General features: G+C 46.6%; 54 protein-coding genes and 2 pseudogenes (2 of these 56 cut by a window edge). 46 read left to right on the top strand and 10 right to left on the bottom strand.

Translation table 11 applies throughout. The annotated features are described in order from the left end of the window. The 6 genes from NSB28_RS02190 to NSB28_RS02160 all read left to right on the top strand — a co-directional run. A protein-coding gene (locus tag NSB28_RS02190) for a uroporphyrinogen decarboxylase/cobalamine-independent methonine synthase family protein (RefSeq protein WP_109624417.1) crosses the window boundary here: on the top strand, nucleotides 1–640 show its 3' portion. The gene continues 602 nt to the left of window position 1, outside the view; the window shows 640 of its 1,242 coding nt (coding positions 603–1,242); its start codon lies beyond the left edge, outside the window; it ends in the stop codon at nucleotides 638–640. Nucleotides 641–676: 36 nt separating this feature from the next. Beyond that, nucleotides 677–1,993 (top strand): APC family permease, encoded by a 1,317-nt coding sequence (locus NSB28_RS02185; protein ID WP_109624418.1) that lies wholly within the window; start codon nucleotides 677–679, stop codon nucleotides 1,991–1,993. Nucleotides 1,994–2,133: 140 nt separating this feature from the next. Then, the gene (gene sdaAB, locus NSB28_RS02180; RefSeq protein WP_109624419.1) at nucleotides 2,134–2,802 is read left to right on the top strand and encodes an L-serine ammonia-lyase, iron-sulfur-dependent subunit beta; all 669 of its coding nucleotides are present in this window, start codon (nucleotides 2,134–2,136) and stop codon (nucleotides 2,800–2,802) included. 49 nt (nucleotides 2,803–2,851) lie between these two features. Beyond that, nucleotides 2,852–3,736: an L-serine ammonia-lyase, iron-sulfur-dependent, subunit alpha gene (sdaAA, locus tag NSB28_RS02175; RefSeq protein WP_109624420.1), complete on the top strand. Its 885-nt coding sequence runs from the start codon at nucleotides 2,852–2,854 to the stop codon at nucleotides 3,734–3,736. 76 nt (nucleotides 3,737–3,812) lie between these two features. Then, on the top strand, nucleotides 3,813–5,660 hold the full coding sequence (locus tag NSB28_RS24600) for an iron-containing alcohol dehydrogenase (RefSeq protein WP_306812107.1): 1,848 nt from the start codon (nucleotides 3,813–3,815) through the stop codon (nucleotides 5,658–5,660). After that, on the top strand, nucleotides 5,657–6,382 hold the full coding sequence (locus NSB28_RS02160; RefSeq protein ID WP_109624421.1) for an HAD family hydrolase: 726 nt from the start codon (nucleotides 5,657–5,659) through the stop codon (nucleotides 6,380–6,382). The genes NSB28_RS24600 and NSB28_RS02160 overlap by 4 nt, the downstream gene beginning before the upstream one ends. 10 nt (nucleotides 6,383–6,392) lie before the next feature. Here NSB28_RS02160 and NSB28_RS02155 read toward each other — a convergent pair whose 3' ends face one another. After that, nucleotides 6,393–8,132, bottom strand: a complete 1,740-nt coding sequence (locus NSB28_RS02155) for an Rqc2 family fibronectin-binding protein (protein ID WP_109624422.1) — start codon at nucleotides 8,130–8,132, stop codon at nucleotides 6,393–6,395. A 224-nt stretch (nucleotides 8,133–8,356) separates the two neighbouring features. On the opposite strand from NSB28_RS02155, the gene NSB28_RS02150 reads away from it, so the two are divergent. The 11 genes and pseudogenes from NSB28_RS02150 (at nucleotide 8,357) to NSB28_RS02100 (ending at nucleotide 18,929) form a co-directional block, all read left to right on the top strand. Next, nucleotides 8,357–9,235 (top strand): YicC/YloC family endoribonuclease, encoded by an 879-nt coding sequence (locus tag NSB28_RS02150; protein ID WP_109624423.1) that lies wholly within the window; start codon nucleotides 8,357–8,359, stop codon nucleotides 9,233–9,235. Between the two features lie 9 nt (nucleotides 9,236–9,244). Then, a complete protein-coding gene (locus NSB28_RS02145; RefSeq protein WP_109624424.1) occupies nucleotides 9,245–9,529 on the top strand; it encodes a DUF370 domain-containing protein in 285 nt (94 codons plus the stop codon). Then, complete coding sequence (gene gmk, locus NSB28_RS02140) at nucleotides 9,522–10,145, top strand: guanylate kinase (RefSeq protein ID WP_109624425.1); 624 nt, start codon at nucleotides 9,522–9,524, stop codon at nucleotides 10,143–10,145. The genes NSB28_RS02145 and gmk overlap by 8 nt, the downstream gene beginning before the upstream one ends. Nucleotides 10,146–10,219: 74 nt before the next feature. Next, a pseudogene (gene rpoZ / locus NSB28_RS02135) lies at nucleotides 10,220–10,450 on the top strand (DNA-directed RNA polymerase subunit omega); the annotation flags it as partial. 146 nt (nucleotides 10,451–10,596) lie between these two features. Beyond that, complete coding sequence (locus NSB28_RS02130) at nucleotides 10,597–11,199, top strand: HdeD family acid-resistance protein (RefSeq protein WP_109624427.1); 603 nt, start codon at nucleotides 10,597–10,599, stop codon at nucleotides 11,197–11,199. Between the two features lie 149 nt (nucleotides 11,200–11,348). Continuing rightward, a complete protein-coding gene (gene trpD, locus NSB28_RS02125) occupies nucleotides 11,349–12,365 on the top strand; it encodes an anthranilate phosphoribosyltransferase (protein ID WP_109624428.1) in 1,017 nt (338 codons plus the stop codon). 20 nt (nucleotides 12,366–12,385) lie between these two features. Continuing rightward, nucleotides 12,386–13,711: a 30S ribosomal protein S12 methylthiotransferase RimO gene (gene rimO / locus NSB28_RS02120; protein ID WP_109624429.1), complete on the top strand. Its 1,326-nt coding sequence runs from the start codon at nucleotides 12,386–12,388 to the stop codon at nucleotides 13,709–13,711. Further along, nucleotides 13,708–14,244, top strand: coding sequence for a CDP-diacylglycerol--glycerol-3-phosphate 3-phosphatidyltransferase (pgsA, locus tag NSB28_RS02115; protein ID WP_109624430.1), 537 nt, complete (start codon nucleotides 13,708–13,710; stop codon nucleotides 14,242–14,244). The genes rimO and pgsA overlap by 4 nt, the downstream gene beginning before the upstream one ends. A 43-nt stretch (nucleotides 14,245–14,287) precedes the next feature. Then, the gene (locus NSB28_RS02110; RefSeq protein ID WP_109624431.1) at nucleotides 14,288–15,541 is read left to right on the top strand and encodes a competence/damage-inducible protein A; all 1,254 of its coding nucleotides are present in this window, start codon (nucleotides 14,288–14,290) and stop codon (nucleotides 15,539–15,541) included. A 33-nt stretch (nucleotides 15,542–15,574) separates the two neighbouring features. Continuing rightward, a complete protein-coding gene (locus NSB28_RS02105) occupies nucleotides 15,575–18,100 on the top strand; it encodes a glycyl radical protein (RefSeq protein ID WP_109624432.1) in 2,526 nt (841 codons plus the stop codon). Between the two features lie 34 nt (nucleotides 18,101–18,134). Beyond that, nucleotides 18,135–18,929: a glycyl-radical enzyme activating protein gene (locus NSB28_RS02100; protein ID WP_109624433.1), complete on the top strand. Its 795-nt coding sequence runs from the start codon at nucleotides 18,135–18,137 to the stop codon at nucleotides 18,927–18,929. Between the two features lie 31 nt (nucleotides 18,930–18,960). On the opposite strand, the gene NSB28_RS02095 is transcribed toward NSB28_RS02100, so the two are convergent. Then, nucleotides 18,961–19,236 (bottom strand): hypothetical protein, encoded by a 276-nt coding sequence (locus tag NSB28_RS02095; protein WP_109624434.1) that lies wholly within the window; start codon nucleotides 19,234–19,236, stop codon nucleotides 18,961–18,963. Between the two features lie 84 nt (nucleotides 19,237–19,320). Next, on the bottom strand, nucleotides 19,321–19,788 hold the full coding sequence (locus NSB28_RS02090) for a hypothetical protein (protein WP_109624435.1): 468 nt from the start codon (nucleotides 19,786–19,788) through the stop codon (nucleotides 19,321–19,323). Nucleotides 19,789–19,917: 129 nt separating this feature from the next. Here NSB28_RS02090 and NSB28_RS02085 point away from each other — a divergent pair, with 129 nt between their 5' ends. After that, on the top strand, nucleotides 19,918–20,067 hold the full coding sequence (locus NSB28_RS02085) for a hypothetical protein (RefSeq protein WP_187374088.1): 150 nt from the start codon (nucleotides 19,918–19,920) through the stop codon (nucleotides 20,065–20,067). Between the two features lie 174 nt (nucleotides 20,068–20,241). Here the strand turns inward: NSB28_RS02085 and NSB28_RS24945 are convergent, their stop codons facing one another. Next, complete coding sequence (locus NSB28_RS24945; RefSeq protein WP_109624436.1) at nucleotides 20,242–20,517, bottom strand: chorion class high-cysteine HCB protein 13; 276 nt, start codon at nucleotides 20,515–20,517, stop codon at nucleotides 20,242–20,244. 59 nt (nucleotides 20,518–20,576) lie between these two features. Then, nucleotides 20,577–22,295: a S8 family peptidase gene (locus NSB28_RS02075; RefSeq protein ID WP_109624437.1), complete on the bottom strand. Its 1,719-nt coding sequence runs from the start codon at nucleotides 22,293–22,295 to the stop codon at nucleotides 20,577–20,579. Nucleotides 22,296–22,385: 90 nt separating this feature from the next. Here NSB28_RS02075 and NSB28_RS02070 point away from each other — a divergent pair, with 90 nt between their 5' ends. From NSB28_RS02070 to NSB28_RS02055, 4 genes are all read left to right on the top strand, one after another. Further along, the gene (locus tag NSB28_RS02070) at nucleotides 22,386–23,288 is read left to right on the top strand and encodes a S8 family peptidase (RefSeq protein WP_109624438.1); all 903 of its coding nucleotides are present in this window, start codon (nucleotides 22,386–22,388) and stop codon (nucleotides 23,286–23,288) included. Between the two features lie 105 nt (nucleotides 23,289–23,393). After that, complete coding sequence (locus tag NSB28_RS02065) at nucleotides 23,394–24,782, top strand: beta/alpha barrel domain-containing protein (protein ID WP_109624439.1); 1,389 nt, start codon at nucleotides 23,394–23,396, stop codon at nucleotides 24,780–24,782. Between the two features lie 35 nt (nucleotides 24,783–24,817). Next, nucleotides 24,818–25,471, top strand: coding sequence for a GntR family transcriptional regulator (locus NSB28_RS02060; RefSeq protein ID WP_109624799.1), 654 nt, complete (start codon nucleotides 24,818–24,820; stop codon nucleotides 25,469–25,471). Between the two features lie 49 nt (nucleotides 25,472–25,520). After that, on the top strand, nucleotides 25,521–26,732 hold the full coding sequence (locus NSB28_RS02055; RefSeq protein ID WP_109624440.1) for an NADP-dependent isocitrate dehydrogenase: 1,212 nt from the start codon (nucleotides 25,521–25,523) through the stop codon (nucleotides 26,730–26,732). Nucleotides 26,733–26,758: 26 nt separating this feature from the next. On the opposite strand, the gene NSB28_RS02050 is transcribed toward NSB28_RS02055, so the two are convergent. Beyond that, the gene (locus NSB28_RS02050) at nucleotides 26,759–28,687 is read right to left on the bottom strand and encodes an ABC-F family ATP-binding cassette domain-containing protein (RefSeq protein WP_109624441.1); all 1,929 of its coding nucleotides are present in this window, start codon (nucleotides 28,685–28,687) and stop codon (nucleotides 26,759–26,761) included. Between the two features lie 178 nt (nucleotides 28,688–28,865). On the opposite strand from NSB28_RS02050, the gene NSB28_RS02045 reads away from it, so the two are divergent. The 15 genes from NSB28_RS02045 (at nucleotide 28,866) to rlmH (ending at nucleotide 45,412) form a co-directional block, all read left to right on the top strand. After that, nucleotides 28,866–30,185 (top strand): aspartate kinase, encoded by a 1,320-nt coding sequence (locus NSB28_RS02045; RefSeq protein ID WP_109624442.1) that lies wholly within the window; start codon nucleotides 28,866–28,868, stop codon nucleotides 30,183–30,185. A 136-nt stretch (nucleotides 30,186–30,321) separates the two neighbouring features. Then, nucleotides 30,322–30,969, top strand: a complete 648-nt coding sequence (locus NSB28_RS02040; RefSeq protein WP_109624443.1) for a redox-sensing transcriptional repressor Rex — start codon at nucleotides 30,322–30,324, stop codon at nucleotides 30,967–30,969. Nucleotides 30,970–31,051: 82 nt separating this feature from the next. Beyond that, a complete protein-coding gene (locus NSB28_RS02035; protein WP_109624444.1) occupies nucleotides 31,052–32,569 on the top strand; it encodes an NAD(P)H-hydrate dehydratase in 1,518 nt (505 codons plus the stop codon). Between the two features lie 17 nt (nucleotides 32,570–32,586). Continuing rightward, the gene (gene alr / locus NSB28_RS02030; RefSeq protein ID WP_109624800.1) at nucleotides 32,587–33,744 is read left to right on the top strand and encodes an alanine racemase; all 1,158 of its coding nucleotides are present in this window, start codon (nucleotides 32,587–32,589) and stop codon (nucleotides 33,742–33,744) included. Between the two features lie 101 nt (nucleotides 33,745–33,845). Then, nucleotides 33,846–34,193, top strand: a complete 348-nt coding sequence (locus NSB28_RS02025; RefSeq protein WP_109624801.1) for a type II toxin-antitoxin system PemK/MazF family toxin — start codon at nucleotides 33,846–33,848, stop codon at nucleotides 34,191–34,193. Nucleotides 34,194–34,260: 67 nt separating this feature from the next. Next, nucleotides 34,261–35,622, top strand: coding sequence for a hemolysin family protein (locus NSB28_RS02020; protein ID WP_109624445.1), 1,362 nt, complete (start codon nucleotides 34,261–34,263; stop codon nucleotides 35,620–35,622). Nucleotides 35,623–35,662: 40 nt separating this feature from the next. Continuing rightward, on the top strand, nucleotides 35,663–36,391 hold the full coding sequence (locus NSB28_RS02015; RefSeq protein ID WP_109624446.1) for a YebC/PmpR family DNA-binding transcriptional regulator: 729 nt from the start codon (nucleotides 35,663–35,665) through the stop codon (nucleotides 36,389–36,391). A gap of 33 nt (nucleotides 36,392–36,424) precedes the next feature. Next, complete coding sequence (locus NSB28_RS02010) at nucleotides 36,425–37,195, top strand: CFI-box-CTERM domain-containing protein (protein WP_109624447.1); 771 nt, start codon at nucleotides 36,425–36,427, stop codon at nucleotides 37,193–37,195. Nucleotides 37,196–37,351: 156 nt separating this feature from the next. Beyond that, complete coding sequence (locus tag NSB28_RS02005; RefSeq protein ID WP_243134648.1) at nucleotides 37,352–38,098, top strand: ClpP family protease; 747 nt, start codon at nucleotides 37,352–37,354, stop codon at nucleotides 38,096–38,098. A 183-nt stretch (nucleotides 38,099–38,281) separates the two neighbouring features. Then, complete coding sequence (locus tag NSB28_RS02000) at nucleotides 38,282–39,160, top strand: undecaprenyl-diphosphate phosphatase (protein ID WP_109624449.1); 879 nt, start codon at nucleotides 38,282–38,284, stop codon at nucleotides 39,158–39,160. 14 nt (nucleotides 39,161–39,174) lie between these two features. Further along, complete coding sequence (locus NSB28_RS01995; RefSeq protein ID WP_109624450.1) at nucleotides 39,175–42,144, top strand: FtsK/SpoIIIE family DNA translocase; 2,970 nt, start codon at nucleotides 39,175–39,177, stop codon at nucleotides 42,142–42,144. A 113-nt stretch (nucleotides 42,145–42,257) separates the two neighbouring features. Continuing rightward, complete coding sequence (locus NSB28_RS01990; RefSeq protein ID WP_109624451.1) at nucleotides 42,258–43,148, top strand: sulfide/dihydroorotate dehydrogenase-like FAD/NAD-binding protein; 891 nt, start codon at nucleotides 42,258–42,260, stop codon at nucleotides 43,146–43,148. Beyond that, nucleotides 43,148–44,539, top strand: a complete 1,392-nt coding sequence (gene gltA / locus NSB28_RS01985; RefSeq protein ID WP_109624452.1) for an NADPH-dependent glutamate synthase — start codon at nucleotides 43,148–43,150, stop codon at nucleotides 44,537–44,539. The genes NSB28_RS01990 and gltA overlap by 1 nt, the downstream gene beginning before the upstream one ends. 88 nt (nucleotides 44,540–44,627) lie before the next feature. Then, nucleotides 44,628–44,936: a Dabb family protein gene (locus tag NSB28_RS01980; protein WP_109624453.1), complete on the top strand. Its 309-nt coding sequence runs from the start codon at nucleotides 44,628–44,630 to the stop codon at nucleotides 44,934–44,936. Beyond that, complete coding sequence (gene rlmH / locus NSB28_RS01975; RefSeq protein ID WP_109624454.1) at nucleotides 44,933–45,412, top strand: 23S rRNA (pseudouridine(1915)-N(3))-methyltransferase RlmH; 480 nt, start codon at nucleotides 44,933–44,935, stop codon at nucleotides 45,410–45,412. The genes NSB28_RS01980 and rlmH overlap by 4 nt, the downstream gene beginning before the upstream one ends. Before the next feature lies 1 nt (nucleotide 45,413). Here the strand turns inward: rlmH and NSB28_RS01970 are convergent, their stop codons facing one another. Continuing rightward, nucleotides 45,414–45,605, bottom strand: coding sequence for a hypothetical protein (locus NSB28_RS01970; RefSeq protein WP_109624455.1), 192 nt, complete (start codon nucleotides 45,603–45,605; stop codon nucleotides 45,414–45,416). Between the two features lie 230 nt (nucleotides 45,606–45,835). Between NSB28_RS01970 and NSB28_RS01965 the strand changes: the two genes are divergently transcribed. Next, on the top strand, nucleotides 45,836–46,726 hold the full coding sequence (locus NSB28_RS01965; RefSeq protein WP_257497398.1) for an AraC family transcriptional regulator: 891 nt from the start codon (nucleotides 45,836–45,838) through the stop codon (nucleotides 46,724–46,726). 24 nt (nucleotides 46,727–46,750) lie between these two features. Here the strand turns inward: NSB28_RS01965 and secD are convergent, their stop codons facing one another. Beyond that, nucleotides 46,751–48,922: a protein translocase subunit SecD gene (secD, locus tag NSB28_RS01960; protein ID WP_109624457.1), complete on the bottom strand. Its 2,172-nt coding sequence runs from the start codon at nucleotides 48,920–48,922 to the stop codon at nucleotides 46,751–46,753. Between the two features lie 47 nt (nucleotides 48,923–48,969). Next, the gene (locus NSB28_RS01955) at nucleotides 48,970–49,389 is read right to left on the bottom strand and encodes a hypothetical protein (protein ID WP_109624458.1); all 420 of its coding nucleotides are present in this window, start codon (nucleotides 49,387–49,389) and stop codon (nucleotides 48,970–48,972) included. 216 nt (nucleotides 49,390–49,605) lie between these two features. On the opposite strand from NSB28_RS01955, the gene NSB28_RS01950 reads away from it, so the two are divergent. The 6 genes from NSB28_RS01950 (at nucleotide 49,606) to NSB28_RS01925 (ending at nucleotide 56,240) form a co-directional block, all read left to right on the top strand. Next, a complete protein-coding gene (locus tag NSB28_RS01950) occupies nucleotides 49,606–50,445 on the top strand; it encodes a GNAT family N-acetyltransferase (protein ID WP_109624459.1) in 840 nt (279 codons plus the stop codon). 4 nt (nucleotides 50,446–50,449) lie between these two features. Beyond that, nucleotides 50,450–51,787: an MATE family efflux transporter gene (locus NSB28_RS01945; protein WP_109624460.1), complete on the top strand. Its 1,338-nt coding sequence runs from the start codon at nucleotides 50,450–50,452 to the stop codon at nucleotides 51,785–51,787. Between the two features lie 152 nt (nucleotides 51,788–51,939). After that, nucleotides 51,940–53,634 (top strand): AAA family ATPase, encoded by a 1,695-nt coding sequence (locus NSB28_RS01940; protein ID WP_109624461.1) that lies wholly within the window; start codon nucleotides 51,940–51,942, stop codon nucleotides 53,632–53,634. 180 nt (nucleotides 53,635–53,814) lie between these two features. Then, complete coding sequence (locus NSB28_RS01935) at nucleotides 53,815–55,176, top strand: MATE family efflux transporter (RefSeq protein WP_109624462.1); 1,362 nt, start codon at nucleotides 53,815–53,817, stop codon at nucleotides 55,174–55,176. A 46-nt stretch (nucleotides 55,177–55,222) separates the two neighbouring features. Beyond that, nucleotides 55,223–55,660 (top strand): GNAT family N-acetyltransferase, encoded by a 438-nt coding sequence (locus NSB28_RS01930; RefSeq protein WP_257497397.1) that lies wholly within the window; start codon nucleotides 55,223–55,225, stop codon nucleotides 55,658–55,660. A 109-nt stretch (nucleotides 55,661–55,769) separates the two neighbouring features. Then, nucleotides 55,770–56,240: an NADH-quinone oxidoreductase subunit NuoE family protein gene (locus NSB28_RS01925; RefSeq protein WP_109624464.1), complete on the top strand. Its 471-nt coding sequence runs from the start codon at nucleotides 55,770–55,772 to the stop codon at nucleotides 56,238–56,240. Between the two features lie 71 nt (nucleotides 56,241–56,311). Here NSB28_RS01925 and NSB28_RS01920 read toward each other — a convergent pair whose 3' ends face one another. Beyond that, a complete protein-coding gene (locus tag NSB28_RS01920; protein WP_109624465.1) occupies nucleotides 56,312–56,701 on the bottom strand; it encodes a desulfoferrodoxin family protein in 390 nt (129 codons plus the stop codon). Nucleotides 56,702–56,914: 213 nt separating this feature from the next. On the opposite strand from NSB28_RS01920, the pseudogene NSB28_RS24940 reads away from it, so the two are divergent. Both NSB28_RS24940 and NSB28_RS01910 read left to right on the top strand, forming a co-directional pair. Continuing rightward, nucleotides 56,915–57,004, top strand: a pseudogene (locus tag NSB28_RS24940) (kinase to dihydroxyacetone kinase); the annotation flags it as partial. Nucleotides 57,005–57,179: 175 nt separating this feature from the next. Beyond that, nucleotides 57,180–57,671, top strand: partial view of an ABC transporter permease gene (locus NSB28_RS01910; protein ID WP_109624466.1) — the 5' portion only. Its footprint extends 141 nt past the window's final position; only the first 492 of its 633 coding nucleotides appear in the window; it begins with the start codon at nucleotides 57,180–57,182; its stop codon lies beyond the right edge, outside the window.

Raw genomic sequence — 57,671 nt, 5'->3', positions numbered from 1 at the left:
ATACCCGCTGCTGGGAGATTCAGTTATGGTTAATCCATTTGATGATTTTGCAGATAATGTGCGGGGACTTATTGCTACCATAATTGATATGAAGACAGACCCGCATCGTCTCAATGAGGTGCTGCTCAGATGGGGAGACGCCACAATCCCGGCAGGTGTCTCACAGGCAAAACGGGCCGGGTCTAAATTTGTGTTTATTCCGCTTCACTGTGGAGCTGATAACTTTATGTCTCTGGAAAATTATAACCGCTATTATTGGCCTCATTTAAAACGGCTGCTTATGGCACTGATTGATGCAGAAATTATACCTGTGCCTCTCTGTGAGGGAAAGTATACTACACGGCTTGAGACACTTACAGACATACCGTCAGGAAAAGTTGTTTATTTTTTTGAAGATGTAGATCTGGAACGCGCGAAATCCATACTTTCCGGTCATGCCTGCTTTGGCGCAGGAATGAAGACACAGCTGCTTTTACAGGGCTCAGATCCGGGGGCAGTTACAGAGGAAACCAAAAGGACGCTTGATATCTGTGCGCCGGGAGGCGGATTTATAATGACAAACTCTCTGTCAATGGATAATGTGGATCATGCCTGCTTTGAAGCCTGGAGAGATGCTGTAAGAAAGTATGGCATATACTGATGCATTTGATCTGATGCAGTGTGAGGAGGCAGATAGTTGAAAGATAAAAAGGGAAAGCTTTCACTGATTGAAACGATTAGTCTGGCTGCAGGCTTTACTATTGGGTCTGGTATCATCACCCAGACTGGAATAGGAATTAGCATGACGGGCCGAAGTATTTTCCTGGCATTTCCTGTAAGTGCCATATTATTTTTGATTTCATTTCGGCCCATCTTTATCATGAGCGCTCTGCTGCCGCGTACAAGCGCAGCCTACACGTATTCGAAAGAGCTGATACATGAGGATGCGGGAAGGTTTTATGCTTACATATATTTTCTTGGCAGGATGACAATTGCAATTTTTGGCATTTCCTTCGCCCAGTATCTGTCAGCGCTGATTCCGGAACTGGGCGGGGAGACAGCGCAGAAGACAATTGCACTGACAGTTCTCACATTGTTTTTTATTGTTAACCTGTTTGGAATGAAACTCGCAGCAAAAGTCCAGAATATAATGTGTATTATTTTGATTGCGGGAATTTTTGTGTTTGTGATTTTCGGAATAAGACAGGTTGAATATACAGATTATTTTTCGGATGGCTTTTTTAGCGGAGGAGCAGGGGGATTTTATTCTGCAGCAGCCCTGCTGTATTTTGCAGTGGGAGGAGCGTATATTATCACAGACTTTGCACCTAAGATCCAGAATTCACAGAAGGTTATGGTAAAGGTTATAGTGGGTGTAACAACGGCAGTCTGTTTTATGTATATGCTGATGGGCCTGGTGGCCAGCGGAGCTGTACCGGCATCCGAGGCAGCCGGCCGGCCTCTGACAGTGCCGGCTGATGCAGTACTCACAAATAAAGTACTTTATGGATTTTTTGTAATTGGGACATGTCTGGGGGCATTGGTCACAACATTAAATTCCAGCTTTATATGGTATTCAAATTCATTGATCAGGCCATGTGAAGATGGATGTTTTCCCAAAAAGTGGGGAAAGACGAATAAAGCAGGGGTTCCGTACATCCTCATGACCATCTTTTATCTGTTTGGAGCAGTGCCGGCAGTTATGGGAATCGATCTTACGGTACTGTCAAAGATGTCTATAGGGCTGACGATCCTGGGAACATGCATCCCTATGGCAGGAATCCTGAAGCTGCCGGAAAAATATCCCAGACTCTGGGAGGATTCGAAATATGCAAAGCGGTATCCCCGGTGGAGGCTGAAGATCATGGTAGCTGTGACTTATGCCATCTTGGCTACCCAGGTCTACTCACTTTTTGCCGGCAATCCGCTTTGGTCAAATGTGATTATACTGGTTTATATAGGTGCCGTGATCCTGGGACTGGCTGTAAGGAAATACAGGAGCAGGACTCAATGAATAATCCCGTCAGATTTTGGAGAAATTGTATCTGACGGGCTTTCTTTATTTATCCAAATAGCTTATAATAGGGCTGTGTGCCGGCAGCAGCCTGCGGGCACACAGCAATTAGAAAATATGCATGATGAAGAGGTATACAAATGAAGATAATCAGTGCATTTGATGTGGTCGGACCTGAGATGATAGGGCCGTCGAGTTCCCACACGGCAGGAGCTTTGAAAATAGCCCAGCTGGCCAGAAATCTGGCGGGGAGCGGGATCGTGAAGGTCCGGTTCGTGCTGTACGGATCATTTGCAAAAACTTATCACGGGCATGGGACTGATAAAGCCCTCACAGCCGGGATTATGGGATTTTCAGCCAATGATAAGCGGATAAGGGAAGCGGAGAGACTTGCAAGGGAGGCCGGCATTGAGGTAAGCTTTGTATCGGACACAGAGGATACACCTATCCATCCGAACACGGTAGATGTTGTCATGTCTATGGAAAATGGGACATCGATGACTGTGACAGGTATATCGGTAGGAGGGGGAAAGGCATATATCGTTAAGATAAATGGGGAAGATATAAGCCTCTCAGGAGAGTACTGTACTTTATTCGTGCATCAGAAGGATTCACCGGGAGTAATGGCCCATATTACCACAGCATTCAGAGATACAAATCTGAATATTGCGGCTATGCGGCTGTTCAGGACAAAAAAAGGCCAGGATGCCTACTCTGTCATAGAGTCTGATGATATGATCCCGGAAGAGGTAGTAAAGAGGATCATGGTTAACCCTGATATCTATATCGCAAAAATCATAACCCTATAAATCAATAGTATTTGATCTGCCGTCAAAAAAAGTGAAAGGTACTGAATAAATGAACTTTATGACTGGTGCGGAGCTGTTAAAGCTCTGTGAGGAGAATAAAAAAACAATATCAGAGATCATGCAGGAACGCGAGACTGCCGTGTCGGGGATGGCAGCCTCGGAGGCGCATGATCTGATGCTCCATTCGTTTTCTGTGATGAGGGATGCTGCCAGAGAGGCGGTCATTCATGAACGAAGAAGCATGGGAGGTCTGATTGGCGGGGAAGCCAGAAAGATGGATGCCTATCTGAGAGAAGCCAGGCCTCTTTGCGGAAGCCTTCTTTCAAAAGCCGGGATGTACGCACTTGGAGTTCTGGAAGTTAATGCGTCCATGGGACTTATAGTGGCAGCGCCCACGGCAGGAGCATCGGGCGTGATACCGGGTGTGCTGCTGGCGATGCAGGAGGAGGAAGGATATTCTGATGAAAAGATGGTGAAGGCGTTATTTAATGCCAGTGCAGTGGGATACCTTCTTATGCAGAATGCCACGGTGGCCGGAGCTGAAGGCGGCTGTCAGGCAGAGGTGGGATCAGCCAGCGCTATGGCGGCATCCGCCGCTGTGGAACTGCGCGGCGGTAGTCCGCAGCAATGCCTGGATGCGGCAGGAACGGCCCTTTCAAATGTTATGGGGCTTGTCTGTGACCCGGTAGGGGGACTTGTAGAAGTCCCGTGTCAGAAAAGAAATGCCATGGGGGCGGCAAATGCGCTCATGTGTGCAGATATCACTCTTGCGGGGATTGGGAGCCTGATACCCTTTGATGAAGTGGTGTCCGCAATGTATCAGGTGGGAAGGAGCCTGCCCTTCGAGCTGAGGGAGACAGCGCTTGGAGGCCATGCGGCTACGCCTACAGCGAGACGACTCTGCGCTGACTGCGGTAAATGTCCCACTGTCTGAGCACAGCGGGGCCAAACATGAAAACCTGCCCATAGCCGCCCAGGCGTGGGCAGACCTGAAAGAAATGAGGAGAGACATGAGAAACTGGGATGAATATTTAAAGAAGGACATTAATTGTGAATGCGGTCATATCCATAACTGCCAGATCTCGGATATACTGGTAGAGAAAAATGCGATCAAAAGACTGCCGGAACTGGTGATCGCAGGAGGATACAGGAAGATTTGTATTGTATCTGATATAAAGACACAGGCTGCAGCAGGAGATAAGGTAGAAGAAACTTTAAAGCAGCATAATATCCATTATTATAAAATCGTGTTTGAGACAGATGCCCTTGTGCCTGATGAGACAGCTCTTGAACTGCTGGAGGCTCAGGTGGATCCGGAATGTGATCTGATCCTGGCAGTGGGTTCAGGCACGATCAATGACCTCTGCAAATACTTCAGTTTTCAGAGGCATATGGATTACTTCATCATTGCCACTGCACCTTCTATGGACGGATATGCATCGAATGTGGCCCCGCTGATCATAAATAATGTAAAAACTACATATGAAGTCGGGATGCCCAAGGCCATAATCGGTGAACTGGAGATCCTGTCAAAGGCCCCAATGTCCATGATTACTGCTGGTGTAGGCGATATTCTGGGAAAATATGTCTGCCTGGCGGACTGGAAATTGTCCCAGATCATAAATGGAGAGTATCACTGCAGTTATGTGGAGAATCTTATCAGGACATCTATTGAAACAGTGGTAAATGCGTCTGAGAAGATTAAGAGCAGGGATGAGGAGTCTGTTGGCGCTGTGATGGAAGCTCTGATTCTTTCAGGGATCGGAATGAGTTACATAGGAAATTCAAGGCCGGCTTCCGGCAGCGAGCACCATCTGTCCCACTATTGGGAGATGATGTTTCTGCAGGCAGACAGGCCATGTGCATGGCATGGTACAAAAGTGGCTGTGGGCACAGTCATAGCTCTCGGGCTATACCACAGACTGGAGGAGTTTCTGGCAGATATAGATACAGCCAAGGCTTCCTGTTTTGACGAAGAAAAATGGAAGAAAAATATAGAAGCTGCATATGGGGTGGCTGCTTGTGGTGTCATTGCATTAGAGGAGAAGGTACATAAAAATGCAGACAGCGGTGTGAATGCCAGAAGGAAGATAATTGCAGAGCACAGAGAAGAAATATTAAAGATGGCAGCAGGTCTTCCTGATGCCGGAGAGATAAAAACACTGCTGGAAGAGATGGGCGCACCCTCACTCCCCAAGGAGATAGGCGTACCCCCGAAGATGGTAGAGAACAGTATCCTTTATGCAAAAGAGCTCCGCAACCGCTATGGGCTCCTGCAGCTTTTGTTTGATACAGGAAAGCTGGAATATGCGGCAAAGACAGCCCAGAAAAAGATTCTCGTAGTAGTGGATATGCAGAATGACTTTGTGGACGGAGCTTTAGGGACAGGGGAAGCTGTACAGATCGTGGACAATGTGGTGAAGAAGATAGAAGAGTACAGAAAATTTAACTGTGAGGTCGTCTTTACAATGGATACGCACACGGATCTTTATCTGAGGACCCAGGAGGGTGAGAAACTGCCGGTGCCTCATTGCATAAAAGGAACTGCCGGGTGGGAGCTGTGCGGCAAAATCAAAGAGTCTGCAGACGCCGCCAATGACAGGATCTATGAAAAAGTGACCTTCGGTTCAGACGGATTCGGAAGGGATCTGGAGCAGGGAATCTACAGGGAAGCGGCGGAGGTGGAACTCTGCGGACTTTGTACAGATATCTGCGTGATCTCAAACGCTATGCTTGTTAAGACTTTTATGCCGGAAACGCTTGTGACGGTAGATGGCAGCTGCTGTGCGGGGGTAACGCCTGCCAGCCACAGAAATGCACTTGAGGCGATGAAGATGTGCCAGGTAAATGTTATATGAAACAAAAAACAAACATTGTGATTTTTGATCTGGGAGGCACCCTCATGGAATTTGAGGGTATGCCTTCCTGCTGGACGGATTATTATGTACAGGGATTCAAATACGTGAATGAGGTTATGGGGAGGCCGGCAGGGGAAAGCCAGATAAATGCCGCTGCCGATATTCTTAAGAGTTACAATCCCAGGATCAATTACCGAGAAGAAGAGCTTACCCCGGAGTTTATCTTTCAACGTTGTACTGAGACCTGGGACTGCAGGCTGGATGCTGGCAGATGTGCAAAACTGTTTTACAGCGGACTCGAATTAAAAGGAAGAATATATCAGGATACGGTACCGGCTCTCATTCAGTTAAAAAAAGCGGGATACAGGACAGCAGCACTGACAGATCTTCCAACGGCAATGCCTGATGAATTTTTTAAAAAAAGCGTATGGGAGATATTTCCGTATTTAGATATTTATGTGTCATCACAGAGCTGCGGAAGACGAAAACCAGATCCTATAGGGATTTTTGACATAGCAGAATATTTTTCTGTACCAGTAACCGAAATATGTTTTGTGGGTGATGAGGACAAAGATAAAGAAACAGCCCGGCGCGCGGGCTGCAGGTTTATCAGGATAAGACGCGGAGAGTGGGGCAAAGACAGCGGTACAGGACAGACCGGGGCAGAAGTGAGCACTCTTCAAGAGCTTTTATGCCTTCTGGAGCCGGTCTCCCAATCCTGAGGCTGGCAGGTCAATCCCCTGTCTTGATCCCTGATATATCAGAATCAATTACCATGGAATAGTTTGTATGGTAGATGACGAATCCGGGCGGTCCCCCGTTCGTCTTTTTTACATGTTTCTTTTCTATATAATCTACTTCGACCTTGTCAGAGCCGCGGTTTTTTGAGTAGTAGGCGGCAAGCCTGGCTGCCTCCTCAAATGTCTTGTCCGGCAGTTCCTCGTTATTGGACTTTACGATCACGTGGGAACCGGGGGCGCCTTTTGCATGGAACCACCAGTCATTGCCTGTGGCGAATTTAAAGGTAAGCTCTTCATTTTGATAATTATTTTTACCCACATAAATGTGGTAGCCGTCACTTGATATATAATGAAAAGGCTTTGATGTGATCTTGGGCTTTTTATTCCCCGCAAAACGGCGTTTGATATATCCGTATTCAGTCAGTTCTTCCTTGACCTGGACCAGGTCGTCCTCAGACAGGGCGATATCAAGCGCTGTGCTGATAGATTCCAGGTGGTCGATCTCAGACTTTGTCTCTTTTATAAGATCAGTCAGTGCCTCGCAGGTACGCTTCAGCTTATTATATTTATCAAAATTCTTCTGGGCGTTTTCCTGAGGCGTAAGTGTGGGGTCTAAAGGTATAGTGACCATTTCATTTGTATAATAATTCAGGGCCTCAAGCTTCTTTGCGCCTGGTTCCAGGCCATATCCATATGTGTTGATGAGTTCTCCGTAAACTTTATACTTATCTTTCTTCTCAGTATCCTTCATCTGCCTGAGCTGAAGGTCGTATTTTTTGCGGTTTCTTTCAAGCGCAGTCTGCACGATCCTGCGAAGGTCAGAAGATTTCTGGCGTATGCGGGTGATCGTGTTCTTCACAGCATAATAATTCTCCAGTACCTCGGAGACGGAAAGGCAGCCCCGGACAGACATATCGCTGTACTGGGTAAGTGTCACAGAAGAAAAGTCCACAGGCTCTTTTCCGTTAAATACGATATTGGGAGTGAAGTTTCCCTCCCTCACATCATCCATGAGATGTGTAAAAATGCCGTAGAGATGTATCCTTTCCAGCTCAGTAAAGGTATTTGCGCTCTGTGAAGATTCCAGGGAGGCCCTGTGGCAGACTTCCTCTGCTATCAGGGGGCTGATGCCGGTGAGAGAAGTATGCAGTGCCTTTCCCAGCGGCATGGGTTTTGTGAAGACAGCATCCGCAAATGCAGCTTCCCCGGCCTCAAGCGGATTTAACTTGTGCTGTGTCTCCGGTATGAAATAATCCCGTCCGGGAAGTACTTCACGGACAGAACTCATCTGAGCCGGGACATGCTTGATGCTGTCTATGATTTTTCCTTCATCTCCGCAGAAAATAATATTGCTGTGCTTGCCCATGATCTCAACCACCAGGGTCTTGGTGCACAGGTCGCCCAGTTCATTTAAGTGTTCAATCTCAAAATTAATGATCCTCTCCAGACCCGGCTGCCATATCCTTGTGAATCTGCCGCTTCCGATGTGCTTGCGCAGCAGCATACAGAAATTAGGGGCGGTGATCGGACTTGGTTTGTTGGATTCTGTCAGGTAGATGAGCGGCAGGCTGGCGCCTGCAGAGATCAGAAGGCGGTATTGGGTCTTCTGGTTTTTTACTGTGATGAGCAGCTCATCATTTTCCGGCTGTGCTATTTTATTTATTTTACCGCCCAGAATGGTACTGTTCAGGTCGCGGACCACATTGGCGATTACGATTCCGTCTAAAGCCATTTCAATTCTCCTTTGCGTTTACATGTAACTGTGAAGTATTGACAGTTACAGAAAAGTATATCAGATTATGCGCAGTGTTTCCAGCTCTTTTTTGTTATAGTTAAGACGGTAGCCGGCTGAACTATAACAAAAATGTGTTGACGGTGAAGTGCCTTTGTTTTATAATATTTTTAATGTGGCAGCTTGTGGCCTGTCACAAAACGAATTGAAATGGGCGAATGAATATGATAAAAAGTATGACAGGTTTTGGAAGAGGTGAAATCATCCAAAATGAGCGAAAGTTTACAGTTGAGATGAAGGCGGTCAATCACAGGTATTTTGATGTGAATATCCGTATGCCTAAGAAGCTCGGGTTTTTTGAGGCAAGCATCCGCACTCTTTTAAAGGAATATATCCAGAGGGGAAAGGTGGATGTCTTTATAACGTATGAAGACTATACCCAGTCCAATGTGTCACTGAAGTATAATGAGGCAGTGGCAGGGCAGTATCTGAAGTATTTTAAGCAGATGTCGGAAACCTTTGGCCTTGAAAATGATATCAGGGTATCTGCCCTGGGAAGATGTCCGGAAGTATTTACTATGGAAGAAGAGACTGCTGATGAAGAAGAGATATGGGGAGTTTTAAAGGGAGCCCTCATCCAGGCCTGTGTCCAGTTTACCAGTTCCAGAGAGCGTGAGGGCGAAGTGCTCAAAGCTGACCTTCTGCAGAAGCTCGCAGGGATGAGAAGCGATGTGGAAGCAGTGGAAGAACGCTATCCGCAGATCATGGAGGATTACCGGGCATCTCTTCACGAAAAAGTTGGGGAGCTGCTGCAGGATTCACAGATAGATGAGAACAGGCTGGCTTCAGAAGTCATTCTCTATGCGGATAAGATATGTACTGATGAAGAGACTGTGCGTCTTAAGAGCCATATTGATTCTATGGCCGCCTCGCTGAATGAGGGAGGGGCAGTGGGCAGGAAACTGGATTTTATTGCCCAGGAGATGAACAGAGAAGCGAACACCATTTTATCCAAGGCAAATGACCTTACGACATCTAATATCGCCATAAATCTCAAGACAGAGATTGAAAAAGTGCGTGAGCAGATACAGAACATAGAATAGGATAAGACAATGGCTAGATTGATAAACATAGGTTTTGGAAATGTGGTTAATTCTGACAAGGTAGTTGCCGTGGTCAGTCCGGATGCCGCGCCCATAAAGCGTCTGGTGCAGAGAGCAAAAGAGGCAGGCAGCATAATTGATGCCACACAGGGGCGGAGGACAAAGGCTGTTATAATCACCGAGGAAGACCATATAGTGTTATCGGCGCTGCAGCCTGATACGATAACAAAGCGCTTTGCCGTGCTGGATCTGGACGGCAGGGCAGAGGCAGAGAGAGGAGATAGCGATGAGTAGGAAAGGAATCCTGATGGTGCTTTCCGGATTTTCCGGCGCCGGCAAGGGGACTCTTGTGAAAGGGCTTCTGGAGAGATATGACAATTATGCATTATCTGTCTCAGCTACCACAAGAAAGCCACGGGCAGGGGAGGAAGACGGAAAGGCGTATTTTTTTAAAACTGTGGAAGAATTCGAGAACATGATAGAGGAGGATTCTTTTATAGAATATGCAAAGTACGTGGATAATTACTACGGAACTCCCAAGGAATATGTGCAGAAGAAGCTGGATGAAGGGAAAGATGTGATACTGGAGATTGAGATCCAGGGTGCGCTTAAAGTAAAAAAGGCTTACCCGGATACCCTGCTGCTGTTTGTAATGCCTCCCAGCGCGGCGCTGCTGCGGGAGAGGCTGACCGGGAGAGGTACCGAGTCTGAGGATGTGATAGCGTCCCGGCTGGCAAGAGCTGTCCAGGAGGCTGAAGGGATAGAGGAATATGATTATCTTGTGATCAATGATGATCTGGACACATGTATCAGGGAGCTTCACGGAATTATACAAAGTGAGCACTGCAGCGTGGAACGCAATCAGGAGATCATCGGGCAGATGCGCCGTGAACTGAAAGCGTTTGAATAGACGCATAAAAGTATGTGCACTGTTATGGTATTAAGTAAAATGAATATAGAAAAGCAAACGAGAGGAGAAATAATATGTTACATCCATCCTACACAGATTTAATGAAAATCGTAAACAGCGAGGTTGAACAGGGAGATACACCTGTAGTCAACAGCCGCTATTCTATCGTCATGGCTACAGCTAAGAGGGCCAGGCAGATCATCGGGGGAGCGGAGCCGCTTGTATATGCGGCAGGGAAGAAACCGCTTTCTGTAGCAGTGGAAGAGCTGAATAAGGGTAAGATCAAAGTCCTCGGTGAGGATGAGATGGCTGACAAGGAAGAGATCGCCCAGGCAGAGGCTATGCTGGGGATGAACGACAATATGCAGCTGGCGGAGGAAGACGGCGGCTCAGAGGATACAGAGACAGAAGAATAAAGAGTTTGGGGTGATTGCCAAAGAGGGAGGCGGATATGAAAGATATGAAGGCGTTTAAAAACGCTTACAGCCTTATGGCTGTTACAGATATTATATTTGGTATTGTGCTGCTTATCTGGCCGGATGTATCTATGAAGACTTTCTGTTATGTTCTGGGGGTCATGAGCGTTATTTTCGGGCTGGTCCATATCATCATCTATTTTACACGTGATAAGATGCAGGCAATGCTTCAGATGGATATGGTATCAGGTATCTGTCTGCTGGCGTTTGGAATTTTTGTGCTGGTAAAGCCTGAGTTCATTATATCTATTCTGCCGTTTGTAGTTGGTGTGATCATGCTTCTCGGGGCAGTTGTGAAGTTCCAGAACTGTCTTGATATGAAGAAGCTGGGATTTACGAAGTGGTATCTTATCCTGGTGGCATCGCTGCTCATGGTAGGGGTGGGCATCATACTGGTGATCAACCCATTTGAAGCAGCAGAAGTCATGATGATCCTGCTCGGGGCGGGGCTGTTGGCTGACGGTCTGATCAGTCTTTTTGATATCTTTATGCTCAACAGCCTTGTCAAGAAGGCAAAGAAAGCTGCCAGTGAGGCGGAGGCCGCTATCATAACAGAGGAGCCTGGCAGAAAGTCATAGGAAAATATAAAGTCCAGATTTCTTACACAGAAACCTGGATTTTTCTATTCTTTATTGACCTTTTTGTTTTAAAATAGTACAATATTTGTAACTGTTTGATATGATGTAAAAATTAACGATCACAAAGTGAAGATAGAGGAGAGGTCAGCATGAAGAGATTTATCAAGGAAGTAGTAGAAGGCCGTTCGCTGCCCATGGAGGACGCTATGAGCGCCATGGAGATGATGCTGAGCGGCAAAGCCACACAGGCTCAGATAGCGGCATTTCTGACAGGGCTCAGAATGAAGGGTGAGACATTGGATGAGATCGTAGGATGCGCCACTGTGCTCAGGGACAAAGCAGAACATATCTCCCCAAAGGTGGAAAATTATGTAGATATAGTAGGAACAGGCGGTGACTGCAGTTACTCATTTAATATTTCAACTACATCGGCGTTTGTGGCGGCAGGCGCCGGAGTTCCTATCGCCAAGCACGGGAACCGTTCTATTTCAAGCAAAAGCGGTTCGGGCGATGTGCTGGAATCCCTGGGTGTTAACATTATGGCGGAGCCTAAGGAGGTAGAGAAGGCTGTTGAGGAGATAGGCATTGGTTTCATGTTTGCCCAAGTATTCCACAAATCCATGAAGAACGTGGGGCAGGCCAGAAGTGAGATGGGGATCCGTTCTATATTCAATATCCTGGGACCTCTCTCCAATCCATCAGGTGCGAAGAATCAGGTGATTGGTGTATTTAACCCTGAGCTTGTAGAGGTATTTGCCCAGGCAATGCGCATTATGGGAGTTGACAGGGCTCTTGTAGTCAGTGCAAAGGACGGAATGGATGAGATCTCTACAGCAGCCGACACTGTAGTCTCTGAGATCAGGGACGGACAGGTTATCAATTATGTTCTGACCCCGGAGCAGTTCGGTATGCGCAGGACGATACTGGAATGTCTTCAGGGAGGGGACGCCAGGATCAACGCGGCTATTACGAAAGATATCCTGAAAGGATCTGTGGGACACCGGCGTGATGTGGTGCTTCTGAATGCAGGCGCAACGATCTATGTGGGCGGTAAGGCTGATTCAATCGAGGAAGGTATTGAACTGGCCAAAGAGTCTATCGATTCAGGTATGGCACTAAAGAAATTAGAGGATCTGATTGCATTCAGCAATCAGCCCCGCCAATAATCAAATTATGAGGAGCTTTTATGAAATTACTTTTTATTTCCCTGGGCTGTGACAAGAATCTTGTAGATTCAGAACGCATGCTGGGAATACTGGCAAAAGAGGGATATGAACTGACTGACGAAGAGTCAGAGGCAGATATAATAGTTATTAATACATGCTGTTTCATCAACGATGCTAAGGAAGAGAGCATACAGAACATTCTGACAATGGCTGAGTACAGAAAGGAAGGAAGCTGCAGGGCGCTGATTGTCACAGGATGTCTGGCTCAGAGGTACAGGGCTGAGATCATCGATGAGATCCCTGAGGTGGATGCAGTGCTTGGCACCACTTCTTTTGATGATATCCTGGAAGCGGTGAAAAAGGCTCTTGGGGGTGAACACCTGCTGGAATTCAAGGATCTGGACCTGCTGCCTCAGGTAAAATCAAAGAGGATTTTAACTACAGGAGGCCATTATGCCCACCTGAAAATTGCAGAAGGGTGTGACAAGCACTGTACTTATTGTATTATTCCTAAGATTCGTGGCAATTATAGAAGTATACCGATGGAAGAGCTGGCGGCTGAGGCGGAGGAACTAGCTTTGGAGGGAGTCAGGGAGCTGATTCTTGTAGCCCAGGAGACTACGCTTTACGGGGTGGACCTGTATGGCAGAAAAAGTCTTCACCTGCTGCTGAAAAGGCTCTGCCAGATCAGTGGTATACGATGGATCAGGATACTTTACTGCTATCCGGAGGAGATCTATGATGAACTTATACAGACTATGAAGGAAGAACCTAAGATCTGCCACTATCTGGATCTGCCTATCCAGCATGCCAATGATACCATACTTAGAAGGATGGGGCGGCGTACCAGCAAGGCCCAGCTCACAGCTATCGTAGAGAAGCTGCGCAGGGAGATACCGGATATCATCCTGAGGACTACGCTCATCAGCGGTTTCCCAGGGGAGACTGAGGAGCAGCACGAAGAGCTGGCTGCCTTTATCGATCAGATGGAATTTGACAGGCTTGGGGTATTTGCATATTCCCCTGAGGAAGATACGCCTGCCGCCTTGATGGATGACCAGGTCGATGAGGAAGTCAAGCTGGACCGCAGGGATGAGCTGATGGAGCTCCAGCAGGAGATCGCTTTTGAAAAGGCGGCCGACAGAGTGGGGATGACAGTCCTGGCTATGGTAGAAGGAAAAGTGGCGGATGAGAATGCCTATGTGGCAAGAACCTATGGGGATGCACCGGGTGTTGATGGCTATTTGTTCATCAATACTGATGAGACACTTGTTTCGGGAGATTTTGTCAGGGTCAGGATAACCGGGGCTTTAGAATATGATTTGATAGGAGAGATAGCCGAATGAATACGCCTAATTTATTAACTATTTTGAGAATTGTACTCATTCCGTTTTTTGTATTTTTCATGCTGGCCGGCGGATCTGAGTATTCGAAATGGATTGCACTGGCTATCTTTGCAGTAGCCAGCCTGACTGACACTCTTGACGGGTATCTGGCCAGAAAAAACCATCAGGTGACTAATTTCGGGAAATTTATGGATCCTCTTGCAGACAAGCTTTTAGTATGTTCCGCAATGATCTGCCTGATCGATTCGGGAAAGCTGGCAAGCTGGATCGTCATAATCATTATCAGCAGGGAATTTATCATCAGTGGATTCAGGCTGGTGGCTGCTGACAATGGTATCGTGATCGCGGCAAGCTGGTGGGGCAAGCTGAAGACGGTTTCTCAGATGACGATGATCATATTGCTGATCGCAGATCTGGGAGGTATATTTACAACACTGGAGATCGTGGTCACTTATATAGCGCTGGTGCTGACAGTAGTCTCACTGGTGGATTATATTTGGAAGAATAAACAGGTCCTTTCCATGCAGGGATAAAGGAGCAGAGTCAGTGGACTGTTTATAAAATTGAGGAGAACGTATGATAGTAGAATTGATTAGCGTAGGAACAGAGCTTTTACTTGGAAACATTGTCAATACAAATGCGGCATATCTTGCGGAGAAATGTGCTCTGCTGGGACTTTCAATGTACCATCAGTCTGTGGTGGGAGACAATGAAGAGCGTCTTGCAGAAACTATAAAGACGGCAGCCGGGCGTTCTGACGTGGTCATCTTAAGCGGAGGCCTTGGGCCAACGAAGGATGATCTTACAAAAGAGGTGGCTGCAAAGGTGATGGGATATGAGCTTGTTGAGGATGCCCATACAAAAGCCAGGATTGAAGAATACTTTAAGAACAGCCAGTTTAAGATCATAACGGATAATAACTGGAAGCAGGCGCTCATTCCGGAAGGAGCCATCGTGGTGGACAATAAGAACGGCACAGCTCCCGGCCTTATAATGGAAAAGGATGGGAAATCTGTAATCCTGCTGCCAGGGCCTCCAAATGAGCTGGTGCCGATGTTTGAACAGGATATTTTTCCGTACCTGAATAAACTCCAGCCTGAGATCATATGTTCTGCCATGGTAAAGATCTGCGGTCTGGGTGAAAGCTATGTGGAGACTCAGATAGCAGACCTGATTGAGAATCAGACAAATCCAACCATAGCCCCATATGCAAAGACGGGGGAAGTCCACCTGAGGATCACTGCCAAGGCAGGTGATGAAAAGGAAGCTAAGAAGCTGATAAAGCCTGTTGTCAAGGAACTCAGGAACCGCTTTGGCTCTAATATCTATACGACAGACGAGAGCAAGACTCTGGAGGAGGCTATTGTTGACCTGCTCCTGGAGAAGCAGCTGACACTCACCACAGCAGAATCCTGCACCGGCGGCATGCTGGCGGCAAGGCTTACTAATGTGCCGGGAGTCTCCGAGGTTTTCAAGCAGGGACTTGTCACATACAGCAACAGGGCTAAACGCAAGCTGCTGGATGTTAAGAAAAACACACTGAAGGACTGTGGAGCAGTCAGTGATAAGACTGCCAAGGAGATGGCCAAAAACGGAGCGTTTATTACAGGCTCTGACATCTGTGTCTCTGTGACGGGAATAGCAGGACCTGACGGCGGCACAGAAGAAAAGCCGGTTGGTCTTGTGTATATGGCCTGTTCTTACAATAATAAGGTCACTGTAAAAGAATTCCACTTTAAGGGTGAGCGCAGCAAGGTAAGAGAAAGTTCTGTTGTAAATGCGCTGACCTTAGTCAGAGAGTGTATTCTGGCAGATGATGCAAAACAGTAAAGCAGACGGAACATACTATAAAGGAGAAGGCGCATGAAGAATTACTATGACGGTGATATTGCCAGGAGTCCCAGGATTGCCAGGCTGATCGAAGACCTCTATGACCACCTGCCTGTTATCGAAGCTGAGAGGGCTGTTATTCTTACTGAGAGCTATCAGGAGACAGAAGGTGAACCTGTTATTATCCGCAGAGGAAAAGCGTTTGAGAAGATATGTCATGAGCTGCCCATTACGATCAGGCCGGGAGAGCTGGTCGTCGGCAGCAATACAAAGACAGCCAGAGGGTGCCAGGTGTTCCCTGAATATTCTTTTGAATGGCTGGAAGCGGAATTTGACACAGTGGAGAAGAGGAGCGCGGATCCATTTTATATTTCCGATGAGACGAAGGAGCAGCTTCATGAGGTCTATAAGTACTGGAAAGGAAAGACCACAAGTGAGCTGGCCACTTCCTATATGGCAGAAGAGACTCTCAGAGCCATGGAGCACAATATTTTTACGCCCGGCAACTATTTCTATAATGGAATAGGTCATTTTACGGTGAAGTATGAGGAAGTGCTGGAATCAGGCTTCGAGGGCATTATCGAGAAGGCGGAGAAAGAGCTTCACAGGCTGAAGGTGTCTGATGAGGATTACCAGAAGCGTTCAAGCTTTTTAAAAGCTGCCATCATGAGCTGCCAGGCTGCTATTGATTATGCGCACCGTTATGCACTGCTGGCAGCCAGTGAGGCAGAAAAGTGTAAGGATGAGGTGAGAAAGAAGGAGCTGCTTCAGATCGCCGCAAACTGCGCCAGGGTTCCGGGCAGGCCGGCAACATCTTTCTATGAGGCATGCCAGTCATTCTGGTTTGTTCAGATGCTGCTTCAGACTGAATCTTCAGGACATTCTATCTCACCGGGAAGATTTGACCAGTATATGTATCCGTATTACGAGGCGGATATGAAAGCCGGAAAGATCACTAGAGAATTTGCCCAGGAACTGATGGATTGTATATGGGTGAAATTAAATGACTTAAATAAGTGCAGGGATGCAGGAAGCGCTGAAGGCTTTGCAGGATACAGCCTGTTCCAGAATCTCATAGCGGGCGGACAGGACGCTGAGGGAAATGACGTGACAAATGATCTCTCATTTATGTGCATAGAGGCCTCCATGCATGAGCAGCTTCCCGCACCGTCCCTGTCTGTGAGGGTATGGAACGGGACACCTGATGAATTTCTTATCAAGGCAGCCAAACTGACGAGAACGGGTATCGGCCTGCCTGCTTATTATAATGACGAGGTAATCATCCCGGCTATGATGAGCAGAGGGGTAAGCCTTGAGGATGCACGTACATATAATATTATCGGCTGTGTAGAGCCGCAGGCACATGGAAAGACGGATGGCTGGCACGATGCTGCATTCTTTAATATGCTGCGCCCGCTGGAGCTTGTATTCTCAAGCGGTTTTGAGCTGGGTGAGCAGGTCGGGCCGAGGACTGCAGATATAGCAGGCATGAAGAGTTTTGATGAGTTCTACGATGCGTACAAAGAGCAGATGGAATATTTCATAGGCCTTATGGTTAATGCAGATAACAGTATTGATGTGGCTCATGCAGAGCGCTGTCCGCTGCCTTTCCAGTCAAGTATGATAGATGATTGTATTGGCAGAGGAAAATCCCTTCAGGAGGGCGGGGCAGTCTATAATTTTACAGGTCCCCAGGGATTTGGAATCGCCAATGCCGCTGATTCTCTTTATGCCGTCAAAAAACTTGTGTTTGAAGATAAGAAGCTGACACTGGAAGAGTTTAAAGAGGCTCTGGATGACAATTTTGGAAAAGGCATCAGTCCGCAGAGGGTGGAAGAGCTGACAGCCAGGATAGCAGAACAGCTTGGCAGGGCAGGAGTGCAGGCGGGTGAAAATGAGATCGCTGTGATAGCAAAAACTGTCAGGGAAACGCCAGTTCCGGCAGAGAAGCAGGAGAAGTATGACAGGCTGCTGCAATGGATAGATGAATTGCCCAAGTACGGGAATGACATAGAATGGCTGGATATGTTTGCAAGAGATGTGGCTTATACATATACGAAGCCTCTTGAGAAGTACAGAAATCCCAGGGGGGGACAGTATCAGGCGGGACTTTATCCTGTGTCTGCCAATGTGCCTTTAGGGGCTCAGACAGGGGCAACACCTGATGGGCGTCTTGCAAACACTCCGATCGCAGACGGGGTGGGGCCTGTTCAGGGCAAGGATGTAAGCGGGCCTACAGCTACGGCTAATTCTGTGGCGCGGCTGGATCATTTTATTGCTTCCAACGGAACTTTGTTTAACCAGAAATTCCATCCTTCAGCTTTGAGCGGAATAGAAGGCCTTACTAAATTTGTATCGCTTATCAGAGGATTTTTTGACCAGAAAGGTATGCATATGCAGTTTAATGTAGTCAGCCGGGAGACGCTCCTGGATGCTCAGGCACATCCTGAGAATTACAAGACCCTGGTGGTGCGTGTGGCGGGCTACAGCGCATTATTTACCACATTGTCACGTTCTCTTCAGGATGACATCATCAACAGGACCATGCAGACATTTTGATTGAATAAATGATTGAATAAAAACAGGAGCCTATATGGAAAAAGAGTATTTAAAGCAGACGGGAAGGATATTTGATATCCAGCGTTTTTCAATCCATGACGGACCCGGTATCAGGACTATCGTTTTCCTGAAAGGGTGTGCTTTAAGATGCAAATGGTGCTGTAATCCGGAGTCACAGAGCTATGAGATACAGACAATGATCCAAAATGGAAATGAAAAGATCATAGGCAGGGATGTGACAGTTGAAGAGGTAATGGATGAGGTGAGAAAAGACATGCCTCATTACAGGCGCTCTCAGGGAGGGCTTACACTCTCAGGCGGCGAATCACTTCTGCAGCCTCAGTTCGCCTCATGCCTCCTCCAGGCGGCTAAAGACCTGGGATTGAATACGGCCCTGGAGTCAACAGGTTTCGCATCATACGAGACGATCAGAGATATGATCCTGCCGTGGCTGGACTTATACCTGATGGATATCAAGCATGTGGACAGGGCTAAACACAAGCTGTTTACAGGGCAGTCTAATGAACTCATCCTGGAAAATGCAAAAAAGATTGCGGGGTCAGGACAAAAACTTATAATCAGAGTACCTGTTATTCCCACATTTAATGATACCCCTTCAGAGATCCTGGAGATAGCCCAGTTCGCAAGAAGCCTGAAGGGGGTAAAGCAGCTGCACCTTCTGCCGTATCACAGGCTGGGGCAGGATAAATATGATGGACTTGGACGTGAATATACACTGGAGCATATTGAACCGCCGTCAAATGAGCATATGGAAATGCTGGCCGGAGTAGCCAGGACCACAGGGCTCCATGTACAGGTGGGAGGCTGAGTCAGAAGGCAACAGATGAAGGCGGTTACTGTTACTGCATCATCTTCATCATATTCCGGACCTTTTCCATCCGGGCGATCTCCTCTTTGGATTTGCCCTCTTTCATGACATTGATGATCGTGTCGACCTCATCGGAGGTGAATTTTACACCTTTAGATTTAGACTGTGAAGCTGCTGCCAGCAAAAAGGGCAGCAGCTCTTTTTGCGATTTGCTCTGAGACTGTTCTGTCAGCGCCAGGAGCATCTGCAGTTTTGTTTTATCGATACCCTTGAGATTTGGGTGATTCATCCAGCTGTTATCTTCCATAATAAAACTCCTTTCTTTGTGGCAAAGATAGTGTTGCAGGGTCCTGCAAACATGTGTGTCCGGCCCGTAAACGCAAAAGCAGCCCTAAGGCTGTTCTTTTTCAGAGCCTCCCCCTTCGCCCCCTTCAGAAGCGTCAGGAGTGAACATAGATTCATATGCAGAAAACATAGCCTGCTGTTCCGGGGAGAGAAATGCACTCATCATATCTTCAGGTGAGCTGCCGCCATCTGTGAAAGCGTTCATCATGCTCATGATCTGTATCATACTCATTGCCTGTTCGATATTCTCACGCTGGGATTTTCCGGCATAGTTTTTTATGTCGTCCAGCATATCCGTCATGGAAAATTTTCCTTCGGACTGTGTGTGTATGCTCATTTCACCGGAACTGTTAAAAAAAGAGAGGATATTCTGGATTTCTATGACCTTGATGAAAACGGCAAAGAATCTTTGATTTTTTCCTCCCAGATAGGGGAGCATTGCTTTTAACATCTGCAGCTGTTCTCCGCCGGCAATTTTATCAAGAGCTGTAAAAGGCATTGCTTCTTCATCCATAGGCCACATCCTTCTTTTTTCAAAAGTATATGCCCAAACCGGCAAAAGTATGACAGAACACTGCCTCAGTCATATGATATATAAGGGGCGCCTTCATGCGCTCCCTTAAAAATGACAGGAGGCAGGTTTATGAGACATCATTTAGTCATAGATGGAAATGCATTTTACGAAGTGGATGATGACTGCATGGCGGCAAAAAAACAGAAAGAAGAAGAGAGGCTGAAAAAGGCAGCGGAAGAAAAAAAGAAAAAATCACGCAAAGATAAAAGTGAAGAATAAAACGTGGAAAGCATTATATAATCAAAATTAAAAACACCGGGGTCCATGTAAAACTGACACATGGCTCCCGGTATTTTTTTCCGGCAGTTTCCGGACAGGATACAGGAGCCTGTCCTGTCTGCGGAAAAAGAAGGGGGAGCTGCACGCATGCAGCTCCCCGGACTTCTCAGCTGATTAGCAGAGGGATGTTCCGCATCCACATCCGCATCCACATCCTGAATTGTTGCCGTTGCCATTGCCACAGCAGCAGAGCAGGAGAAGGACGATCAGGATACAGCTGTCGCCGCCGCCACATCCGCAGCCGCCTGAAGAACCCAGACCACCGCCGCCACAGCAGCAAAGCAGGATAATAATCCATAAGAAGTTGTTTCCGCATCCAGAATTACATCCACATCCATTGTTTCCACCTTCACATCCACATCCACAGTTTGTTGCAGCTAAATCACTCATTTTTGTTCCTCCATTAATTAATGATTACACTTCATGATATGACGGGGGTTCCATTTTTGTTACATCAAAGATTCAAATATTTGATAAACATTTAAAGTTCCATATCCCCACTCTTTATTTGGATAGGTAAGATTAGGAAAACGGGTAGCTCCGCGGATCAAATAATTTTTTACGGCTATGGGAGTGAGTATGCTTGGAAGCGGTCTTTTTGTGCCCCACTCCACCAGCAGCGCCACAGCTCCGGCAGTGATCGCTGCTGCTGTGCTGGAACCGGTCCTGGTGCTGTAGCGTCCGCCCGGAACAGGCCCGTATACATCCACCCCCGGGGCGGCCAGGTCCGGCTTGATGCCTCCTGTCCTGGTAAAGCCCCGGCTTGAATTGATGAAGAGGCTGTTATTGTATGCATTGTAGGTGCAGACACTTATGGAGCTGGCAGAAGCGGACGGTGCGGTGATAGTTGTATCAGGGTTGGGTGCCAGAAATACGGTTCCGGGAGAGATCATGCCGGAAGCAGGCAGCCAGATATTAAAGGAACCCTCTGTATATACGTTGTTGTGGATACTGATAGTCCAGATGCCTTCTGTTGGAAGCCGGAACCTGATCAGGATCAGCTGGCTGCCTGACTTTATCTCCACAAGTTCGTAGTATACGTAGACAGTGGTCCGCTCCAGAAGGAAGCTGTAAGTGGCATTCTGTCCGGGACGGGCCTGGATAATAGGCACGGTTTCTCCCAGGGGCGAGGTGAGGGATATGGAATAAAGCTCAGGCGCCTGTGCCCAGAATTCCAGGCTGAAGCCCTCTGTACTGTCATCAACCAGGATTTCAACCCTGCGCACCTCATCGGCCCGGTCCAGTTTTCCAAAGTAGTGATGGCCCTTTCCGGCTTCATTGCCAGCCGCTATACAGCCGTAGTAGCCAGGAAGGGAAGTATACCCTGAAAGGACGGAGGAGAGAGGATCATTGCCGGCATGGTCCCCCTGGTTGCTGCCAAGGCCTATGCACAGCACGAGCGGCATCCTGTTTTGCTCTGCCAGCCGCATGAGGTAATTGATCCCCATAAGGATATCCGTCTCCTGATAAACCTCGGATTCAGGAGGGACAAAGAAGAAATCCTTCAGATACTGTTTAGCCGGCTTTAATTTAACTACGGCGAGTGTACATTCAGGAGCGGCTCCTATAAAGTCCTCCTCAGGATTTGGACTGCCTCCTGCCACACCCGCCATAAAGGTGCCGTGTCCGGTGGGATCCTCCATGGGTATCAGCTCCCTGGGATCATCAAGAGAAAGGGCGGCGTTGATATCCTCAGGCGTGTATTCAGTTCCATAGTACATGTCGACAGGAGGCGTGCCGCCCTGGTCTGTCTGATCCCAGATACCGGCCAGCCGCGTCCGGCCGTCCCCTGTGCGGAAGGCCGGATGGGTGAAGTCGATTCCCGTATCTACAAAACCGATCATGATATTCTGGCCTTTGAGGCTTAAGACAGGCTGGTTTTGTACAGAGATGATGCCGGAGGCCTCAAGGCTGGTCGTGTTCAGAGGAGTAAAGAGGGAGGGCACACCGGAATATCCTACCTGGCGTATAAAGGCATCATTTGTCAAAGAGAGAGGGGAGTGGACCATTCCATAGCGCCCTCCCAGGATCTGTGCCCCTTCTGCAAGGTACATTTCAAGAAATTCAGCTTCAGACAGGGAAGTGTGGGGAATAATGATATCTGCATAGTCATTGGAAAGTATGAGATTACGCCGGTATTCCAATGAGGTATAATCTGTATTTGGCATAATACCACCATTATATATTTTTATTTTCTATATCATATGGGGCGTGAAAAGATGTGAGTACATATAATAATAAAAAAACGGAATAAGAATATGAATCGTGTCAGAATGATTATACATGCCGGGGAGGCATACAGAAGAGGCATCCGGGGGAAGGGAATCGGGGTGGCAGTTCTGGATACGGGGATCTACAGGCATCCAGATTTTGGAGGGAGAATATTACAGTTTAAAGACATACTGCGCGGTATGCAGGACTGCTATGATGACTGTTCCCACGGGACACACGTATCAGGTATTCTTGGAGGCAGCGGCCTCTCATCAAACGGAGTCTATATGGGGGTCGCCCCTGAATGCAGTATAATCCATGTAAAGGTCCTGGACAGAAAAGGAAATGGGAACAGGGATGATGTGCTAAAAGGTATAGACTGGGTCATTGAAAATAAGGAGCGGTATGGTATCCGTATTATGAATATATCTGTTGGGACAGTAAAAGAAGATGAGAAGAATAACAAACTTCTTGTTGATGCTGTAGAGAAAGCTTGGGATGCAGGGCTTGTAGTCGTAGTAGCAGCCGGAAATATGGGGCCGGAGCCTATGAGCATAACAGTTCCGGGCAACAGTAAAAAAGTCATTACAGTGGGATCTTTTGATGACTGCATGAAGCAGCCGAAAGATCCCTCAGTACGTCCCTGCTATTCAGGGAGAGGGCCGACTCTGGAATGTGTCTGCAAGCCGGATATTGTAGCACCTGGTTCCGGGATCACCTCCTGCAATGCCGTATCCTTTAAAAATAAAAACCTCTACTGCGTCAAAAGCGGCACCTCCATGGCCACGCCTGTTGTATCCGGCTGCCTGGCATTGCTGCTGGAGAGGGAGCCGGAGCTTACAAATGTGGAAGTTAAGATGAGGCTGAGAGAGACGGCAAAAAACCTGGGTTATCCCAACAGCCAGCAGGGGTGGGGAATGATTGATGTCAGGAGGCTTTTAAAACTTTAGTGTAAAAAAGCATTAACGCGGAAAATATTTTTTCTTTTACCTATTGACAGAAATCGTATAATTGTATACAATTATACGAAAATACCATACCAAGGAGTAGATGAAATGGAAAACAGAAAAGTTAAAATGGATCAGCACACAAATCTGCTGCAGTTAGAGGAGCACATGTATCCGCTTGTTGATGTAAAGACACCGAACGTATTCAGAAACCTGTTTCCTTACGATGAAGTGCCTAAAATAGCATTCAATGACCGTATTGTGCCGCACCACATGCCTGATGATATCTGGATTACCGACACTACTTTCCGGGATGGACAGCAGTCGAGGGCTCCATATACCACAGAGCAGATAGTGGCGCTGTATGATTATATGCACAGGCTTGGCGGCCCAAAGGGAAAGATTAAACAGAGTGAATTTTTCCTGTACAGCAAGAAGGACAGGGACGCTGTCTATAAATGCATGGAACGCGGATATGAGTTTCCGGAAGTCACCAGCTGGATCCGCGCCAGCAAAAAGGATTTTGAGCTTGTCAAGGATATAGGCATGAAGGAGACAGGTATTCTGGTGAGCTGTTCAGACTACCATATCTTTTATAAGATGAAGATGACCAGAAAAGAGGCTATGGAGCATTACCTGAGCATTGTAAAAGATTGTCTTGAGATAGGGATAAGCCCCAGATGCCATCTGGAAGATGTGACAAGAGCTGATATCTACGGATATGTGATTCCTTTCTGCCTGGAGCTTATGAAGCTGATGGAGCAGTATAATATTCCGATCAAGATCCGCTGCTGCGACACTATGGGTTATGGTGTAAATTATGCCGGGGCCGTGATACCGCGCTCTGTCCAGGGTATCATCTATGGGATCATGACACATGCCGGCGTGCCCTCAGAGCTGATCGAATGGCATGGACATAATGACTTTTATAAGGCCGTGTCCAACTCTACGACAGCTTGGCTGTACGGCGCCTGCGGAGTCAACTGCTCCCTGTTCGGTATCGGCGAGAGGACAGGAAATACTCCTCTGGAAGCCATGGTCTTTGAATATGCCCAGCTGCGCGGCACTCTGGACGGCATGGATACACGGGTGATCACAGAGATGGCCGAGTATTATGAAAAAGAGATAGGATACCATATCCCCTCCAGGACTCCGTTTGTAGGCAGGAATTTTAATGTGACAAGAGCCGGAATCCATGCTGACGGACTGTTAAAAAATGAGGAGATCTACAATATATTTGATACTGATAAATTCCTGAACAGACCTGTGCTGGTGGCAGTCTCAAATACCTCCGGCCTGGCAGGCATTGCCCACTGGATCAACACCTACTACAAGCTGTCGGAGGATAAGAGGCTGAGCAAGGATCATCCGCTGATTGCCATGGTCAAGGAGTGGGTGGATAAAGAGTATGAGAGCGGCCGTGTCACTGTTCTGACAGATAATGAGCTTGTAAAGGTTATAGATGAGAGCTGCCGGAAACTTAATATAGTTCTGTAGGCGGGGGGAACGAAAAATTGGCTGACAATTATTCTATGCGCAGCCGCGTCTTTAACAGGCTGCGCGAAGACATCCTCACAGGGAAGTACAAGAAAAATGATGAGCTGCGGGAAGCGGCGATAGGAGAGGAGCTGGGGGTCAGCAGGACCCCTGTCAGGGAGGCGCTGCATCAGCTGGAGCTGGAAGGCCTTGTTGAGATCATACCAAACCGGGGTGCCTATGTGGTGGGGATCACCTCTGCAGATGTGGAAGATATTTACATGATACGCGCCAGGCTGGAAGGGCTGTGCGCGCGTCTGGCAGCAGAGCGTGTCAGCACAGAGCAGATGGGGGAGATGGAAGAGATCCTCATGCTTTCCAGATTCCACGAGGAAAAAAAGCATTATTCCCAGCTTTTTGAGCTGGACAGCCGTTTCCATGAGGTGCTTTTTGCCTCCTGCGGCAGCAAGATACTGGAGCATGTCCTGGACGACTTCCACCATTATATCCAGATGGTCAGAAAAAGGTCCTTAACAGTAGAAAACAGGGCGGAGAAGGCCACGAAGGAACATGAGGCTATCTATGCAGCCATAAAGAGCCATGACGGGGATAAAGCAGACGAATTGGCTACGCTTCACATCATGAATGCAAGAAAAAATATGAAAAATCATAATTTAGGGAACATTTTGGATAAAAATGTGTTAGACTAGAAAGGTATCTACCCCCCGTGGGAAAGAAGCAAAGGACAGGAGGATAAGAATGGATAAAATCAAGATGACGACCCCGCTGGTGGAGATGGACGGGGATGAAATGACAAGAGTTCTCTGGAAAATCATAAAGGACGAGCTGCTTCTTCCTTTTGTTGATCTGAAGACAGAGTATTATGATCTGGGCCTTGAACACCGCAATGAGACAGATGACCAGGTTACATTTGACAGCGCCTACGCTAATAAGAAATACGGTGTGGCTGTAAAATGTGCTACAATTACCCCAAATGCGGCAAGAGTAAAGGAATATAATCTCAAAGAAATGTGGAAAAGCCCGAATGGGACTATCCGTGCCATTATGGATGGAACTGTCTTCCGTACCCCAATCGTGGTAAAAGGGATCGAGCCCTGCGTGAAAAACTGGAAGAAGCCTATCACCCTGGCAAGACATGCCTACGGGGATGTCTATAAAGCATCTGAGATGAAGGTTGCGTGCGCAGGAAAAGCAGAGCTTGTATTTACAGCTGAGGACGGCACAGAGACAAGAGAGCTGATCCATGAATTTAAAGGCCCGGGTATCCTTCAGGGTATGCACAATCTGGAAAGCTCCATTGAGAGCTTTGCAAGAAGCTGCTTTAATTATGCCCTGGATACAAAGCAGGATCTGTGGTTCGCAACAAAAGACACGATTTCCAAGAAATATGACCACACATTTAAAGACATATTCCAGGAGATCTACGAAGCTGAGTATGACGGAAAGTTCAAAGATGCCGGCATTACATACTTCTATACTCTGATAGATGATGCCGTGGCGCGTGTCATGAAGTCAGAAGGCGGATATATCTGGGCATGTAAAAATTATGACGGCGATGTTATGAGCGATATGGTATCTTCAGCGTTTGGATCTCTTGCCATGATGACCTCCGTACTCGTATCTCCGGAAGGCAATTTCGAGTATGAAGCAGCACATGGAACAGTGCAGAGGCATTATTATAAGCATCTGAAGGGCGAGGAGACATCTACCAACTCTGTGGCAACTATATTTGCATGGAGCGGCGCTTTGCGCAAGCGCGGAGAACTGGACGGCATTCAGGAGCTGATGGATTTTGCGGATAAGCTGGAAGCAGCTACTATAGAGACGATTGAGGACGGGAAAATGACAAAAGACCTTGCACTCATCACTTCGATCCAGAACCCGGTTGTATTAAACAGCCAGGACTTTATAAAGGCAGTCAGGGAGAAACTGGAAGAAAAATTGAAATAAAGGCAAGAGTTAGAAGAGCTGGCAGATTATTCCGCCAGCTCTTCCCATTTCTCATACAATTTTTCTAACTCTTCATTAATAGCCGTCTTTTCATTATTCAGCTTCAGACACTCAGCTACGTTCGTAAAGATTTCTTCCTGGGTCATAAGCGTATCGATCTCGCTGTCTCTTACTTCCAGCTGGTGGATCCGTTCTTCGGTCCTTTTAAGTTCATTCTGGCGTTTGCGTATCCTCGCCTGCTCTTCCTTTTTCTGCTGCCAGTCTGATTTAGAGTCAGGACTTCCTGTATTCGGCGTGGCAGCGCCGTCTGATGAACCGGCGGAGCCCTCTTCTATATACAGAGAGGCCATAAGTTCTTTTTTCTCCAGATAATAATCATAATTTCCAATATAATTAAGCAGTATATTTCCAGTAAGCTCCAGGATCCTTGTGGCAGTCTGGTTGATAAAATAACGGTCGTGGGAGACATACAGAACTGTTCCTGTATACTGGTTTATAGCGTTTTCCAGGATCTCTTTGGAGACGATATCCAGGTGGTTTGTAGGCTCGTCGAGTATGAGGAAATTGGCCTCAGAGAGCATCAGCTTAGCCAGGGAGACACGTCCCCTTTCACCGCCGCTTAAATCCCGCACCAGCTTGAATACATCATCACCTGTGAAAAGGAAGGCAGCCAGCACGTTTCTGATCTCTGTGTTATTCATATTTGGATATTCATCTGAAATCTCTTCAAAAAGCGTCTTTTCCATATGAAGGACATGGTGTTCCTGATCATAATATCCGATATGGACCTTGCTGCCAAGTGTGAAGGAGCCGGAGTCTGCCGGGATCACACCGTTGAGTATTTTCAGAAGGGTAGTCTTGCCGGTCCCATTGTTGCCGATGATGGCGACTCTCTCCCCGCGTTTGATCTCAAAGTTCAGATCTGTGAAAAGCGTATTGTGGTCAAAGGATTTGGAGAGATGCTCTGCGGTCAGTACATCATTTCCGCTGGTGATACGTGGTTCCAGGTTTAGATGTATCTCTGAACTGACCTCTGTGGGTTTATCCAGGACCTCGATCTTATCCAGCATCTTCTCACGGCTCTCAGCACGCCTAATGGATTTTTCCCTGTTAAAGGAGCGCAGCTTTGCGATGACCTCCTCCTGATGTTTGATTTCCTGCTGCTGGTTTAAGTAAGCTTTCATCTGGATATCACGCAGCTGCTTTTTCTTCTCGGCGTATTGAGAATAGTTGCCGAGAAAGGTCGACACACAGCCGTTGTCGATCTCGATCACCTTTGTAACTACCTTATTCAGGAAGTATCTGTCATGGGCAACTATGATCACGGCTCCGCTGTAATTGAGCAGATACGTCTCCAGCCAGGCGATGGAATTCATGTCCAGGTGGTTGGTAGGCTCGTCGAGAAGGATGATGTCCGGTTTGGAGAGCAGCAGCTTGCCAAGAGCCACCCTTGTTTTCTGACCGCCTGAGAGGGTGTCCACGTGCCTGTCGAAATCCTCCGGGCCAAAACCAAGGCCCTTTAAGACGCCTGTGACCTCACTCTTATATGCATAGCCATTCTGCCTTTCAAATTCAGTCATCAGCCTGTTGTAGATCTCCAGCAGTGATGTGAGGGCTTCTCCTTCCAGCTCTTTCATATCGTGCTCCATGCAGCGGAGCCTCTTTTCCATTTCTATGATATCCTTTTTGACCTCCAGCAGCTCCTGGTAGATGGTATTTCCTGAAGAGACGGCCTCATGCTGGGCCAGATATCCGATGGTCTTTCCTTTTGAGAGAATGACTTCACCGGAGTCCGCCGGCAGCTTATTCATAATAATTTTTAACAGTGTGGATTTTCCGGCTCCGTTTATGCCGACTATGGCTGCTTTTTCCCTGTCTTCTATATGAAATGAGGCGTTTTTTAATATTTCATCTGTGGCAAAAGCCTTACAGATGTTCTGACATGCTAAAATCATGAGTGTTTCACCTGTTCCTTTATCTATAATAGTGCTTCAGAGTTCATTATAACGAAAAATATGATTTTTTCAATTAAAATTTTGGATGGCCCGCATAAATTTTTTCTGGACTATTGAAAAAAAGTGCGATAAGATATTTTTAATTCGCAATATGAGGATTTAGAGGAGGAACTAACTTATGAAAAAAGTAGTGAAGTTTGGCGGAAGCTCACTGGCAAGCGCTGAACAGTTTAAAAAGGTGGGCGATATCATACGTTCAGACGAAGGAAGAAGGTATGTGATCCCTTCCGCACCGGGTAAGCGCTTTTCAAATGATATTAAAGTGACAGATATGCTCTACGACTGTTATGAGACAGCAGTATCCGGCAAAAAATTCGCACAGAAGCTGGAAAAGATAAAAGAACGCTATGAAGAGATCATTAAAGGCCTTGATCTGACCTTGTCACTTGATGATGAGTTTGCCAGGATCCAGGAATCTTTTTTGGCAAAGGCAGGCAAGGACTATGCTGCTTCCCGGGGAGAATATTTAAATGGTATTGTCATGGCGGCATATCTTGGATATGAATTTGTAGATGCCGCGCAGGTCATTTTCTTTGACGAAGAAGGCAATTTTGATGCCGTAAAGACAGATAAAGCGCTTGCAGAGAGGCTGCAGGACGTGGAAAGGGCAGTTGTGCCGGGATTCTACGGTGCCATGGAAAATGGCTGCATAAAGACCTTTTCAAGGGGAGGCTCTGATGTGACAGGGTCCATCGTGGCCAAAGCTATCAGGGCAGACCTCTATGAGAACTGGACAGATGTTTCGGGATTCCTTGTTACTGATCCTCATATTATCGAGAATCCCGAGGTGATTGAGACCATCACTTACCGTGAGCTCAGAGAGCTGTCATACATGGGAGCTACAGTGCTTCATGAGGACGCCATATTCCCGGTCAGGAAAGAAGGCATTCCCATTAATATCCGCAACACGAACGCACCTGATGAAAAAGGGACTCTGATCGTAGAGAGTACCTGCAGGAAGCCTAAATATACGATTACCGGAATTGCCGGCAAGAAGGGTTTTGCATCCATTAATATAGAAAAAGATATGATGAATGCAGAAGTGGGATTTGGAAGAAAGGTTCTGGGAGTCTTTGAGGATAACGGTATTTCCTTTGAACATATGCCTTCAGGCATTGATACTATGACTGTCTACGTACACCAGTCTGAATTTGAAGAGAAGGAACAGAAGGTCCTTGCAGGGATCCACCGAGCTGTCCAGCCTGATTCTATTGATCTGGAGTCAGACCTGGCCCTGATTGCGGTTGTGGGCCGCGGAATGCGGGCTACAAGAGGGACTGCAGGCAGGATATTTTCAGCCCTGGCACATGCAAATATCAATATCAAGATGATAGACCAGGGTTCCAGCGAGCTTAATATTATCATTGGTGTACGCAATGAGGATTTTGAGACAGCAATAAAAGCAATTTACGATATATTCGTGACTACACAGCTTTAATGCTGAATTATAACAGCGCTTTGCGGAACAGTGGAAGGCTAAACTGTTATATAAAAATGTCACCTCAGGCTTAAAATGTTTGACATTAAATTATCATTCTAATATAATGGGTATAGCGAAAGAGGTGATATAATAAATGGAAGAGAAGGAAATCTCTAGGGCCGTCATTAAAAGGCTGCCGAGATATTACCGGTATTTGGGAGAGCTGCTGGAGAGCGGTGTGGAGAGGATTTCTTCAAATGAACTCAGTGAGAGGATGCAGGTGACTGCCTCGCAGATACGTCAGGACCTGAACAATTTCGGAGGCTTCGGCCAGCAGGGATACGGCTATAATGTAAAATTTTTGTATCAGGAAATTGCTAAGATACTTGGTCTTGATAAGACATATAATATGATTATCGTGGGAGCCGGAAATCTGGGGCAGGCCCTGGCAAATTACGTAAAGTTTGAGAAGAGCGGATTCCTGATCAAAAAACTCTTTGATGTGAATCCCAGGCTGCATGGCATGACGGTCAGGGGCATTGAGATACGGCTGATCGATGAGCTGCCCGAATACCTGCAGGAGAATGAGATACATATTGCAGCGCTTACCCTGCCAAAGGCAAATGCCAGAGAGATGGCGGAGCTGCTGGCTGAGAATGGGGTCAAGGCTATCTGGAATTTTGCACATACGGATCTGCACCTGCCGGAGGATGTGATCGTTGAGAACGTGCATCTGTCGGAGAGCCTTATGCAGTTATCTTATAACATCAGCAGATATGAACGCGACCATAATAAGAAATAGAGAACGAAGGTGTACGTATCAGGACAGGGTTCTGTCTTGGTGCGTATATTTGCGTTAGAGAAAGGAAGCAGGAGGTGATAAGGTGAGATACCTTGTGAATTCTGAAGAGATGAAGCGGTGCGACGGAAATACCATAAATGAATTCGGGATGCCTTCCCTTGTACTGATGGAGCGGGCCGCTCTGGCCGTATATGAAGAGCTGGTGAGCGGCGGCTTTGATCTGTCCCGGGTCCTGGTAGTGTGCGGGTCCGGCAATAACGGCGGCGACGGTTTTGCCATTGCCAGGCTTCTCCATCTGAGCGGGAAGAGGGTTGATGTGCTTTTTGCAGGAAAGCCGGAATCTCTTACCGAAGAAACGCAGATACAGAAGAAAATCTGCGAAAATTATGGTGTAAATGTTGGCAGTAACTTGAACATAAGTGAATATACTAGTATAGTAGATGCGCTCTTTGGGGTGGGGCTGTCCAGAAATATAGAAGGAAGGTACGCGGCATTGATCGGGGATATCAACCGGTCGGGCATTCCTGTACTGTCGGTGGATATCCCTTCAGGGATATCAGCTGACAGCGGCCACGTTATGGGTACTGCAGTTAAAGCAGCCAAGACCGTCACCTTTGCTTTTGAAAAAATAGGCCACATTCTGTATCCGGGAAGTGAATACTGCGGAGAGCTGAAGCTTTGCGCCATCGGAATAGATGACCGGGGATTTATGGGGCAGGTTCCCGGGGCTTTTACCTGGGAAGAGTCAGATATACCAAAGCTTCTCCCGGAAAGGAAGGCATATTCCAATAAGGGGACTTACGGACGGGGGCTTTTAGCTGCAGGCAGCAGGGATATGGCAGGCGCTGCCTGTCTTGCCGGCAAGGCAGCGTATAAAACAGGGACAGGTCTTGTGCGCATCTACTCAGAGGACTGCAACCGTCAGATATTACAGACACTCCTGCCTGAAGCGGTGCTGACCTCCTACCGGAAGGGTGAGGAGGGGGCAGCCCTGGCGGATGCGCTGCAGTGGGCAGATGCATGCGCCGTGGGGCCGGGTTTGTCTGTATCCTCTGAAAAACTGGAAATCCTGCAGACGATCATCAGGTCCGGAGATATTCCTGCAGTCCTGGATGCGGATGCGCTGAATCTTCTGAGCGTCCACATGGAGCTGCTAGAGGGACACAGACAGCCTCTTATACTGACACCGCATATTGGAGAGATGGCGAGACTGACAGGGATCAAGAAGGAGGAGCTGATCCTGGACCTGCCTGGATACTGCCATGATTTTGCCAGAAAAAATAATGTGGTCTGTGTCCTTAAGGATGCCAGGACAGTAGTATCAGATGGAAAGAGTATATACATAAATACAAGCGGAAATGACGGCATGGCTGCAGGCGGTTCCGGTGATGTGCTCTGCGGGCTGATACTGGGGCTGCTGGCTCAGGGAATCCCTCCCTTCAGGGCTGCAACAGCCGGGGTGTACCTGCACGGACTCGCCGGGGATGATGCAAGGCGGCGCTGCGGAGCAAGAGGAATGCTTGCAGGCGATATAGCTGAATCAGTGGGGGCGGTCATGTCATGGGATACAGAAGATGGAAGGGCCTCACAAGCAAAATAACAGGAGAACAAAAAGAGATGAAAAAACACAGCAGGGTCTATGCCGCTGTCGACATGGATGCCATAGCAGAGAATTTCAGGCAGATGAGGGAAAATATTAACAGGGATACTAAGATGATCGCAGTGATCAAAACGGACGGTTACGGGCATGGGGCCATACCTATAGCAAGAATGGCAGAGCAGTATGACTACATATGGGGTTATGCGGTGGCCACGGCGGAGGAAGCCCTGGAGATCAAAAAAGCGGGGCTTTTAAAGCCTGTATTGATTTTGGGGTATACTTTTGAAGAAGATTATGCCCGCCTGGTACGCCATCAGATAAGGCCGGTAGTATTTAAGCTCTCCACTGCAGGGAAGCTCTCAGAGGAGGCCTGCAGGCAGAACAAAGTGCTTCCCATCCATCTGGGCCTGGATACAGGGATGAGCAGGATAGGATTTCCTGACACGGCTGAAAGCATCGACATTATACGGAAGATCACTCAGATGCCTGGGATCGTTATCGAAGGGATATTCACCCATTTTGCAAGGGCGGATGAGTCAGACAAGACAAATGCCAGAAAGCAGCTTGTACGTTACCTGGAATTTACAGGAAAGCTGGAAGAGATGGGTATCCATATACCTGTACGCCACTGTTCCAACAGCGCCGGTATACTGGAAATGAGGGAGGCTAACCTGGATGCAGTCAGGGCGGGGATCACCATATACGGGATATATCCCTCAGAGGAGGTATCACGTGAAAGCCTGCCCCTCATGCCTGCCATGGAGCTGAAAAGCCATATCGTATACATTAAAGAGCTGGAGGAGGGAGTTCCTGTAAGCTACGGGGGAACCTTTGTCACAAGCAGGAGGACGGCGGTGGCAACCATACCTGTGGGATATGGTGACGGTTATCCCAGAAGCCTTTCAAACAGAGGCTGGGTCCTGATACACGGCAAAAAAGCTCCCATACTGGGCAGAGTCTGTATGGACCAGTTTATGGTGGATGTCACGGATATCCCCGAAGCAGGGGAGCTGGATGAAGTGACGCTCATGGGAAGAGACGGGGAGGAATTTTTGTCAGTAGATACTCTGGCCAAGCTTTCAGGCCGCTTCCCCTATGAGTTTGTATGTGATATAGGAAAGAGAGTACCACGCGTCTATTACCAGGACGGCAGGGCTGTTTTTGACAGGATATAGTTCCTGAAAGCCTTAACCGGAAAAATGCGTAAAAGCGAATACACAAGAGGAATATGGGAATACTTGTATTTATGAAACATAGGAATCGGAGTGTGAATTGTGTGGTTATAAGACGAGGAGATATTTTTTACGCAGATTTAAGGCCGGTTATCGGGTCAGAGCAGGGCGGCATAAGGCCGGTGCTCATCATTCAGAATGATATCGGGAATAAACACAGCCCCACTGTCATTTGCGCGGCTATCACATCCAAGATGAATAAGGCAAAGCTGCCTACACACGTGGAGATAGACGCCAGACGCTATGAGATAGTGAAGGATTCTGTCATTCTGCTGGAACAGCTCAGGACGATTGATAAGAAAAGATTAAAAGACAGAGTCTGCCATCTGGATGCAGAAATCTTAAAACAGGTTGATAAAGCCCTGAAAGTAAGCCTGGAACTGACTACATAGTCTTGACTAATGAAGGGGAAAATGATATATTTTGTATATTATGGAATAGTGAGGAGTTTTTTTACGAATGGATGGTAGCGGGAGTCCCTGGCTGGGATTCATTATATTTCTGGCGTTTGTCATAGTGGATGCGATCCTCTATGGATTCGGCGCGGCAATACAGTCAATTGGAGACAGTGATATAGAAAAAAGAAAAAAAGAAGGGGATCTGAAAAAGGCCTGCAGTGTTGAAGCATATAAAAGCAGTCCTGAGCATCTGATCAATACGATACAGGTAGCTGCCACAATGCTGTGTATGCTGACAGGCAGCGTGGCGGTACAGATGGTCTTCGTGAAATGGCATTCGTTTTTCGAGATGCTGGGTGCAGGTATCCACCTGCGCGGCACCTTGCTACATATTCTGACAGCGGTGCTTGTGATTTTTGTTTTTCTTTTTCTTATGTATGCATTTGGAATCCATCTGCCGAAGATCTTGGGAAGCTATCATGCCGGAAGCTGGGCGTTCGCACTGGTGGGGCCTGTCAGGTTTTTAGAGAGGCTGCTCTCACCGCTCACCTGGGTGCTTGTATCTATGGTACACTGCATCACAAGGATGTTTGGGATAGATCCTTTAAGCCTGAATGAGGACGTGACGGAGGAGGAGATCATCTCCATGGTCAATGAAGGCCATGAACAGGGTGTGCTGGAAGAGAGCGAGGCGGAGATGATCAATAATATTTTTGAGCTGGGTGATAAAGAGGCTCAGGATATTATGACGCACAGAAAGAATATCGTGGCGGTTGACGCCAGGATGAACCTGCGTGAAGCTCTGGGCTTTATGCTGGACGGGAATAATTCCAGATTTCCCGTCTATGAAGAGAATATTGATAATATTGTGGGCATCCTTCATCTGAAGGATGCTATGAAATGCCATACAAAATATAAGTATGATGAATGGATGATCAAAGACATCCCAAACCTGATCAGAGCGGCTGTATTTATTCCTGAGACAAGAAATATCACCCAGCTGTTCACAAGCATGCAGATGAAAAAGCTGCAGATGGTCATGGTGGCGGATGAGTACGGCCAGACGGCAGGCCTCATCGCTCTGGAGGATATTCTTGAAGAGATAGTGGGGAATATACAGGATGAGTATGATGAGGATGAAAATCTCATAGAAAAGGTTGCCGATGATGTATTTATAATGGATGGAATGGCTCCGCTCGAAGACGTGGAGGAGACCCTTGATATAGAGTTTGAAGAAGAGGATTTTGAGACGCTTAATGGTTTTTTAATAGCCAAGCTGGATAAAATACCTTCGGAGGACGAGCATTCTGTCATAGAATCGGAAGGCTATGCCTTCCAGATATTATCTGTTGCCCGCAGAATGATACAAAAGGTGAGGGTGACAAAACTTCCCGCAGATACAGGGGAAGATATAAAAGAATAGGAAATACTGGAAAACACAGGATAGAAAAGGAGTATAAAATATGTCTGGACATTCAAAATTCGCAAATATCAAGCACAAAAAAGAGAAAAATGATGCGGCAAAGGGAAAGATATTTACTATCATCGGCCGTGAACTGGCAGTGGCAGTAAAAGAAGGAGGGGCAGATCCTGACAACAACAGCAGGCTCCGTGACGTTATCGCAAAGGCAAAGGCAAATAACATGCCAAATGACACTATAGACAGAGGCATTAAAAAGGCTGCCGGGGATGCAGGATCCGTGAATTATGAGTATGTATCATATGAGGGCTATGGCCCAAGTGGGATCGCTATAATCGTGGATGCTCTGACAGATAATAAGAACCGTACTGCCGCAAATGTGAGAAGTGCATTTACAAAGGGGAGCGGAAGCATTGGTACTCAGGGCTGCGTATCTTATATGTTTGATAAAAAAGGACAGATCATTATTGATAAAGAAGAGTGTGAGATGGATGCTGACGATCTGATGATGCTGGCGCTGGATGCGGGAGCAGAAGACTTTTCTGAGGAAGAGGACAGCTATGAGGTGATAACAGATCCGGACGATTTTTCAGTTGTGAGGGAGGCTCTGGAAAAGGCCGGCATTCCCATGGCTGAAGCAGAGGTAACCATGATTCCCCAGAATTATGTGGAGCTGACAGATGAAAATGCTGTAAAGAACCTGCAGAGGACACTTGACCTGTTGGATGAAGATGATGATGTACAGAATGTATATCACAACTGGGATGAATAATAGTAACTGAGACATCCGATAGGGAGGAAGCGTATGAATTTTTATACAGTAGGTATTGAAGGCATGCCCCGGCTGCTGCTGGAAATAGAAGCACCCATGGAGAATTTCAGGAAGAATACATATGAGGGAGCATTTAAGAAATACTATGAGAAAAACCTCGTGACCTATGACGCGATTGAAAATGGATATCTGTCCGTGATAGATAAGGAACAGTTTCTAGAAAACATGGCGAATGCCCTTGTGGATGCCGCAGGGGATAAGGTATACGGCCTTCCGAAAAAAAGCCAGCAGGAAAAGCTGCTGGTAGATTACAATATCAGTATGGCAGTCTATGTGCTGCCGGCCGTACTGGAATTTAAAGGGGAATCTTCTGAGAAGCTGGCGGATAAGCTGGTCAAAGCGTGGAAGAAAAAGTTTCCCAAGACAAATATCCAGGCTTCCGAATACGAGAATATTGAAAAAGGCTTCCACAAAAAATGGTGCTATATCACTACAGCAGTCTGTGAAAGCTTTGGAAAGCCGGATGACTGCTATGAACTGACGCTGCTGCGCAATTACAGGGACAATTTCCTGATGGGCCAGCCGGACGGGGAAGCTGTGATCAAGGAATATTATGACGTGGCCCCCACTATTGTAAAGCATATCAATAAGCGTAAAAACCATGATGAAATATACAAGGATGTCTGGAATGAATATCTCAGGCCGTGTATCCAAATGATTGAAGAAAACGAGAACAGCAGATGCAAGGATCTTTATATCAGGATGGTCAGGGAATTAAAGGAAAAATATTTTTACTTAAACTAGAATTAGCAGAATGATTCATACAAATGAGGAACCTGTCACATCAAGAGGGATGTTGAGGTTCCTTTTTTGTTCTGTACCCTGGTTTAGAATCAGATATTTCAGGGCATGATAAGGAAAAAAAGTAAAGGAGCCTTTAAAATGTCTGATATGAAAAGAATGATCCTGGAAGAAGACTATGAAGCAGCCAGGGATGATAATAAGGAAAATGCCGCGCAGGAAAAAGAAAAAAAGGAAGAACAGAGAGAGGAGATCAGGGAATTCGGACAGCTTTCGCTTAACCATAAGATACACCTCTTAAGTGTGATAGGAGAGATAGAGGGACATGAGTGCCTTTCCTCGAATGCCAAGACAACAAAGTACGAACATGTGCTGCCGCAGCTGGCTGCAATTGAGGACAGCAATGAAGTGGAAGGTCTGCTGGTGCTGCTCAATACAGTAGGCGGTGACGTGGAAGCAGGCCTGGCCATCGCTGAGATGATCGCATCCCTCAGCAAACCCACCGTCTCACTCGTGCTGGGAGGCAGCCACTCCATAGGGGGACCTATTGCAGTCTCCACAGACTATTCTTATATTGTCAAGACAGGGACAATGGTGATCCATCCTGTGAGGATGAATGGAATGGTGATAGGGGCGCCCCAGACTTATGATTATTTTAAGCAGATGCAGGACAGGATCCTCGGCTTTATGGCAGATCACAGCAGGGCCAACAGAGAGCGCCTGGAGGAGCTTATGCTGAACACCGGCATGCTCACAAAAGACCTGGGGACGATCCTGGTAGGAGATGATGCTGTGCGGGAAGGGCTTATCAACGAAGTAGGGGGAATAAAAGAAGCCCTTGGGAAACTTAACAGCATGATAATAGAGAATAAGAGCAGGAAAAATAAAGGGACAGACGAAGAATAGAAGAGCGATCCAAAGGGCGGAGAGCGCCTGCGCATACAGAACAGACAATAGCAGATATTGTCGAAAGAAGAAACCTTTCCTCAGAAAAGATTTGTATATCTCGAATGAGTGTGCTATAATGTTGAGAGATATCAGGTATTTTAACAGTTTTCGGCTTTCATGCCGGAAACGAGGAGGGAAGGCATGTCAGTTTTACAGTCCATATTTTTAGGCATCGTGCAGGGAATAACGGAATTCCTGCCAGTGAGCAGTTCCGGACACCTTGCCATATTACAGAATATTTTTAATATCAACACAGAAGGCGGACTTTTATTTGATGTCATGCTCCATGTGGGTACATTAATTGCAGTATGTGTAGTATATTGGAAGGATCTGTGGAGGATGATCCGTGAGGCAGTCTGGATCTGCGCCGATCTTTTCCACAATCTGAAGACCTGGCTGAATAACCGCAAATATGACCAGGCTCTGAGATACAGAAAGATAGTAAAGAATAATTACAGAAAATTTGTTGTGCTTGTCATCCTGTCTACTATCCCAACAGGGATAATAGGGTATGTTGGCAGGCATCTTGTCAGTGTCGCCGGTGCGACATTGATAGTTCCAGGTGTATGCCTTATACTGACAGGTGTGCTTCTGATAGTGGCAGACATATCGGAAGACGGCCATAAGGTGCCAAAGGACGTGAGTTATTCCAATGGCTTCATAATTGGTATATGCCAGGGTATCTCTACGCTTCCGGGCCTTTCACGCTCAGGGACCACGATCGCTGCCTGCATTATGAGCGGATTTGACAGGAAGTTTGCTGTCAAATACTCATTCATCATGTCTATTCCTGCCATTTTAGGTGCGGCAGTGCTGGAACTGAAGGATATAGGCAGTGAGGCTGTCACCCCGGGACTGGTGGGGACTTATTTTGCCGGTGCTGTGGCTGCCGGCCTTGTAGGGTATGTCTGCATTAAGACTATGCTTGTAGTAGTCCGTAAAAAGAAATTTAAAGGTTTTGCAATTTACTGCTTTATAATAGGCATTATGGCAATTGCAGGACATTTCATCATTTATTAAGGGGAGATTCATTGATGGCTGTAGAAGCAAAGGGGAATAATAGTACAGCGAGAAAAACAGCAACGAAAACAGCAGAAAAGAAGGCACCAACATCGAAGAAGACAACAGCAGCGAAAAGCAGCGCAGGCAGGAAGAGTCAGACAGGAACGAGAAAGGCAGCCGCTTCAAACAGGGGGAGGAAGCCGGCGGCCAAAAAAGATACCATGTTAAGGGACGAGATCCTGTTATGGGTAGTTCTGGCAGCGTCTATTATCATTCTGATAAGCAATTTTGGTTTCGGCGGGTTTGCAGGAGATGCAATCAGTGATTTTTGTTTTGGACTGTTTGGATTTGTAGCATATCTGCTGCCGTTCGTATTATTTTTCACGGTGGCTTTTGCATTGTCGAATAAAGGAAACAGAATCGCCTGGCTGAAGACAGGCGCTGTTTTTTTGTTGCTCATAAGCTGCAGTGCGATTTTTGAGCTGATAGTGAATAAGTTTGACGGTACCAGAAAGATCATGGACTTCTATAACATGAGTTCACAGTACAAGACAGGCGGAGGGCTTATAGGAGGCCTTCTGTGCAAGGCTTTCTGCCCGGCTCTCGGCTTGGTGGGGGCATATGTCATACTGGTGGTCCTTGCGCTGATCTCAGTGGTGCTGATCACAGAGCGTTCGCTGTTTGCAAAGATGCACACAAGTACAACAAAAGTTTATGACAGTGCGAAAAAGGATGCTGCCAGAAGGAAAGAAAAAGCAGCGATCCGCAGGGAAGAGGCTGAGCTTAAAAGACAAAAAAGGCTGGAAGAAGACCGTATACGTCTGGAACAGGAAAAAGCGAATTTTGAAAAATTCCAGGAGCTGCGCCTTGATAAAAAGGTCACAGGCGTCATTCTTGATACATCTATAAAAGACGGAGGAAGGAAGAAAGAGGATCTCCATGAAGTCGGGGCGCCTTCGTCAGGGGCAAAGATCGAAGAATTCCCGGTTCAGGAGGGTGGTCCGTCTATACCTGATATTTTCGGCATTTATAAGGCAGAAGAGATCATGAAGAAAAAGGGCACAAAGAAGGTGCGGGATTTCCAGACAAAGGCCTCATCAGTAAAGGTGCCTGATGAACTGAGAGGTGAACTTGACTGGCAGGAGGAGACAGACAGCTCCATGGACCTGGCAGCAATAGCTTCAGAGATAAAGATAGAGGGTCTGGGGGGAAGCGCGGAGGACTCAGCGTATTCAGCCCCCCAGCCTGATGAACAGCCGCCTTTGTTTGAAGAACCAGCATTTAAAGAACCGGCATATAAAGAACCAGTTTTTAAAGATCCTGTCTCAGAGGAGGGTATATTTGCTGAACCTTTATCTGAAGGGCCTGCAGGCGGCGGGAAAGCGGCACGGACAGATGCCGCAGAGACTGGGGCAGTTTCAGAAATGAAGAATCCCAGGAGGGAGAAGGCAAACCCGAAATCATCCAGGGCGGAGCAGGAAGCAGAGCTTGCCAGTGTGGAGGCGGAGATCCTGGAGAGTGAGCAGGAAGTAAAACCTGAATATGTATTCCCGCCCATTGATCTGCTGAAAAAGCCAAGACGCACAAAAGGCAGCAATATAGAGCGTGAACTCAGGGAGACTGCTGTGAAGCTGCAGCAGACGCTCCATAACTTCGGAGTGAATGTGACAGTGTCAAATGTCAGCTGCGGTCCGGCAGTGACGCGCTATGAGCTGACGCCTGAGCAGGGCGTTAAGGTAAGCCGCATCGTGAATCTGGCTGATGACATCAAACTGAATCTGGCTGCAGCAGACATACGTATAGAGGCGCCTATCCCGGGCAAGGCAGCCGTGGGCATAGAAGTGCCAAACCACGAAAATACTGCTGTTCCCCTCAGAGAACTTCTGGATACTGATGAATTTAAGAATTTTCCGTCCAGCCTGGCCTTTGCGGTGGGCAAGGATATCGGAGGAAAAGTTGTGGTTACAGATATTGCCAAGATGCCCCATCTGCTCATAGCAGGCGCCACAGGCTCTGGAAAATCTGTATGTATCAATACAATCATCATGAGTATTCTGTATAAGGCGGATCCTGAGGATGTTAAGCTTATTATGATCGACCCGAAGGTGGTGGAGCTGAGTGTCTATAACGGAATCCCTCATCTTTTCATACCGGTAGTCACAGATCCTAAGAAAGCAGCGGGAGCGCTGAACTGGGGAGTGGCGGAGATGACAGAACGCTATCAGAAGTTCGCAGAATATAATGTAAGGGATCTGAAGGGGTATAATGCGAAGATCGAAGCAATAAAGGATATAGAGGACGAAAACAAACCAAAGAAGCTGCCACAGATCGTTATAATTGTAGACGAGCTTGCAGACCTGATGATGGTGGCGCCGGGGGAGGTGGAGGATTCTATCTGCCGTCTGGCCCAGTTGGCAAGGGCAGCAGGCATACACCTGATCATTGCTACCCAGAGGCCGTCTGTAAATGTCATCACAGGGCTTATCAAAGCAAATATGCCTTCCAGGATAGCTTTTTCAGTATCCTCAGGCGTGGATTCCAGGACGATCATAGATATGAATGGAGCTGAGAAGCTTCTGGGCAAGGGCGATATGCTTTTCTATCCCCAGGGGTACCAGAAACCTGCCAGAGTGCAGGGAGCATTTGTAAGCGATTCAGAGGTTGGTGCCGTAGTGGAATTCCTGACCCAGAAAAATGATATAACAGCGTACAGCAGAGAGATCGAGGAGCAGATCAGTAAAGTCCAGCAGGCAGCGGACCAGACCGGGGGAAGCTCTGAGGTAGACGCATATTTTGCGGAAGCAGGTAAATTCATTATAGAGAAAGACAAGGCGTCTATCGGCATGCTCCAGAGAGTATTCAAAATAGGCTTCAACAGGGCCGCCAGAATTATGGACCAGCTCTCTGACGCAGGGGTAGTGGGACCGGAAGAGGGGACAAAGCCCAGGAAGGTGCTTATGTCTCAGGAAGAGTTTGAACAGTATATCGAAGAATACGTCTGATTAGTTATGCAGCTTAAAAACCTATTGAAATTTCAGATAGTTTGTCTTATACTAATAAGCAAGCTTAAAGATTGAAATAACTGAAATATCTTACAAATAGCAGGAGGAAAGCCATGTACAAGATCAAGAAAGCCGAAAAGCTGACCGGTCCTAATTACCTTATGGTAGTGGAAGCACCGAGGATAGCAAAGCATTGTCTCCCGGGACAATTCATCATCGCAAAGGAGGATGAAAAGGGAGAAAGGATTCCATTGACAATCTGTGATTACGACAGGGAGGAGGGAACGATCACCATCGTATTCCAGCCAATTGGAGCATCCACAGAAAAGTTTACGAGATTAAAAGCAGGAGATTCCTTCAGAGACTTTGTAGGTCCGCTGGGAAAACCATCTGAGCTGTGTACAGATGACCTGGAAGAAGTGAAGAAGAAAAAAATTCTCTTTGTGGCAGGCGGAGTAGGCGCTGCCCCGGTATATCCACAGGTTAAGTGGCTTCACGAGCATGGCATTGAAGCAGATGTCATCATCGGAGGGCGTACAAAGGAGCTGATCCTTCTTGAAGACGAGATGAAGGCAGTGGCTGGAAATGTATATATTACAACAGACGACGGTTCTTACGGCAGGACAGGCGTGGTAACAAAAGTGATAGAGGACCTTGTCCAGAATGAAGGAAAATCATATGATCTCTGTGTTGCCATCGGTCCTATGATCATGATGAAATTCACCTGCATGACAACAAAGAAGCTGAATATCCCGACAGTCGTCAGCATGAACCCGATCATGGTAGACGGGACAGGAATGTGCGGCGCATGCCGTCTGACAGTAGGGGATGAGGTGAAGTTCGCCTGTGTGGACGGACCGGAATTTGATGGACATCTTATCGACTTCGATGCAGCGATGAAGAGGCAGATGATGTATAAGACAGAAGAGGGAAGAGCGCTCCTGAAGGTTCGCGAGGGAGACACACATCACGGCGGATGTGGAAATTGCGGAGGTGACGAATAATGGCTGATGTATTAAAAAAGGTTCCGGTAAGGGAGCAGGCGCCAAAGGTGAGAGCTGCAAACTTTGAGGAAGTATGTTTAGGATATAATAAAGAAGAGGCTATGGAAGAGGCAGCGCGCTGCATTAATTGTAAAAATGCAAAATGTGTCGGCGGATGTCCTGTATCCATCAATATACCGGCATTTATCCATGAGGTGAAGGAAGGAAATATTGAAGAGGCTTATAAGATTATTTCAGAGTCAAGCGCACTTCCGGCTATTTGCGGCCGTGTATGTCCTCAGGAGAGCCAGTGTGAAGGAAAATGTATCCGCGGTATTAAAGGCGAGCCTGTATCTATCGGAAAGCTTGAGCGTTTTGTGGCAGACTGGGCAAGAGAAAATGGAATCAAACCTCCGGCGCCTGCAGCAGCAAACGGCCGCAAGGTAGCTGTCATCGGTTCAGGACCTGCAGGCCTTACATGTGCAGGAGATCTGGCAAAGCTTGGATATGATGTCACGATTTTTGAAGCGCTCCATGAGCCGGGCGGTGTGCTTGTCTATGGTATCCCGGAATTCCGTCTTCCGAAGAACAAGGTTGTTGCTGCGGAAGTAGAGAATGTTAAATCTCTGGGCGTCAAGATTGAGACGAATGTCATAATAGGCAAATCTACTACAATAGATGAACTGCTTAATGATGAAGGATTTGAGGCTGTTTTCATCGGTTCCGGAGCAGGACTCCCCATGTTTATGGGAATCCCGGGGGAGAATGCAAACGGTGTGTTCTCTGCCAATGAATATCTGACAAGAAATAACCTGATGAAGGCATTTCTGGATGATTATGATACACCTATCGCAAGAGGCAAAAAAGTGGCGGTTGTCGGCGGCGGAAACGTTGCTATGGATGCTGCCAGAACAGCTCTGCGTCTCGGCGCTGAGGTACATATCGTCTACAGAAGAAGTGAGGCGGAGCTTCCGGCCAGGGTGGAGGAAGTACATCATGCAAAAGAAGAAGGCGTGATCATGGATCTCCTGACAAATCCTGTGGAGATTCTTGTAGATGAGAATGATGCTGTAAAGGGCATGAAATGTGTCCGCATGGAGCTGGGTGAGCCGGATGCTTCAGGAAGAAGGCGTCCTGTGGAGATCCCAGGTTCTGAGTTCGAGATGGAACTGGATACAGTTATCATGTCCTTGGGAACCTCACCGAATCCTCTTATCTCTTCCACAACAATAGGACTTGACATTAATAAACGTAAATGTATCATTGCTGATGAAGAGACAGGAAAAACTTCCAAAGAAGGCGTATATGCAGGCGGAGATGCCGTGACAGGAGCTGCTACAGTAATCCTGGCTATGGGTGCAGGCAAAGCTGCAGCGAAAGGGATCCACGAATTTCTTTCTGATAAAAAATGATATTATAAGCAGGATGCCGTGATTTCATGGCATCCTGTTGTTGAATCTATACACCTGCGTCAATCTGAATTTTAGGAGGAATATAGAAATGGTAAAACATATAGTGTTATGGAAATTTCAGGAACAGCTTGACCCGCAGCAGAGAAAAGAAGCGGGTGAGAAAATGAGAGAGATCCTGGAACCACTGAAAGAAGTGATCCCGGGTGTGATCTCCCTTAGAATTGAAACGGACAGCCTGGATGGCAGCAACAGAGATGTTATGCTGTTTGGGGAGTATGAGTCGGAGGAGGCGCTTAATAATTATGCAGTTCATCCGGCACATGTGGAGGCAGGAAAATATGTCAGGAGCGTGACGTGTGAACGGGCATGCTTTGATTACCAGGTCCGGGAAGGATGAGGATATCAGTTATAGCTGTCGGCAGGATAAAAGAAAAATATTTGACGGAAGCCATAAAAGAGTACAGCAAAAGACTCGGCCGGTACTGCAGGCTGGATATAACAGAGCTGGCTGATGAAAAGACGCCTGATAAGGCCAGCCCCCTGGAGGCAGAGCAGATAAAAGCCAGGGAAGGGGAGCGGATACTCAAAAGCATCCGGGATAATTCTTACGTAATAGCGCTGGCGATCCAGGGCCAGAAAATGACATCTGAAAAATTTGCGGAGATGGTAGAGAAGTTGGGAGTAAACGGAGAAAGCCATCTCACTTTTGTCATAGGCGGGTCCCTGGGGCTGCACGGGGATGTCCTGAAGCGGGCAGCCTGCCTGCTCAGTTTTTCTGATATGACATTCCCGCACCAGCTGATGCGGGTTATTCTGCTTGAACAGATCTACAGGGCATACCGCATCAATTCAAACGAGCCATATCATAAATAATCTAAAAGCTGTTCCGGCTTTTGGGCAGCGGCCCGCCCGTCCGGGCCGTTGAGGCATCAGAAAAGGGTTTTTCATCATATCTGTGATCAGTCTCCAGTAATATCTTATCAAGTTCTTTTTTCGTAACAGTCTCAAATTCACCGGGATAAATGGATTTATACAGTTTTAGCTTTCTAAAAGTTTCGGAATACATGATTTCCCCTCCTTTTCTTTAGTTACTGTTTATTCCGTGACCAGTAACTTTCTTTACTCCAATCATTTTCTGTATTATAATGTAGCTGTAAAGGCGACGAATAATCATAATATAATTATAATGAAATAAAGACCATAATTATATAGTATTATAGCCAGATTATATGATTTTATGGCCAGAAAAGTTATTATTCACGGTCCGCCAAAAGCGCAGGGAAAATGGAGGTACAGATGGAAATCAGAGTCAGGGGGAATCAGCTGGAAGAGATAGAAGGGCTGTATGCAGACTATCCTTATGTGTATCATTATGCGGATTTAAAGGTGACAGATATTCCGTGGCACTGGCATGAGGAGCTTGAATTTGACTATGTGGTAAGCGGGAAGGTAAAGCTTGTCACTGCAAATAAGAGCTGTGAATTTGGGAAAAATGAGGCATTTTTTATCAATAGCAATGTCTTATGTACAATGGAAAATGTCAATGGGAGTGAACCGGCTGTACTTGACTCACATCTGTTTCACCCTATTTTTCTGGGAGGGCATTTTAAAAGCAGATTTTCTACAAAGTACCTGGATCCCGTCCTTCAGAATAAAAACCTGGATATCTTAGAAATCAGGGGTGGGACAGGCAGACAGCGGGAGATCCTGACAAAGCTGAAGCAGGCAGCTTATATGCAGAAAACAGAAGATACAGAGTTTCAGACAAGAAACATATTTTCAGATATCTGGCTGCTTATTCTGGAAGAGATAAAGGAAGTGGAGAGCCGGCAAATGCCTGTAAAGCAGATCAGCCAGGACAGGATACAGACAATGATGTCTTTTATCCAGCAGAATTATCAAAACAAGGTATCTCTTGCGGATATTGCATTATCTGCAGCAGTCAGCAAGCGTGAGTGCCTCAGGTGTTTTCAGCAGTGCATCAGTACAACACCCTATGAATACCTGATGGATTACAGGACCGAGATGGCAGCCAGGCTGTTAAAAACAACAGATGCGCCTGTTACATGGGTGGCTGAACAGACAGGGTTTTCGAACAGCGCTTATTTTGGAAAGATTTTTAAAAAGGCAAAAGGGCTGACACCGGGTGAATACAGAAAAAAGAATACGCAGAGACCGGGCAAGTGATCTCTGCGTATATAACGTACCTGTCTATTTTTTTCTCCTGCTGCGGAATTCTTTCCATGTGACCCAGAGGGGGCCTGCAACACAGACTGATGAATAGCACCCGCTTATAATGCCCACTAAGAGGGGCAGAGAGAAGATGCGTATAGACTCTATGTGGTAAATGACCGAAAATATAAGTACGACTGCAACACACATTGCCGTGGTGCATGCCGTCTTCACTGAACGGCCCAGAGTCTCGGTGATGCTCCTGTCAACGAGTCCGCACAGGCTTTCATTCTTTCCGCGGTTACTTTTACAAAGATTCTCTCTGATCCTGTCATAAAGTACGATAGTATCATTGATAGAGTAGCCTATGATTGTCAGGGTAACCGCAACAAATGCATCATTAACAGGTATTTTAAAGACTCCAAATACAAAAAATACCAGCGCTGCATCGTGCATCAGGGCGATCACAGCTGATACGCCCGCTGACAGGCCTGAAAGCGATTTAAAGCGCACCCAGATATAGGCGATAATGAATAATGAGGACAGAACGATGGCAATAACTGAATTTTTTAATGCTTTTGCACCAATATACGGTTCCACGGCGAAAGTCTCTGACAGCTCATATTTAGTCGTTCCGTTCCTGTTGATCTCATCTGTCACCTGTTTCTGCTCTTCAGGGCTGATGCCTTTGTTGCCGGCCAGGGTCAGGACCAGCTTTTTGTCACCTGTGGCGGTATCCTGTGATGTCTGTACGCTGACAGGGCGTCCCAGAGCCGCGTTTATGCCCTCACTGATCTTGTCTGCGTCAGCATCCCCGGAATAAGTGTATTTGAGTACTACACCTCCTGTGAACTGTGTGTCCAGCTTCACTCCGTTTATTCCTGTCACGGCAGCTCCTGCTATAAGGACACAGGCTGTGAACAGAAAGATCCATTTTCTTTTAGCTGCGAACTGTATCACTCTGCGTTCTTTTTTTCTGCGGAACAGCTTAATATTGTCGAATTTATTATAGCGTATCACGGATTCAAGCATAAATCTGGACATCCATACTCCGGCCAGGAGATTGATAATGACACCTGTCAGAAGTGTATATCCGAAGCTCAGCATTGTGCCTGAGCCAAATATCATTAATATGACAGCGACAGCGGCAGTTGTCAGATTGCCGTCCAGCACAGATGAAAAGGCATGCTGATATCCTTTTTTTACTGCTGCCCGGATACTTGTACCTTCTTTCAGCTCTTCCCCAATCCGTTCACTGATAATAATATTGGCGTCTACAGCCATTCCCACAGAAAGAATGAGTCCGGCTATGCCCGGCAGTGTGAGAGTGTACTGGGGAATGGAGAGCGCCAGTATCTGCAGGCACATCTGGAAGATCAGAGTCAGGCAGCTGATGATCCCGGGAAGACGGTAAATACTGACCATAAAGATAATGACCAGGATTATAGCTGTTACTGATGCCGTGACCATGGTTTTCAGCGCCTGGCTGCCAAGTGTGGGGCTGATGGTATTGTAATTACTAGTCTTCATAGAAAATGGGAGAGCCCCGGAATTAATTTTGTCGGATAGGGCTTTGGCAGCATCGTAGTTTTCCATGCCGTTTATGACAGCCTGGCCTCCTGTGATGACCTGGTTGACTTTAGGATTAGAGATCATAAGCTCATCCATGTAGATGCCCATCTGCTTTCCAACCAGCTCCTGTGTCGCTTTGGCAAAAGCTTCGGCGCCTGTCCTGTCAAACTGGAGGGCAACCTCATACTCGCCGGTATCTCTGTTTCTGGTGACAGAACTGTCAGCTACGTTTTCGCCTTCCACGAGAATATTCCCTTTTGGATCACGGAAGGTGAGCTTTGCCGTCTCGCCCAGCTCTGAGATAGCTGCTTCCGGGTTGAATTCCTTTTCATCTGATTTCCACGGAAACCTTACGATAATGTGGCCTTCGCTTTTGTCCACAGTGACCTCACGGTCTGTGATGTTTTCAGCATCAAGCCTGCTCTCGATGACATTCCGGGCAGCCTCCAGCTGCTTTTCAGAGGGGACTTTGGCTGTGCCGGCAGGCTCGAATACGGCTTCCACGCCGCCCCTGATATCGATCCCAAAACGCATGTCCCGGATTCCCTTGAAATCATCGCCAGCGCCAAAAATGGTAAGCAAAATAAACGCTGCGATCACTGACAGCGCCATCCAGATATGATTTTTTTTATTTTTCAATGTACTGTTCCTCCGTAATATTTACTTTCAAAAATGATCAATATATATCAGAAGAAAACAGCACGTTTTTTGCCATCGGATCTGTGTATGATGCAGACCTGGTTCATAAGGCTGCAGGAAAAAATCAGATAAACAGACAGAAACAGGCACAGGACATCCCTGCCCCTCAGGGACAGAAAATGAAATAAGACAACAAATACAGCCGCAAAAAGCGGATTTTTGATATTTTTCTCTTCCAGGAGGTCTGAGAGCTCCTGGGTGAGTGTCTGGCCCCGCATCAAAACAGAAGGGCTGGAGGGGAAAGAGACAGAGGTGATGCCTGAAACATCCAAGCTGCGGGAAGGCACCTGTACAGCCGCAGAGGTTACGTATTTATCAGACATGTTATTCTGCATGTCTGACTTTATAAAGAAAAGCAGATAAAACATGAGGAATGCTGTTATAAATAACCAGGCTGCTCTTTTCATATAGACCCTCCTTTCTGCGGCATTACATGTACTTGGACACGTATCCATATTCTCCGCACATTATACTTCGTTTTTAAAATATATGCAATTCTTTTATAAGTGAAAGAACGTATATTTGCATTTTGCTTGTCTTAATATGCCGTATGATATATAATTAGAGATACTAATGTGCAGCTTTGGCTGAAGCTGCACAGATAAGAGGAGGAAGAAAATAGTATGGAACTTCAGTACAGGGGAATAACAGAGAAAGATGCAAAAGCCTTAAAAGTACTGCTGCACAGGGATGAGGATAATATAGGTGATTTTCTGGATGCTGTTGAGAATGAAACAGAATTAATAACTGCGGCATATCTTGGCACAGAGCTTGTAGGCGTGATACAGCTGGCTGAGGACATATCCTGCTCGTATCTGGCTATATTTGTAGATCCCGACTGGCGGGGAAGAGGTATTGGGAGCGAAATGCTTGCATATGCCCAGGAGAGGCTTTACAAATTCGGAACAGAGAGCATTATGACATCGTTTAACAGAAATGACGGCGGTGCTTTAAGGTTTGCAAGAAAGCACGGTTTTAACAGAAACTTTTCATCGTCATATATGGAATATACAGGCGGCCGGTTTGAGCTGGAGGAGCTTCCTGTCAGAGGATACAGGGACGATGACTATATAGAAAGCCAGAAACTTATCCAGAAGGCTTTTTATGAGATGAATGTCCGGGTGGGGGATTTTCCGGATGCAAAGATAGAGGAGCCAAATGAAGAGGAACAAAGAGACTGGGCTGAAAATGCCTCCGGCAGGTTTGTCTATACAGAGAACGGGCGTATCGCCGGATTTGGACATATATCAGATAATGAAATAGAAGGGGTGGCGGTGAGGTCTGATCTTCAGGGACAGGGAATCGGAAGGAAGATGACCATGTATCTTTGTAATCAGATTTTTGACCGCGGTTATAATTCTGTCATACTCTGGTGCGTGACGGGAAACTATGCCAGGAAACTTTATGACAGCCTTGGATTCCGTGAAAAGTATACGGCAGAATTTGCCCGGAAGAAGATATAAAACTATGAACAGAAATCTGACAGAAGGAAAAATAGGAAAATCTCTGGTGCTTTTCAGTCTGCCCATGATACTTGGAAATATGCTGCAGCAGCTGTATAATGTGGCGGATACTCTCATTGTAGGAAGAACGGTGGGGGCTGCAGCCCTCTCGGCGGTGGGTTCAAGCTATTCGCTTATGGTGCTGCTGACATCCATTATTATAGGCCTGTGTATGGGCAGCAGTGTAGTTTTTGCCCAGCTGTACGGAGCGCGGCGCATGGATGACCTGAAGACTGGGATCATAAATTCCCTTGTGTTTATCTTTATCGTGGCATTTGTGATCATGGCTGCTTCCTTTCTTCTGCTGGACAGTTTTATAGTCTGGCTGAATGTGCCGGCAGAGGCGGCTGAATTTACCAGAGAATATCTGCGGGTGATCTTTACAGGAATTATGGCGGTCTACGTCTATAATTTTTTTACATCTATATTGAGGAGTATCGGGAATACGGTTGTTCCGCTTATCTTCCTGGCAGTCTCCTCCCTGATGAATATAGCGCTTGATATTATATTTATTGTCTGTTTCCATATGGGAGTCTCAGGCGCTGCCTGGGCAACGGTTATATCCCAGATCTTTTCAGGCGCGGGTATCATGATCTATTTCTTTAAAAAAGCAAGATGGCTTTGCCCTCAGAAGAAGCACCTGCGGTACGATAAGGCGCTGCTGTCATATATAATCAGCAACTCATCGCTTACAGCCATCCAGCAGTCAATCATGAATTTTGGCATCCTCATGGTCCAGGGGCTGGTCAACAGCTTTGGGTTTTATGCCAGTGCCGCGTTTGCAGCTGTTGTAAAGATCGATGCCTTCGCCTACATGCCGGCACAGGATTTCGGCAATGCATTTTCTACATTTATCGCCCAGAATTACGGCGGTAAGAAAGCCGACAGGATACATAAGGGGACAAGGACGGCCTTTGCCATGTCAGTCATTTTCTGTGCGGCTGCGTCAGCGTGTGTCTGCATTTTAGCAGAACCCCTCATGCTGATATTTGTAAAAGCTGAGGAGACAGAGATCATACGGATCGGTGTCCAGTATCTGCGGATAGAAGGGGCTTTTTATGCAGGGATCGGGATACTTTTTCTGCTGTATGGATTTTACCGGGGCCTGGGGCGTGCAGGTATGTCGATCGTTTTGACAGTCATTTCACTGGGGAGCAGGGTGCTGCTGGCATATGTGCTCTCAGCAGTCCCGTCCATCGGTATGGTTGGGATATGGTGGGCAGTGCCTGTAGGTTGGTTTTTGGCGGATTGCTTTGGCATATGGTATTTTATCAGAAATAAGTCAGGGCTGCTTTCATGTTGACGTTTACACAAATTTGTGGAATTATGTATCAATTATAAAAGGAAAATAGCTATATTTAATTAAATATCTATGCTATACTTTTTGCAGTGGAACGATTCTGGAATAAGGATTCTGTAATAAGACAAGATATGTTATTGAGAGGAAGTGGGTACATGCCGTTTAAACCGCTGCCAATAGGTGTGGACGATTTTGAAGAAATGATTGAAAAAGGGTATTATTATGTAGATAAAACCTTATTTATCAAGGAATTGCTGGATATGAAAGGCAAAGTGAATCTATTTACCAGGCCGAGACGGTTTGGCAAGACACTGAACTTAAGCATGCTTAAGTGTTTTTTTGAGATGAACAGCTATCATGCAGAGAAGTTATTTAGCGGACTGGCTATTATAAATGCAGGATATGAATATACAAAGCATATGTCAGGGTATCCGGTGATCAGCCTTTCACTGAAATCTATGAAGCAGGCAAGCTATGAATTATCCTATATTCAGATGAAAAAAATGATTGCAGAGGAATTCCGCAGATTAGATTTTGTGTTAGAGCTTGATAAGCTGACGGAGGCGGAAAAGGTGCGCTTTCGTGCGATCCGTGATGTAGACGGAGCAGACGCAGATTATCTGGATGCACTTAGATTTTTATCTGCCTGTATGATGAAATGTACGGGCAGGAAAACTATCATTCTGATTGATGAATATGATGTACCATTGGAAAATGCATATTTTGGAGGCTTTTATGATGAAATGATTCCTGCAATCCGTTCCTTATTTGAATCTGCACTGAAAACGAATGAAAATTTGGAATTTGCGGTTATCACAGGGTGTCTCAGGATTTCGAAGGAAAGCATTTTTACCGGACTGAATAACTTGAAAACCATTTCTATTACAAATCCGACTTATGCGGAGCATTTTGGTTTTACCCAAAAAGAAGTAGAAGAAATGTTAGAATTTTTCGATAGGATCAATTATGCAGAGACGGTTAAATCCTGGTATAACGGCTATTTCTTTGGGGAAACAGAAGTGTATAATCCTTGGAGCGTGATTAATTATGTGGAGCAGATATGGGCACAGGAGGGGGCACTTCCTCAGCCGTTCTGGTCGAATACCAGCTCCAATAGTATAGTTAGGGCGCTGATAGAAGGCGCAGATTTCCGGGTAAAGCAGGAAGTAGAAGCATTGATTCAAGGGGATAATATAGAAAAGCCTGTCCATGAGGATATCACTTATGATGATATGGAACCGGATAAATCACAGGATAACCTGTGGAATTTTCTGTTTTTCACAGGTTATTTGAAGAAAACCGGGGAGCGCATGGAAAATAATATACGGTATATTTCCATGAGTATCCCAAATGAAGAGGTTCGGTATATTTATATAAACACAGTGTTGTCATGGTTTGAACAAAAAGTAAAAAAGAAAGACTTTTCACAATTTTATAAGAATATGCTGCAGGGGAATGTACCAGAATTTGAAGATGCCATATCACAGATGCTGAGAGAAGGAATCAGCTTTTATGATACGAAGGAATCTTTTTATCATGGATTTATGATGGGCCTGCTGAATGGGATGGAAGATTATTACGCCTATTCAAACAGAGAAGCCGGGGACGGCAGATACGATATTTGCCTCAAGAGCATGGAGGTAAAGAAGCCGGTTGTTATTCTTGAGTTAAAAGTGGCGGCAAGCTATGCAGATATGGAAACGAAAAGCAGACAGGCGATCGAACAGATTGAAATGAAGAATTATGAAGAAGATCTGGTCAGAGATGGGTATACAAAAGTCTTATGCTATGGAATTGCATTCTATAAAAAGAATTGCAGGATAGCTTTGGCCGAAAAGATGATTCAATGATTGATGCTCTGAAAGCGAAAAGAAACAAAGGAAGATCATTGACATTTTTTATAAACAATGATATTGTATATAACTGCAAAAGGGAAATAATAATAGCAGGTCAAAAGACTATAAGTTTTTCTGTTTCTGAGATAAACAGAGGACTTATAGTTTTTTTTCGCAATTGACAAGGAGGTATATATGAGTAAAAATAGTATTGAAGCTATGGGAAGCAGACCGGTTTTGCCCCTGCTGCTTACCATGGCATTTCCGCCTATGATATCTATGCTGATCCAGTCCATGTATAACATCGTTGACAGCATTTTTGTGGCAAAGCTTGGGGAGAGCGCACTGACGGCTGTTTCACTTGCTTTTCCCCTTCAGAATCTGGTGCTCTCTGTAGCCGTGGGGCTGGGAGTGGGCGTCAACGCCCTGATGGCCAAAAACCTAGGAGCGGGTGATGAGAAGGAGGCGGAGAGCGCAGCATTTCATGGTATGGTCTTAACGGCGCTGCATTCGCTGGCGTTTGTTTTCATCGGCCTTTTTCTGACAGGGCCGTTTTTCCGCGTCTTTACCAGCGATGAACAGATTTACAGGATGGGATGTGACTATGCCGTTCTTGTAGTCTCTTTTTCCTTTGGAAGCCTTTTTCATATCACTATAGAAAAGATGTTCCAGGCAACGGGCAACATGATATTCCCCATGCTTATGCAGGCGCTTGGGGCTGTAGTAAATATCATACTGGATCCTATACTGATCTTCGGGCTTCTTGGTTTCCCTGCCCTGGGAGTGACGGGCGCAGCAGTTGCCACGCTCATCGGTCAGTTTACAGCCTGCGGTTTATCGGCCTTCCTTTTCTGGAAGTATGGAAAGATCAGACTGCACCTGAAGGGATTCAGGTTCAGGAAGAAAACAGTTAAAAATATATATTCAATCGCAGCGCCGTCAGGAATGATGAATCTGCTCCCCTCCATCCTGGTGGGCACTTTAAATGGGATTTTGTCAGCAGTATCACCTCTGGCAGTTGCTGTGCTGGGAATTTATTTTAAGCTTCAGACATTTGTATATATGCCCTCCAATGGGCTTGTTCAGGGAATGCGGCCGATCATCAGCTATAATTATGGAGCCGGGAACAAAAAGCGCCTGATCACCACCATAAAGATGTCATGTATCGTGATAGGGCTTGTCATGCTGCTGGGAACGGCAGTCTTTGCCCTCATGCCGGGTATTGTTATGCAGCTGTTCAGTGCCGGGGAGGAGATGGAATCTATGGGTATCCCGGCACTCAGGATCATCAGCGCAGGCTTCCTTATATCTACATTGGGTGTTGTTTTCTCTGGCACCTTTGAAGCTCTGGGACTGGGATTTCACTCTTTGATCATCTCTCTGCTCCGCCAGTTCGTGATCACAGTCCCACTGGCTTTAATACTTATGAAAACAGCAGGGATCATAGGGGTATGGGCTGCATTTCCTATTGCGGAGGCGGTGGCAGCAGCAGTTAGTATATTGTTATTTATGAGTGTATATAGGAATCGCATAAAAACGTTATTGTTCAATCCGTGACCAGTAACAGAAAATGGTCAAAATAGCAACAGAAAGGGAAGATTTCATGGATATTAGAGATATGGTGCGGGAACGCACAGAAGATTATGCAGAGATATATGTCTCTGTATTCAACGGCGCTCCCTGGAATGAAAGCTGGACGAAAGAGAAGGCTGTAAGGCGGATCCAGGATATGATGGAGACAAATACTTTTTCGGGCCTTGCACTCATGGATGGGGAGGAGGTCTGCGGCATGATCTGGGGGCAGAAAGAACAGTTTTATAATGGGATACATTTTCAGATCCAGGAATTCTGTATTCGAAGCGGCTGCCAGGGGAAAGGATACGGCCCCAGGCTGCTTCAGGCATTTACAGACAGGCTGAAGGAGCTGGGGGTTACAAGGATATATCTGCTTACCTGTCCGGGAAAGAGAACAGAGGGCTTTTACCTGTCCCAAGGATTCCACAGATCCGGCTCCACAATAATTATGAGCTGCAGCAACTAGAGATTGTCCGGAAGATCCACCCAGGAATATGATGGCGGTTTTTAGCTAATAATATATATAAAAGTGCGGTAGCTAGTGATTAGCTGCAGGAACAGGAGGAAGTGATCTGATGGACCAGGATCAGTTGATGGAGGATATTGTAGCCGGTTACGGCGATATCAAAGAAAATTATCAGCAGGAGAGGCTGGTGGAGCTGCTGCGTGAGATACAGGAGCTGTATGGCTGTATTCCTGAAGATATACAGAAATATATAGCAGATGAACTGGGCATAAAACAGGTGGTAATAAAAAGCATCCTGAAATATTTTCCAAGCCTGCATTCTGCTAAAAGACATAAGATAACCCTGTGCGTGGGGCCCCGGTGTTCTCAGAAGGAGAGCGGGGAGCTGGCAGAAGCTCTCAGGGAGGAGATCAGGGCGAGAAGGAACAGAAAGGGAGCAGGTTTTTTTACATTTACCACTAAAAACTGTCTGAAACAATGCAGGAATGCTCCGAATCTGAAGATAGATGATAAAATATTTTCAGGAGTAAGGCCGGGTGATATAAGAAAGATATTGAATTCAATAGACGGGGATGACTGAATCCGGCAGTCTGAGTCCCGGAGCAGTCCGGCCGGCCCGCCGCCCTGGCAGCGGCTGGCCCGGATCTGGTATCAGATCTCAGTTTTCCAGAATCCGTGAAGATTACAGTATGCATATGCTGCTTCCGGTTCATCTCCGTCCGTGAGGATAAATTCAGCAGCCGGCTCGTCAGAGGATTTCAGGTTAATTCTCTGGCAGCCTTTTTTAGTTTTCAAATATATCCATTCGATGCTGTGTTCCTCTGACATTGGATGGAATACACTTCCAACCTTTACAGTTACTTTGTTTCCTGACCGTTCCACTACAGGGAGATGTTTTTCGTGTGCGCCTTCTGATGTATTGGCTGAAAGCTCTGTAAGCTCAATACCATCGCAGGAATAACTTGTTTTTCCGCCGTGGATTTCTTCAATAACCACACCGCATTTGCCGCAGGCATAAAACTTTGGTTCTTTTTCTGACATTTCCAATCCCTCCAAATTATAAAAAATATTGATTTGACAATTCCTGTTATATTATTTCGCAAAATCAATATTTCATTCTAAAAAATAATAATGGCCTTAGAGATATCTGATTGATACAATCTGTCCACTGGTATATAATATCCACATGAATATGCCAAAGAACGTGCATATCAGGAAAGGAGAATAAAGATGCTTGAATTTAAATATGATACACAGCTGCTGGAATACTGCGCCTCACTGGGCGAGATCTATGACATTGTGGTAGAAGATATGGAGAGGCAGTCGAAAGGACTGCATGGCTGAACATTTGTTTTCATTTTTTGTGGCATTTCATGGCGAACTATGTTAGAATAGCTGTAACTAATCAGTAGGTCTGTGCATTTACTGCACAGACCGCAAGAAAATGATTAAAGGGTGCAAAAATCCATACGGACTGGCTCTGCAAAACCAGCAGGCATGGATTGGACAAGGAGAAAATATGCAGCCATACATTAATTATTTCAGCAGCCATATGCAGGATTATCTGGGAATGGTGGGGCAGCACCTTCTGCTGAGCTTTATATCAGTAACGCTCGCTGTAGTGATCGGGGTTCCGTTCGGCATCCTGACAACGCGTTCAAAGAAGGCCAGCCGTTTTATAACGACTGTGTTCAGTACGCTGCGGATCATCCCCAGCCTTGCCATACTTGTACTGCTGATCCCTGTGATGGGGATCGGGATGAAGCCAGCGCTTGTAGCGCTGACTGTGCTGGCCATACCGCCTGTGCTGATCAATACAGCCCTGGGCTTTAGGCAGGTGGAGGATTTTATGGTAGAGGTAGCCAGGGCCATGGGTATGGATGAGAGGACAGTATTTTTGAAAGTAAAACTTCCTCTTGCATTTCCATATATCATGACAGGGATCAAAACTGCCGCTTCCGAGATCATCGCTAGCGCTACGCTCGCGGCATATATCGGCAGCGGAGGGCTG

This window comes from Murimonas intestini (assembly GCF_024622195.1).
GTDB lineage: Bacteria > Bacillota > Clostridia > Lachnospirales > Lachnospiraceae > Murimonas > Murimonas intestini.
Note: the sequence above shows the minus strand (reverse complement) of the source record. Positions and strands in the feature narration are given on the sequence as shown.

Bases quoted from the DNA above. Each gene is read 5' to 3' on its own strand.
- gltA (WP_109624452.1), top strand. From the start codon at position 43,148: ATGGCTGATGTATTAAAAAAGGTTCCGGTAAGGGAGCAGGCGCCAAAG.
- rimO (WP_109624429.1), top strand. From the start codon at position 12,386: ATGAAATTACTTTTTATTTCCCTGGGCTGTGACAAGAATCTTGTAGAT.
- alr (WP_109624800.1), top strand. From the start codon at position 32,587: ATGAAAAAACACAGCAGGGTCTATGCCGCTGTCGACATGGATGCCATA.
- NSB28_RS02005 (WP_243134648.1), top strand. From the start codon at position 37,352: ATGATCCTGGAAGAAGACTATGAAGCAGCCAGGGATGATAATAAGGAA.
- NSB28_RS02075 (WP_109624437.1), bottom strand. From the start codon at position 22,295: ATGCCAAATACAGATTATACCTCATTGGAATACCGGCGTAATCTCATA.
- NSB28_RS02060 (WP_109624799.1), top strand. From the start codon at position 24,818: ATGCGCAGCCGCGTCTTTAACAGGCTGCGCGAAGACATCCTCACAGGG.
- NSB28_RS01920 (WP_109624465.1), bottom strand. From the start codon at position 56,701: ATGTCAGAAAAAGAACCAAAGTTTTATGCCTGCGGCAAATGCGGTGTG.
- NSB28_RS24600 (WP_306812107.1), top strand. From the start codon at position 3,813: ATGAGAAACTGGGATGAATATTTAAAGAAGGACATTAATTGTGAATGC.
- pgsA (WP_109624430.1), top strand. From the start codon at position 13,708: ATGAATACGCCTAATTTATTAACTATTTTGAGAATTGTACTCATTCCG.
- NSB28_RS02040 (WP_109624443.1), top strand. From the start codon at position 30,322: ATGGAAGAGAAGGAAATCTCTAGGGCCGTCATTAAAAGGCTGCCGAGA.
- sdaAA (WP_109624420.1), top strand. From the start codon at position 2,852: ATGAACTTTATGACTGGTGCGGAGCTGTTAAAGCTCTGTGAGGAGAAT.
- NSB28_RS02160 (WP_109624421.1), top strand. From the start codon at position 5,657: ATGAAACAAAAAACAAACATTGTGATTTTTGATCTGGGAGGCACCCTC.
- NSB28_RS02105 (WP_109624432.1), top strand. From the start codon at position 15,575: ATGAAGAATTACTATGACGGTGATATTGCCAGGAGTCCCAGGATTGCC.
- NSB28_RS01950 (WP_109624459.1), top strand. From the start codon at position 49,606: ATGGAACTTCAGTACAGGGGAATAACAGAGAAAGATGCAAAAGCCTTA.
- NSB28_RS01980 (WP_109624453.1), top strand. From the start codon at position 44,628: ATGGTAAAACATATAGTGTTATGGAAATTTCAGGAACAGCTTGACCCG.
- NSB28_RS02145 (WP_109624424.1), top strand. From the start codon at position 9,245: ATGGCTAGATTGATAAACATAGGTTTTGGAAATGTGGTTAATTCTGAC.
- NSB28_RS01930 (WP_257497397.1), top strand. From the start codon at position 55,223: ATGGATATTAGAGATATGGTGCGGGAACGCACAGAAGATTATGCAGAG.
- NSB28_RS02045 (WP_109624442.1), top strand. From the start codon at position 28,866: ATGAAAAAAGTAGTGAAGTTTGGCGGAAGCTCACTGGCAAGCGCTGAA.
- sdaAB (WP_109624419.1), top strand. From the start codon at position 2,134: ATGAAGATAATCAGTGCATTTGATGTGGTCGGACCTGAGATGATAGGG.
- NSB28_RS02050 (WP_109624441.1), bottom strand. From the start codon at position 28,687: ATGATTTTAGCATGTCAGAACATCTGTAAGGCTTTTGCCACAGATGAA.
- NSB28_RS02150 (WP_109624423.1), top strand. From the start codon at position 8,357: ATGATAAAAAGTATGACAGGTTTTGGAAGAGGTGAAATCATCCAAAAT.
- NSB28_RS02010 (WP_109624447.1), top strand. From the start codon at position 36,425: ATGAATTTTTATACAGTAGGTATTGAAGGCATGCCCCGGCTGCTGCTG.
- NSB28_RS01925 (WP_109624464.1), top strand. From the start codon at position 55,770: ATGGACCAGGATCAGTTGATGGAGGATATTGTAGCCGGTTACGGCGAT.
- NSB28_RS02155 (WP_109624422.1), bottom strand. From the start codon at position 8,132: ATGGCTTTAGACGGAATCGTAATCGCCAATGTGGTCCGCGACCTGAAC.
- NSB28_RS01935 (WP_109624462.1), top strand. From the start codon at position 53,815: ATGAGTAAAAATAGTATTGAAGCTATGGGAAGCAGACCGGTTTTGCCC.
- NSB28_RS01945 (WP_109624460.1), top strand. From the start codon at position 50,450: ATGAACAGAAATCTGACAGAAGGAAAAATAGGAAAATCTCTGGTGCTT.
- NSB28_RS01955 (WP_109624458.1), bottom strand. From the start codon at position 49,389: ATGAAAAGAGCAGCCTGGTTATTTATAACAGCATTCCTCATGTTTTAT.
- NSB28_RS01965 (WP_257497398.1), top strand. From the start codon at position 45,836: ATGGAAATCAGAGTCAGGGGGAATCAGCTGGAAGAGATAGAAGGGCTG.
- NSB28_RS01940 (WP_109624461.1), top strand. From the start codon at position 51,940: ATGCCGTTTAAACCGCTGCCAATAGGTGTGGACGATTTTGAAGAAATG.
- NSB28_RS02070 (WP_109624438.1), top strand. From the start codon at position 22,386: ATGAATCGTGTCAGAATGATTATACATGCCGGGGAGGCATACAGAAGA.
- NSB28_RS02095 (WP_109624434.1), bottom strand. From the start codon at position 19,236: ATGGAAGATAACAGCTGGATGAATCACCCAAATCTCAAGGGTATCGAT.
- NSB28_RS02015 (WP_109624446.1), top strand. From the start codon at position 35,663: ATGTCTGGACATTCAAAATTCGCAAATATCAAGCACAAAAAAGAGAAA.
- gmk (WP_109624425.1), top strand. From the start codon at position 9,522: ATGAGTAGGAAAGGAATCCTGATGGTGCTTTCCGGATTTTCCGGCGCC.
- NSB28_RS02090 (WP_109624435.1), bottom strand. From the start codon at position 19,788: ATGGATGAAGAAGCAATGCCTTTTACAGCTCTTGATAAAATTGCCGGC.
- NSB28_RS02065 (WP_109624439.1), top strand. From the start codon at position 23,394: ATGGAAAACAGAAAAGTTAAAATGGATCAGCACACAAATCTGCTGCAG.
- NSB28_RS01990 (WP_109624451.1), top strand. From the start codon at position 42,258: ATGTACAAGATCAAGAAAGCCGAAAAGCTGACCGGTCCTAATTACCTT.
- NSB28_RS02085 (WP_187374088.1), top strand. From the start codon at position 19,918: ATGAGACATCATTTAGTCATAGATGGAAATGCATTTTACGAAGTGGAT.
- NSB28_RS24945 (WP_109624436.1), bottom strand. From the start codon at position 20,517: ATGAGTGATTTAGCTGCAACAAACTGTGGATGTGGATGTGAAGGTGGA.
- NSB28_RS02110 (WP_109624431.1), top strand. From the start codon at position 14,288: ATGATAGTAGAATTGATTAGCGTAGGAACAGAGCTTTTACTTGGAAAC.
- NSB28_RS01995 (WP_109624450.1), top strand. From the start codon at position 39,175: ATGGCTGTAGAAGCAAAGGGGAATAATAGTACAGCGAGAAAAACAGCA.
- NSB28_RS01970 (WP_109624455.1), bottom strand. From the start codon at position 45,605: ATGTATTCCGAAACTTTTAGAAAGCTAAAACTGTATAAATCCATTTAT.
- NSB28_RS02020 (WP_109624445.1), top strand. From the start codon at position 34,261: ATGGATGGTAGCGGGAGTCCCTGGCTGGGATTCATTATATTTCTGGCG.
- NSB28_RS02100 (WP_109624433.1), top strand. From the start codon at position 18,135: ATGGAAAAAGAGTATTTAAAGCAGACGGGAAGGATATTTGATATCCAG.
- NSB28_RS02130 (WP_109624427.1), top strand. From the start codon at position 10,597: ATGAAAGATATGAAGGCGTTTAAAAACGCTTACAGCCTTATGGCTGTT.
- trpD (WP_109624428.1), top strand. From the start codon at position 11,349: ATGAAGAGATTTATCAAGGAAGTAGTAGAAGGCCGTTCGCTGCCCATG.
- NSB28_RS02000 (WP_109624449.1), top strand. From the start codon at position 38,282: ATGTCAGTTTTACAGTCCATATTTTTAGGCATCGTGCAGGGAATAACG.
- NSB28_RS02055 (WP_109624440.1), top strand. From the start codon at position 25,521: ATGGATAAAATCAAGATGACGACCCCGCTGGTGGAGATGGACGGGGAT.
- rlmH (WP_109624454.1), top strand. From the start codon at position 44,933: ATGAGGATATCAGTTATAGCTGTCGGCAGGATAAAAGAAAAATATTTG.